The sequence below is a fragment of the Nocardiopsis nanhaiensis genome (genome assembly GCF_054778635.1).
Genome location: NZ_BAAGZJ010000031.1, coordinates 1 through 55,881, shown reverse-complemented (window position 1 = coordinate 55,881; position 55,881 = coordinate 1). Strand labels below are relative to the sequence as shown.

55 protein-coding genes and 1 pseudogene are annotated in these 55,881 nt (G+C 69.5%); 32 read left to right on the top strand and 24 right to left on the bottom strand.

The genetic code is table 11. From position 1 onward, the window contains the following. Positions 1-310 precede the first annotated feature (310 nt). The 10 genes from ACYVD1_RS16655 (at position 311) to ACYVD1_RS16610 (ending at position 11,500) form a co-directional block, all read left to right on the top strand. Complete coding sequence (locus tag ACYVD1_RS16655) at positions 311-1,348, top strand: thiamine pyrophosphate-dependent dehydrogenase E1 component subunit alpha (protein ID WP_460773225.1); 1,038 nt, start codon at positions 311-313, stop codon at positions 1,346-1,348. Next, on the top strand, positions 1,345-2,364 hold the full coding sequence (locus tag ACYVD1_RS16650) for an alpha-ketoacid dehydrogenase subunit beta (RefSeq protein WP_460773223.1): 1,020 nt from the start codon (positions 1,345-1,347) through the stop codon (positions 2,362-2,364). Before ACYVD1_RS16655 ends, ACYVD1_RS16650 begins: the two co-directional genes overlap by 4 nt. A gap of 6 nt (positions 2,365-2,370) precedes the next feature. Next, positions 2,371-2,715, top strand: a complete 345-nt coding sequence (locus ACYVD1_RS16645) for a biotin/lipoyl-containing protein (RefSeq protein ID WP_460773221.1) — start codon at positions 2,371-2,373, stop codon at positions 2,713-2,715. Between the two features lie 186 nt (positions 2,716-2,901). Then, positions 2,902-3,633, top strand: coding sequence for an alpha/beta fold hydrolase (locus ACYVD1_RS16640; protein WP_460773219.1), 732 nt, complete (start codon positions 2,902-2,904; stop codon positions 3,631-3,633). A gap of 339 nt (positions 3,634-3,972) precedes the next feature. Next, a complete protein-coding gene (locus tag ACYVD1_RS16635; protein WP_460773217.1) occupies positions 3,973-5,025 on the top strand; it encodes a BMP family lipoprotein in 1,053 nt (350 codons plus the stop codon). A gap of 200 nt (positions 5,026-5,225) precedes the next feature. Then, positions 5,226-6,833: an ABC transporter ATP-binding protein gene (locus ACYVD1_RS16630; RefSeq protein WP_460773215.1), complete on the top strand. Its 1,608-nt coding sequence runs from the start codon at positions 5,226-5,228 to the stop codon at positions 6,831-6,833. After that, positions 6,830-8,416, top strand: coding sequence for an ABC transporter permease (locus ACYVD1_RS16625; protein ID WP_460773212.1), 1,587 nt, complete (start codon positions 6,830-6,832; stop codon positions 8,414-8,416). The genes ACYVD1_RS16630 and ACYVD1_RS16625 overlap by 4 nt, the downstream gene beginning before the upstream one ends. Continuing rightward, the gene (locus tag ACYVD1_RS16620; RefSeq protein WP_460773210.1) at positions 8,413-9,675 is read left to right on the top strand and encodes an ABC transporter permease; all 1,263 of its coding nucleotides are present in this window, start codon (positions 8,413-8,415) and stop codon (positions 9,673-9,675) included. The genes ACYVD1_RS16625 and ACYVD1_RS16620 overlap by 4 nt, the downstream gene beginning before the upstream one ends. Then, positions 9,654-10,112: a cytidine deaminase gene (locus ACYVD1_RS16615; RefSeq protein ID WP_460773208.1), complete on the top strand. Its 459-nt coding sequence runs from the start codon at positions 9,654-9,656 to the stop codon at positions 10,110-10,112. Before ACYVD1_RS16620 ends, ACYVD1_RS16615 begins: the two co-directional genes overlap by 22 nt. 98 nt (positions 10,113-10,210) lie before the next feature. Beyond that, positions 10,211-11,500, top strand: a complete 1,290-nt coding sequence (locus ACYVD1_RS16610; RefSeq protein WP_460773206.1) for a thymidine phosphorylase — start codon at positions 10,211-10,213, stop codon at positions 11,498-11,500. 134 nt (positions 11,501-11,634) lie between these two features. Here ACYVD1_RS16610 and ACYVD1_RS16605 read toward each other — a convergent pair whose 3' ends face one another. From ACYVD1_RS16605 to ACYVD1_RS16585, 5 genes are all read right to left on the bottom strand, one after another. Beyond that, positions 11,635-12,201 carry a hypothetical protein gene (locus tag ACYVD1_RS16605; RefSeq protein WP_460773203.1) on the bottom strand — a complete coding sequence of 189 codons (567 nt, stop codon included), beginning with the start codon at positions 12,199-12,201 and terminating at the stop codon, positions 11,635-11,637. A 113-nt stretch (positions 12,202-12,314) separates the two neighbouring features. Beyond that, positions 12,315-13,829, bottom strand: coding sequence for a tripartite tricarboxylate transporter permease (locus ACYVD1_RS16600; RefSeq protein ID WP_460773200.1), 1,515 nt, complete (start codon positions 13,827-13,829; stop codon positions 12,315-12,317). Continuing rightward, positions 13,829-14,443 carry a tripartite tricarboxylate transporter TctB family protein gene (locus tag ACYVD1_RS16595; RefSeq protein WP_460773197.1) on the bottom strand — a complete coding sequence of 205 codons (615 nt, stop codon included), beginning with the start codon at positions 14,441-14,443 and terminating at the stop codon, positions 13,829-13,831. Before ACYVD1_RS16595 ends, ACYVD1_RS16600 begins: the two co-directional genes overlap by 1 nt. Further along, the gene (locus tag ACYVD1_RS16590) at positions 14,440-15,423 is read right to left on the bottom strand and encodes a tripartite tricarboxylate transporter substrate binding protein (RefSeq protein WP_460773195.1); all 984 of its coding nucleotides are present in this window, start codon (positions 15,421-15,423) and stop codon (positions 14,440-14,442) included. Before ACYVD1_RS16590 ends, ACYVD1_RS16595 begins: the two co-directional genes overlap by 4 nt. Positions 15,424-15,794: 371 nt before the next feature. After that, entirely contained in the window at positions 15,795-16,265 is a 471-nt protein-coding gene (locus ACYVD1_RS16585) for a hypothetical protein (RefSeq protein WP_460773192.1), read from the bottom strand. Between the two features lie 151 nt (positions 16,266-16,416). On the opposite strand from ACYVD1_RS16585, the gene ACYVD1_RS16580 reads away from it, so the two are divergent. Genes ACYVD1_RS16580 through ACYVD1_RS16560 form a run of 5 tightly spaced genes read left to right on the top strand, consistent with a single transcriptional unit; the run spans position 16,417 to position 23,700 of the window. Beyond that, positions 16,417-18,204, top strand: coding sequence for an acyclic terpene utilization AtuA family protein (locus ACYVD1_RS16580; protein ID WP_460773190.1), 1,788 nt, complete (start codon positions 16,417-16,419; stop codon positions 18,202-18,204). Continuing rightward, positions 18,201-19,799: an acyl-CoA carboxylase subunit beta gene (locus tag ACYVD1_RS16575; protein WP_460773188.1), complete on the top strand. Its 1,599-nt coding sequence runs from the start codon at positions 18,201-18,203 to the stop codon at positions 19,797-19,799. The genes ACYVD1_RS16580 and ACYVD1_RS16575 overlap by 4 nt, the downstream gene beginning before the upstream one ends. Before the next feature lie 9 nt (positions 19,800-19,808). Further along, complete coding sequence (locus ACYVD1_RS16570; protein ID WP_460773186.1) at positions 19,809-21,878, top strand: ATP-binding protein; 2,070 nt, start codon at positions 19,809-19,811, stop codon at positions 21,876-21,878. Positions 21,879-21,886: 8 nt separating this feature from the next. Then, positions 21,887-23,047 (top strand): acyl-CoA dehydrogenase family protein, encoded by a 1,161-nt coding sequence (locus tag ACYVD1_RS16565; protein ID WP_460773184.1) that lies wholly within the window; start codon positions 21,887-21,889, stop codon positions 23,045-23,047. Between the two features lie 35 nt (positions 23,048-23,082). Further along, the gene (locus ACYVD1_RS16560) at positions 23,083-23,700 is read left to right on the top strand and encodes a TetR/AcrR family transcriptional regulator (RefSeq protein ID WP_460773181.1); all 618 of its coding nucleotides are present in this window, start codon (positions 23,083-23,085) and stop codon (positions 23,698-23,700) included. 69 nt (positions 23,701-23,769) lie between these two features. Here the strand turns inward: ACYVD1_RS16560 and ACYVD1_RS16555 are convergent, their stop codons facing one another. Further along, positions 23,770-24,315 carry a hypothetical protein gene (locus tag ACYVD1_RS16555; protein ID WP_460773178.1) on the bottom strand — a complete coding sequence of 182 codons (546 nt, stop codon included), beginning with the start codon at positions 24,313-24,315 and terminating at the stop codon, positions 23,770-23,772. Positions 24,316-24,580: 265 nt separating this feature from the next. Between ACYVD1_RS16555 and ACYVD1_RS16550 the strand changes: the two genes are divergently transcribed. Further along, entirely contained in the window at positions 24,581-25,156 is a 576-nt protein-coding gene (locus tag ACYVD1_RS16550) for a hypothetical protein (RefSeq protein ID WP_460773174.1), read from the top strand. Between the two features lie 13 nt (positions 25,157-25,169). After that, on the top strand, positions 25,170-25,391 hold the full coding sequence (locus ACYVD1_RS16545; RefSeq protein ID WP_460773172.1) for a hypothetical protein: 222 nt from the start codon (positions 25,170-25,172) through the stop codon (positions 25,389-25,391). Positions 25,392-25,395: 4 nt separating this feature from the next. On the opposite strand, the gene ACYVD1_RS16540 is transcribed toward ACYVD1_RS16545, so the two are convergent. Then, the gene (locus ACYVD1_RS16540) at positions 25,396-26,676 is read right to left on the bottom strand and encodes an MFS transporter (RefSeq protein WP_460773169.1); all 1,281 of its coding nucleotides are present in this window, start codon (positions 26,674-26,676) and stop codon (positions 25,396-25,398) included. A 125-nt stretch (positions 26,677-26,801) separates the two neighbouring features. Between ACYVD1_RS16540 and ACYVD1_RS16535 the strand changes: the two genes are divergently transcribed. From ACYVD1_RS16535 to ACYVD1_RS16515, 5 genes are all read left to right on the top strand, one after another. Next, positions 26,802-27,557, top strand: a complete 756-nt coding sequence (locus ACYVD1_RS16535) for a VOC family protein (protein ID WP_460773166.1) — start codon at positions 26,802-26,804, stop codon at positions 27,555-27,557. A gap of 93 nt (positions 27,558-27,650) precedes the next feature. Continuing rightward, positions 27,651-28,196, top strand: a complete 546-nt coding sequence (locus tag ACYVD1_RS16530) for a hypothetical protein (RefSeq protein WP_460773163.1) — start codon at positions 27,651-27,653, stop codon at positions 28,194-28,196. A 287-nt stretch (positions 28,197-28,483) separates the two neighbouring features. Continuing rightward, a complete protein-coding gene (locus ACYVD1_RS16525) occupies positions 28,484-29,680 on the top strand; it encodes a DUF418 domain-containing protein (protein WP_460773157.1) in 1,197 nt (398 codons plus the stop codon). A 51-nt stretch (positions 29,681-29,731) separates the two neighbouring features. Beyond that, the gene (locus ACYVD1_RS16520; RefSeq protein ID WP_460773155.1) at positions 29,732-30,235 is read left to right on the top strand and encodes a PH domain-containing protein; all 504 of its coding nucleotides are present in this window, start codon (positions 29,732-29,734) and stop codon (positions 30,233-30,235) included. Then, a complete protein-coding gene (locus tag ACYVD1_RS16515; protein WP_460773153.1) occupies positions 30,232-31,770 on the top strand; it encodes a PH domain-containing protein in 1,539 nt (512 codons plus the stop codon). Before ACYVD1_RS16520 ends, ACYVD1_RS16515 begins: the two co-directional genes overlap by 4 nt. A 15-nt stretch (positions 31,771-31,785) precedes the next feature. On the opposite strand, the gene ACYVD1_RS16510 is transcribed toward ACYVD1_RS16515, so the two are convergent. Together ACYVD1_RS16510 and ACYVD1_RS16505 are read right to left on the bottom strand one after the other, a co-directional pair. Then, complete coding sequence (locus ACYVD1_RS16510) at positions 31,786-32,364, bottom strand: PadR family transcriptional regulator (RefSeq protein WP_460773149.1); 579 nt, start codon at positions 32,362-32,364, stop codon at positions 31,786-31,788. Beyond that, positions 32,364-34,337: an acyl-CoA dehydrogenase family protein gene (locus ACYVD1_RS16505; protein WP_460773147.1), complete on the bottom strand. Its 1,974-nt coding sequence runs from the start codon at positions 34,335-34,337 to the stop codon at positions 32,364-32,366. Before ACYVD1_RS16505 ends, ACYVD1_RS16510 begins: the two co-directional genes overlap by 1 nt. Positions 34,338-34,647: 310 nt before the next feature. Here ACYVD1_RS16505 and ACYVD1_RS16500 point away from each other — a divergent pair, with 310 nt between their 5' ends. After that, positions 34,648-35,685, top strand: coding sequence for a helix-turn-helix domain-containing protein (locus ACYVD1_RS16500; protein WP_460773145.1), 1,038 nt, complete (start codon positions 34,648-34,650; stop codon positions 35,683-35,685). A gap of 12 nt (positions 35,686-35,697) precedes the next feature. On the opposite strand, the gene ACYVD1_RS16495 is transcribed toward ACYVD1_RS16500, so the two are convergent. Then, complete coding sequence (locus ACYVD1_RS16495; protein WP_460773143.1) at positions 35,698-36,795, bottom strand: class II histone deacetylase; 1,098 nt, start codon at positions 36,793-36,795, stop codon at positions 35,698-35,700. 182 nt (positions 36,796-36,977) lie between these two features. Next, a complete protein-coding gene (locus ACYVD1_RS16490) occupies positions 36,978-37,286 on the bottom strand; it encodes a helix-turn-helix domain-containing protein (RefSeq protein WP_460773141.1) in 309 nt (102 codons plus the stop codon). Between the two features lie 75 nt (positions 37,287-37,361). On the opposite strand from ACYVD1_RS16490, the gene map (ACYVD1_RS16485) reads away from it, so the two are divergent. Next, positions 37,362-38,129, top strand: a complete 768-nt coding sequence (gene map, locus ACYVD1_RS16485; protein ID WP_460773139.1) for a type I methionyl aminopeptidase — start codon at positions 37,362-37,364, stop codon at positions 38,127-38,129. 55 nt (positions 38,130-38,184) lie between these two features. Here the strand turns inward: map (ACYVD1_RS16485) and ACYVD1_RS16480 are convergent, their stop codons facing one another. The 4 genes from ACYVD1_RS16480 to ACYVD1_RS16465 all read right to left on the bottom strand — a co-directional run bounded on the left by ACYVD1_RS16480 (position 38,185) and on the right by ACYVD1_RS16465 (position 43,202). Then, positions 38,185-39,849 (bottom strand): glycoside hydrolase family 13 protein, encoded by a 1,665-nt coding sequence (locus ACYVD1_RS16480; RefSeq protein ID WP_460773136.1) that lies wholly within the window; start codon positions 39,847-39,849, stop codon positions 38,185-38,187. A gap of 66 nt (positions 39,850-39,915) precedes the next feature. Continuing rightward, on the bottom strand, positions 39,916-40,869 hold the full coding sequence (locus ACYVD1_RS16475; protein WP_460773133.1) for a carbohydrate ABC transporter permease: 954 nt from the start codon (positions 40,867-40,869) through the stop codon (positions 39,916-39,918). Then, positions 40,866-41,816: a carbohydrate ABC transporter permease gene (locus ACYVD1_RS16470; protein WP_460773131.1), complete on the bottom strand. Its 951-nt coding sequence runs from the start codon at positions 41,814-41,816 to the stop codon at positions 40,866-40,868. Before ACYVD1_RS16470 ends, ACYVD1_RS16475 begins: the two co-directional genes overlap by 4 nt. 90 nt (positions 41,817-41,906) lie before the next feature. Continuing rightward, the gene (locus ACYVD1_RS16465) at positions 41,907-43,202 is read right to left on the bottom strand and encodes an ABC transporter substrate-binding protein (RefSeq protein ID WP_460773128.1); all 1,296 of its coding nucleotides are present in this window, start codon (positions 43,200-43,202) and stop codon (positions 41,907-41,909) included. A gap of 312 nt (positions 43,203-43,514) precedes the next feature. Here ACYVD1_RS16465 and ACYVD1_RS16460 point away from each other — a divergent pair, with 312 nt between their 5' ends. Next, positions 43,515-44,552 carry a LacI family DNA-binding transcriptional regulator gene (locus ACYVD1_RS16460; protein ID WP_460773126.1) on the top strand — a complete coding sequence of 346 codons (1,038 nt, stop codon included), beginning with the start codon at positions 43,515-43,517 and terminating at the stop codon, positions 44,550-44,552. A 4-nt stretch (positions 44,553-44,556) separates the two neighbouring features. Here ACYVD1_RS16460 and ACYVD1_RS16455 read toward each other — a convergent pair whose 3' ends face one another. From ACYVD1_RS16455 to ACYVD1_RS16425, 7 genes are all read right to left on the bottom strand, one after another. Next, complete coding sequence (locus tag ACYVD1_RS16455) at positions 44,557-44,709, bottom strand: hypothetical protein (RefSeq protein WP_460773124.1); 153 nt, start codon at positions 44,707-44,709, stop codon at positions 44,557-44,559. A 123-nt stretch (positions 44,710-44,832) separates the two neighbouring features. Beyond that, the gene (locus tag ACYVD1_RS16450) at positions 44,833-45,717 is read right to left on the bottom strand and encodes a S66 peptidase family protein (protein WP_460773277.1); all 885 of its coding nucleotides are present in this window, start codon (positions 45,715-45,717) and stop codon (positions 44,833-44,835) included. A 245-nt stretch (positions 45,718-45,962) separates the two neighbouring features. Continuing rightward, positions 45,963-47,354, bottom strand: coding sequence for a M20/M25/M40 family metallo-hydrolase (locus tag ACYVD1_RS16445; RefSeq protein ID WP_460773122.1), 1,392 nt, complete (start codon positions 47,352-47,354; stop codon positions 45,963-45,965). Between the two features lie 213 nt (positions 47,355-47,567). Then, positions 47,568-48,401 (bottom strand): M55 family metallopeptidase, encoded by an 834-nt coding sequence (locus ACYVD1_RS16440; protein WP_460773120.1) that lies wholly within the window; start codon positions 48,399-48,401, stop codon positions 47,568-47,570. A 202-nt stretch (positions 48,402-48,603) separates the two neighbouring features. Continuing rightward, a complete protein-coding gene (locus ACYVD1_RS16435) occupies positions 48,604-48,780 on the bottom strand; it encodes a DUF397 domain-containing protein (RefSeq protein ID WP_460773275.1) in 177 nt (58 codons plus the stop codon). Positions 48,781-48,817: 37 nt separating this feature from the next. After that, the gene (locus ACYVD1_RS16430; RefSeq protein WP_460773118.1) at positions 48,818-49,024 is read right to left on the bottom strand and encodes a DUF397 domain-containing protein; all 207 of its coding nucleotides are present in this window, start codon (positions 49,022-49,024) and stop codon (positions 48,818-48,820) included. Continuing rightward, positions 49,021-49,878: a helix-turn-helix domain-containing protein gene (locus ACYVD1_RS16425; protein ID WP_460773115.1), complete on the bottom strand. Its 858-nt coding sequence runs from the start codon at positions 49,876-49,878 to the stop codon at positions 49,021-49,023. Before ACYVD1_RS16425 ends, ACYVD1_RS16430 begins: the two co-directional genes overlap by 4 nt. 219 nt (positions 49,879-50,097) lie before the next feature. On the opposite strand from ACYVD1_RS16425, the gene ACYVD1_RS16420 reads away from it, so the two are divergent. The 3 genes from ACYVD1_RS16420 to ACYVD1_RS16410 all read left to right on the top strand — a co-directional run bounded on the left by ACYVD1_RS16420 (position 50,098) and on the right by ACYVD1_RS16410 (position 51,190). Next, positions 50,098-50,463 carry a hypothetical protein gene (locus tag ACYVD1_RS16420; RefSeq protein WP_460773112.1) on the top strand — a complete coding sequence of 122 codons (366 nt, stop codon included), beginning with the start codon at positions 50,098-50,100 and terminating at the stop codon, positions 50,461-50,463. A gap of 136 nt (positions 50,464-50,599) precedes the next feature. Further along, positions 50,600-50,932 carry a DUF6247 family protein gene (locus tag ACYVD1_RS16415; protein ID WP_460773110.1) on the top strand — a complete coding sequence of 111 codons (333 nt, stop codon included), beginning with the start codon at positions 50,600-50,602 and terminating at the stop codon, positions 50,930-50,932. Further along, complete coding sequence (locus ACYVD1_RS16410; protein WP_460773108.1) at positions 50,933-51,190, top strand: hypothetical protein; 258 nt, start codon at positions 50,933-50,935, stop codon at positions 51,188-51,190. It begins immediately after the preceding gene. A 162-nt stretch (positions 51,191-51,352) separates the two neighbouring features. Here the strand turns inward: ACYVD1_RS16410 and map (ACYVD1_RS16405) are convergent, their stop codons facing one another. Next, a complete protein-coding gene (gene map / locus ACYVD1_RS16405; RefSeq protein ID WP_460773106.1) occupies positions 51,353-52,204 on the bottom strand; it encodes a type I methionyl aminopeptidase in 852 nt (283 codons plus the stop codon). Between the two features lie 126 nt (positions 52,205-52,330). On the opposite strand from map (ACYVD1_RS16405), the gene ACYVD1_RS16400 reads away from it, so the two are divergent. Continuing rightward, the gene (locus tag ACYVD1_RS16400; RefSeq protein ID WP_460773103.1) at positions 52,331-52,519 is read left to right on the top strand and encodes a hypothetical protein; all 189 of its coding nucleotides are present in this window, start codon (positions 52,331-52,333) and stop codon (positions 52,517-52,519) included. A 136-nt stretch (positions 52,520-52,655) separates the two neighbouring features. After that, the gene (gene npdG / locus ACYVD1_RS16395; RefSeq protein ID WP_460773100.1) at positions 52,656-53,351 is read left to right on the top strand and encodes an NADPH-dependent F420 reductase; all 696 of its coding nucleotides are present in this window, start codon (positions 52,656-52,658) and stop codon (positions 53,349-53,351) included. Positions 53,352-53,437: 86 nt separating this feature from the next. Here the strand turns inward: npdG and ACYVD1_RS16390 are convergent, their stop codons facing one another. Beyond that, a complete protein-coding gene (locus ACYVD1_RS16390) occupies positions 53,438-54,478 on the bottom strand; it encodes an LLM class F420-dependent oxidoreductase (protein WP_460773098.1) in 1,041 nt (346 codons plus the stop codon). A 182-nt stretch (positions 54,479-54,660) separates the two neighbouring features. On the opposite strand from ACYVD1_RS16390, the gene ACYVD1_RS16385 reads away from it, so the two are divergent. Next, positions 54,661-55,335, top strand: a complete 675-nt coding sequence (locus ACYVD1_RS16385) for a helix-turn-helix domain-containing protein (RefSeq protein WP_460773096.1) — start codon at positions 54,661-54,663, stop codon at positions 55,333-55,335. Continuing rightward, positions 55,332-55,778 (top strand): annotated as a pseudogene (locus tag ACYVD1_RS16380) (MFS transporter); the annotation flags it as partial. The gene ACYVD1_RS16385 and the pseudogene ACYVD1_RS16380, both read left to right, overlap by 4 nt. Positions 55,779-55,881 lie beyond the last annotated feature (103 nt).

Below are 55,881 nucleotides of genomic sequence, written 5' to 3'. Positions count from 1 at the left end.
TGGATGCGACTCCGCGTAGCCGGCATGGCACGTAAGGGCGGGGGTCGCGCCTGTCTGTTCGCGGCTCCGGATGCCTGGGGGTGATGGCGATTCGTGATGTTTGGCGCTGTGTGTCGTTTTCCCTCGCGGGGGATGGCTGATCCTAGACTCTTGCGAACGAATAAGCCTATTTTATTCGCAGATGTATCGACTATCTGGGCTTATCTAGCGAAACTGTCCAGTAGTCCGGAGAATCTAGGTAGGACCTTGACCATCTCCGAGCCCGCGCCGCGCCACCATGCGCGCAGGGCCACGTTGGGAGCCGCTCGACATGCCAGCCCAAGAGTCGACGGGCCAGGGCACCATCACCGTGGAGCATCTGCGACCCGAACTCACCCGCGGGCTCTACCGCGACATGCGCACCGCGCGTGGCCTGGACACCGAAGCCATCGCCCTCCAGCGCCAAGGCGTCTTCCCCGCCTACGTCTCCGTCCGGGGCCAAGAGGCCGCGCAGGTCGGCAGCGCCGCCGCGCTCGACCCCACCCGGGACTTCGTCTTCCCCACCTACCGCGAGATGGCCTCCGCCCTCGCCTACGGCGTCGAGATGGTCGGCTACATGGCCACCCACCGTGCACTGTGGCACGGCGGACTCTACGACGTCATGGGTTCCCGCTTCGGAGCCATCAACGCGGTGGTCGGCGGTCCAGTACCCCACGCCGTGGGGTGGGCGGTCGGAGAGAGCCTACGCGGCGACAGCGGCGTTGCCCTGGCCTACTTCGGCGACGGGGCCAGCTCTGAAGGCGACATCCACGAGGCCATGAACTTCGCGGGGGTCTTCACGGCCCCCGTCATCTTCTTCTGCCAGAACAACCAGTGGGCCCTGTCCGTGCCCAACGAGCGCCAGGTCGCCGGCGGTTCCATCGCCGCGCGGGCCGAGGGGTACGGCATGACCGGCGTCCTCGTCGACGGCAACGACGTGGGAGCCGTCCACACCGCCACCGCCAAGGCCGCCGAACGCGCCCGCGAGGGCGGCGGCCCCACGGTCATCGAGGCGCTGACCTACCGCATCGAACCCCACTCCACCTCGGACGACACCGGCCGCTACCGAGACGAGGCCGACGCCGACCGCTGGCGCCGACGCGACCCGCTGGACCTGCTGCGCGCCGCGATGCTCCGAGCCGGGCACGCAGACGAGGAGTACTTCGCCACCGTCGACGCCGAGGCGGCCAAGCGCGCCGAGGAGATCCGGGACGGTGTCGCGGGCGCCCCCGAACCCGACGGATCCGAGCTGTTCACCCACGTCTTCCGGGAGACCACCGAGGAGCTGGCCCGGCAGCGCCGTACCTGGCAGGAAGAGGTCGAGCTGTGACCGAGTTGATCGAACGCACCGACACCTCCACCGAACCCCAGACGGTGGAGATGTCCATGCAACAGGCGCTCAACCGGGCCCTGCGCGTCCTGCTCGCCGAGGACCCCGAGGTCCTGCTCTTCGGTGAGGACGTCGGTGCCCTGGGCGGCGTCTTCCGGGTCACCGACGGTCTGCGGAAGGAGTTCGGCGACCAGCGGGTCTTCGACACCCCGTTGGCCGAGTCCGCCATCATGGGTATGGCGGTCGGCCTCGCCATGAACGGCTGGCGGCCCGTCCCCGAGCTCCAGTTCGACGGCTTCGCTTACCCGGCCGTCGACCAGATCGTCAACCAGGTGGCGCGCATGAACTACCGCACCCGCGGCGCCGCCCCCATGCCGATCACCCTGCGTCTGCCCTCCTTCGGCGGCATCCAGGCCCCCGAACACCACGGGGAGAGTCTCGAAGCGCTCTTCGCCCATACCCCCGGACTGAAGGTCGTCGCGCCCTCCGACCCCGGGGAGGCCTACAGCCTGCTGCTGCAGTCCGTGCGCTCCGACGACCCGGTCGTCTTCATGGAGCCCAAGGCCCGCTACTGGGATCGCAGGCCGGTCCAGCTGAGCGAGCCCACTGACCCCATCGGCACCAGCCGCGTGGTCCGTCCCGGCCGCCATGGCACCCTCGTCGCTTGGGGTGCCATGGTGCACAGGTGCCTCCAGGTGGCCGAACTGGCCGCCGAGGACGGGGTCGAGCTCGAGGTCCTGGACCTGCGCTGGCTCAAGCCCATCGACGCCTCGGGGCTGGCCGCTTCCGTGGGCCGGACCAAGCGTGCCGTGGTCGTCCACGAGGCGCCGCTCACCGCTGGTCTCGGCGCAGAGGTGGCCACACTCATCACCGACCACTGCTTCCGTGAGCTGGCCGCCCCGGTCCAGCGCGTCACGGGATTCGACGTCCCCTACCCGGCGGGACCGCTGGAGCCCCAGTACCTGCCGACGATCGACCGCATCCTGCTCGCGGTCCAGCGAACCCTGGAGTACTGACCGGACATGGCAGAAGAGAACACTACTTTCACCCTCCCCGACCTGGGAGAAGGGCTGGTCGAGGCGACCGTCCTGGAATGGCAGGTCGCCGTGGGCGACGAGATCGACCGCAACGATCCGCTGGTGGAGGTGGAGACCACCAAGTCGGCCGTGGTGATCCCCTCACCCAAGGCCGGTCGTGTGATCGAACTGCACGCCGAGGAGGAGCAGGTCGTTCCGGTGGGCTCGCCCCTGGTGACCTTCGCCGTGGAGGTCGGGGAAAGCGCACCCCAGGCCGGGATCGTCGGAAAGGTGCCCACCGAGGACGCCAAGCCGGCCCGCCGGGTGCGTCTGAAGCCCCCGAGCGACTAGTCAGCCGACCAACCGGCCGACCAGTCAGGCAACCATTCAGCCAATGGTCCCATGTCTGTCGGAGGACCGTTCGGATGTCGGCACAAACGGGAGGCCCCTTCACGGCTTCCCGTATATAGAATCATCTGAATGGACCTCCGTTCTCTCCCATCAAATCCCGGACCCCGCAATAGGACGGAAGGATTCATGACCGCGAATCGCACCGGAGGCGTGACAATGCGCTATGTGGATTTGCCTCCGCAGGAGCCGAAGAGTGCCGTCCCGGTGCTTCTGTTGCACGGTTTCGGGACCAACTTCGGCATGAATTGGCGGGACACCGGCTGGCCCCGCGTGCTCGGCGCCGCGGGCCGCCGATTGATCGGCCCGGACCTGCGCGGCCACGGGGCCAGTGACAAACCCACCGAAAGCCGTCTCTACCTGCCCGGACACTTCGTCGCGGACATCCTGTCCGTGCTCGACGAGCTGGGGGTCGAGAGGGTCGACGCGGTCGGATACTCCATGGGTGCCCGCTTGGCTTGGGAGCTCGCTCTCGTCGTCCCGGAACGGGTGCGCCGCCTGGTCCTGGGCGGGTTCGGTCCGGGTGACGTCCTCGCCGGACTGGACGCGGAGCGGCCGGGGGCCGGAGACAGCTCCTTTGACCAGGTCTACCAAGCGGTGGCCGGGATCCCCGGCAACGACAAGGAGGCCCTCGCCGCCTGTGTCCGGGGCCAGGCCTCCCGGCCCTTCCAAGAGACTCCGCGCCCAGAGGGTATGCCCGTGCTGTTCGTCTGCGGTGCCAGGGACACCGTCGCCGAAGGGGCGGCCGATCTGGCCGAACGCTGCGGCGGTTCGCACGTGGAGATCCCCGGCCGCGACCACCTCAACGCGGTCTCCTCCCGGGTCTTCAAACAGGCCGTCGTGGACTTCCTCGACGGCTAGAGGCCGGACACCACAGTGGGTTAGGCCGGTCTAGACCGGGTGGGCCCGACGTGGGGTTGTCACCACCGGTGAAGGTCACGGTACTACCGGTCGCATCACCGGGTTTTTCGGGAAGAACGGGAGGTCAAAAACAGCGAATAGGGCCCTGGTCGCCACGGCCCGGTGTGCTGTTGGTAACTTCCAGGTAAGGCACCGTGTCACTCTGCTCTCGCCTTCATAACAACTCCGTCCGTTGGTTAGGTGTACTTTCGGCCAGCGGATATCGTCCGGCAGCAGAACTCAGGTCGGTTCCGCGCGGAATGCGGGCCCGCTGAGAGGGCGAAGGGGAGAGTTACTGAAGTGAAGCGCAGCAACACAGCCAAGTTCGCCGCGGTCGCCGCGGCGGGCGTGCTGGTACTCACCGCGTGCGACGACGCGGCAGACAACGGCGACAACGGTGGCGGCGGCGCCGAGGAAGCCTCCGACATCAGCGTGGGTCTGGCCTACGACGTCGGCGGGCGCGGCGACCGCTCGTTCAACGACTCCGCCTACCGGGGCCTGGAGCGGGCGGCCGACGAACTCGGCGTGGAGACCCAGGACTTCGAACCCACCGACGGCGAGCCCGAGTCCGCCAAGGAAGAGCGCCTGGCGACCATGGCCGAGGAGGGCTTCGACCTCATCCTCGGTGTCGGCTACGCCTACGCCGAACCCGTACAGGCCGTCGCGGATGACTACCCGGACGTCCACTTCGCGATCGTGGACTCCGAGATCGAGGACTTCGACAACGTCACCAGCCTGGTCTTCGCGGAGGAAGAGGCCTCCTTCCTGGCGGGTGCGGCCGCGGCGCTGAGCACAGAGGAAGACCACGTCGGCTTCGTCGGCGGTGTCGAGGTTCCGCTGATCCTCAAGTTCCAGGCCGGCTTCGAAGCCGGGGTGGAGCACATCGACTCCGCCATCGACGTCGAGGTCGACTACCTGAGCCAGCCGCCGGACGACAGCGGCTTCGGTGACCCGGCCCGAGGCCGCGAGGTCGCCCAGGCCCAGCACGACCGCGGCGCGGACGTCATCTACCACGCTGCGGGCGCCTCGGGTAACGGCATCCTCGAGGCCGCCGTCGAAAACGACTTCACCTTCATCGGTGTCGACAGCGACCAGTACGAGAACGCCGATGAGGAGCAGCAGCCGCACGTGCTCACCTCCGCCATCAAGCAGGTGGACGTATCGGTGTTCGAGCTCGTCGGCGACGTCGTCGAGGGCACTCAGGAGGGCGGCCTCCAGCGCTTCGACCTCTCCGACGGCGGTGTCGACTACACCACCACCAACGAAGAGGCGATCGCCCCGCTCGAGGAGGAGCTCGAGGAGCTCAAAGCGCAGATCGTAGACGGTGAGATCGAGGTTCCGACTCAGCCGTAGCGGGCACGGAGCACCACAGCACCGGAGCGGGCACCGGGCCCGCTCCGGGTCTATCAAGAAACGGGGCCGGAGGGCACCGGGGAGAGGACACCCCCGGGAGCTTCGGCCCTGACCCGGTAGCCGCACCGCGACGAAGGTGTCCGGCCGTGGCCGTCCCAGGCCCGCCCGCGCCCCGCCGCACCTTCCCAACGAGGAGTCTGATGAGCAGCACGCCATCGGGCGGCGGGTCGAACGAACCCCCCGCCGTTGAGCTGCGCGGGATCACCAAGCGTTTTCCCGGCGTCGTGGCCAACCACGACATCGATATCACCGTGGCTCCCGGCACCGTGCACGCCATCGTCGGCGAGAACGGTGCGGGCAAGTCCACGCTGATGAAGACCCTGTACGGCATGCACCGGCCGGACGAGGGCCACATCTACGTCCGGGGCGTGGAGGTACGCCTCAACTCGCCGTCCGACGCCATCAAGCACGGCATCGGCATGGTGCACCAGCACTTCATGCTGGCCGACAACCTCACGGTCCTGGAGAACGTGGTCCTGGGCGCCGAACGCCGCTTCGGTATCGGCAACCGGGCCCGGGCCCGTATCCGCGAACTGTCCGGCCAGTACGGGCTGGGTGTCGACCCCGACCGCCTCATGGAGGATCTCGGTGTCGGCGACCGCCAGCGCGTGGAGATCCTCAAGGTCCTCTACCGCGGCGCGGACACCATCATCCTGGACGAGCCCACCGCCGTCCTCGTCCCGCAGGAGGTCGACGAACTCTTCGACAACCTGCGCGAACTCAAGCGCGAGGGCCTGACGGTCATCTTCATCTCGCACAAGCTCGACGAAGTCCTGTCGGTCGCCGACGAGATCACCGTCATCCGGCGCGGCACCACCGTCGCCACGGCCGACCCGCGCACCACCACCGCGCGGGATCTGGCCACCTTGATGGTCGGCGGCGAGCTGCCCGTCCCGGAGCTGCGCGAGTCCACCGTCACCGACCACGTGGTCCTGTCCCTGGACGGGGTCACCGTGGCCTCCACCGAGGGGCGCCCCGTGGTGGACGGCGTCAGCGTGGACATCCGCCGGGGCGAGATCGTCGGTATCGCCGGGGTCGAGGGCAACGGCCAGTCCGAGCTGATCGAGTCGGTCATGGGTATGCGCCAGCTCGCCTCGGGACGCATCACCCTGGAGGGTGAGGACATCACCTCCTGGTCGACCCTGCGGATCCGCGAGGCCGGGGTCGGTTACATCCCCGAGGACCGGCACCGCCACGGCGTGCTGCTGGAGTCCCCGCTGTGGGAGAACCGCATCCTCGGCCACCAGAGCAAGGCGCCCAGCGTCCGAGGGCCCTGGATCAACCGTCCGGGGGCCCGCACCGACTCCGAGCGCATCGTCGAAGAGTACGACGTGCGCACCCCCAACATCGACGTCATCGCCGACGCACTGTCCGGTGGTAACCAGCAGAAGTTCATCATCGGCCGTGAGATGAGCGGCAGCCCGCGCTTCCTCGTGGCCGCGCACCCCACACGGGGTGTGGACGTGGGCGCGCAGTCCGCGATCTGGGAGCAGCTGCGCGAGGCCCGGGCCGCCGGTCTGGCGGTCCTGCTGGTCTCCGCTGACCTCGACGAGCTCATCGGCATGTCCGACACGCTGCACGTGATCCTGCGGGGCAGCCTGGTGGCGGAGGCCGATCCGGCCACCGTCACCCCGGAGCAGCTGGGTTCGGCAATGACCGGTGCCGGGCTGGGCGGTGACACGGACAACGCAAGTGAGAGCGGTGCCGAGAAGGTCACCGACCGAGACGAGAACGAGGGCGGCGCATGAGTATCCTCCCCCGCCCCAACACGACCCTGTCGGGCCCCACAGCCTGCCTGATCGCGGTCGTCCTGGGCACCGGCGTCACTGTGGCGCTCGATCTGGCGCTGCTGTGGTGGGTGGCGCTCATCATCGGTGTCGTCGTGGCCTTCGCCTTCGTGGCCTGGTCCGCGTCCCTGGTCCCCGAAGAGAGGCGGGCCGGGGCCGACGGCACCAAGGAGGAGGGCACCGCCCTCCACAACACCCTGGTCGTCCCCACCGCACTGGTGCTGTCCGTGGTCGGCGGCCTGATCACCGCCTGGCTGCTCGACCTCCAGCTGCTCGAGTGGGTGGCGGCCCTGATCGGCGCGGCCGCGGGTTCCGCTCTGGCGTTCCTGCTCTTCCACCGCCTGGCGGCGATGCTGGCACTGTCGTTCGCGGCGGTCGCCACCGCCGGTGTCATCGCCATCGGTGTCACCGCGGCGGTCCTGCACTTCAGCGGTATCCCGCCGCTGGCCACCTTCGACCGCATGGTCGAGTACGGCACCCGGCCCAACAGCCTGGTGCAGATCATCAACGACAGCATCACGTACTACCTGGCCGCAGTGGCGGTGGCGATCGGCTTCAAGATGAAGCTGTTCAACATCGGCGTCGACGGCCAGTACCGGCTCGCGGCACTGATGGCCGCGACGGTCGGCGGCTACGTCATGCTGCCGCCGGTGATCAGCCAGATCCTCGTCATCGCCACCGCCATCGCCGTCGGCGGTCTGTGGGCGGGCATCGCCGGCTACCTCAAGGTGGCCCGCGGCGTCTCCGAGGTGATCTCGACGATCATGCTCAACTCGATCGCCACAGGTATCACCGCCTACCTGCTGACCGAGGGCCGCCTCGCGGTCGAGATCAGCACCAACAACATCGGCACCCCGCCGATCCCCGAGTCCGGCTGGGTCCCCGGCATCCCGGCGACCTTCCTCGGTTCGGAGCAGGAGATCTACGGTCTGGTGCTCCTGGCCGTCGCGGTCGGCATCGGCTACTGGGTCATGCTCAACCGCACCCGCTTCGGCTTCGAGCTGCGGGCCACCGGCCAGTCGCAGACCGCGGCCGAGGCCAGCGGCGTGAACGTCAAGAAGATGGTCTTCCTGTCCATGCTCTTCTCGGGCATGGTCGCCGGTCTGGTGGGCCTGCCCCAGCTGCTCGGCAGTTCGCACTACTACGCGCTCGACTTCCCGGTGGGTCTCGGGTTCATCGGTATCGCCATCGCACTGCTGGGCCGCAACCACCCGGTGGGCATCGTCTTCGCCTCGCTGTTCTGGGCCTTCCTGAACCAGGCGGCCGGCATCCTGCCCTTCGACGGCATCCCTGAGGAGATCGCGGTCATCGCGCAGGCCACCATCGTCCTCACGGTCGTCGTGGTCTACGAGATCGTGCACCGCTGGGGCCGTCGTTACCAGCAGCAGCAGATCGGCAGTCAGCTCGGTACGACAACAGAGTCCACCCCGGAGCCCGAGGCCGTGTCGCACGGCAGCGGCCCGGACCAGGCTTCCGCCGAGGGCGGCGAGGGTGACGACGGCACCCCCGGCACCGACGGCAAGCGCGGCGGGGAGGCACAGTGAGCCAGGAACTCAACGTGATGGAACCGGTGGAGAAGACTCCGCTGCGCCCCAAGGGCTGGGCGCGCTGGCGCGTGCTCACCCTGCTGATGGCGGTGTTCGTGTCCCTGGCGGGCCTGCGGGTCATCACCGGCCAGGACATGCTCACCGACGCGGGCACGGTCCGCACCACGCTGATCTTCGCGGTCCCGATCGGTCTGGCCGCCCTGGGCGGTCTGTGGGCCGAGCGCGCGGGCATCATCAACATCGGCCTCGAAGGCATGATGATCTTCGGGACCTGGTTCGGCGCCTACTTCGCGTGGAGCACCGACAACCCGTGGATCGGCCTGTTGGCCGGAACCCTGGGCGGCATGGTCGGCGGCCTCATGCACGCCGTGGCCACGGTGACCTTCGCCGTGGACCACATCGTGTCCGGTGTGGCGATCAACATCCTTGCCTTGGGCGCGATGCGCTACTTGTCGATCCTCGTGTACGAGGACGTGCAGGGTGCGGGCGCCGCGCAGTCGCCGACGGCCCCGTCGTTCCCGGTCATCCAAGTCCCCTGGCTGCCCGATGCCTTGTCACCCGTAGCGGAAAGCGGGATCTTCCTGGTCAGCGACTTCGCCGCGCTGATCATCGGTCTGACCACGCGCATGTCGGCACTGACGCTCATCGCGATCCTGATGATCCCGCTGACCTATCTGGTGCTGTGGCGGACCACCTTCGGCCTGCGCCTGCGCTCGGTCGGTGAGAACCCCAACGCGGCCGAGTCGCTCGGCGTGCCGGTGTACACGTTCAAGTACATCGCCGTGGTCATCTCCGGCGGACTCGCCGGTATGGGCGGCGTGTTCCTCGCTATCGTCGCGTCGCAGATCTACCAGGAGGGGCAGACCGGCGGCCGCGGCTACATCGGCCTGGCCGCGATGATCTTCGGTAACTGGCGGCCCGGCGGGCTGGCGATGGGTGCCGGCCTGTTCGGCTACACCGACGCCCTCCAGGTGCGCGGCGGTGGCGCGGCCATCCACGCCCTGCTGCTGCTCCTGGCCGTGGTCCTGCTGGTGGTGGCCGTGTGGCAGGTCCGCAAGGACCGCAAGGGCATCGCGATCGCCGGCGCGCTCACCGGGATCCTGCTGCTGGTCTGGTACTTCAGCACCGATTCGCTGCCGCGCGAGCTGGCCACCTACAGCCCGCACATCGCCACGCTGCTCGTCCTGTCATTGGCCTCCCAACGCCTGCGGCCACCGGCGGCCATCGGCAAGCAGTGGCGGGCGAGCCGATCATGAGCGCGCCCGACGTGAACCGGCCCGACCCGGACAGGGTGGACGCTGCCGGAACAGACGTGGACTGGGCGGCCCTTCGGGAGGCCGCCCGGGAGGCCATGGTCCACGCGTACGCGCCCTACTCGAACTACCCGGTGGGTGCGGCCGCACTGGTCGACGACGGCCGGACCGTCAGCGGCTGCAACGTGGAGAACGCCTCGTACGGTGTGGGCCTGTGTGCGGAGTGCGGGCTGGTCAGCGCTCTGCACACCTCCGGGGGCGGGCGCCTGGTCGCGTTCAGCTGCGTGGACGGCCGGGGCCAGACCCTGATGCCGTGCGGCCGCTGCCGCCAGCTGCTGTACGAGCACGGCGGGCCGGACCTGCTGGTGGACACTCCCGAGGGGATCCTCCCTATGGAACGCGTTCTGCCGCAGGCCTTCGGACCGCACAACCTCACCTGACGAGCGAAGCACCATCGGGCGTCTCCCCGGTCGCCGACCCACGGCGGCCGGGGAGACGTTTCTCCATCCACTTTTCCATCCAAGGAAAGGACAATGACATGGACGTCATCGAGATCATCCGGGCCAAGCGCGACGGGGGAGTGCTCACCCCGGAGCAGATCGACTGGGTGATCGGGGCCTACACCCGTGGGGAAGTGGCAGAAGAGCAGATGTCGGCTCTGGCGATGGCGGTCTTCCTGCGCGGTATGGACCGCGGGGAAGTGGGCCGGTGGACCGCGGCGATGCTGTCCTCGGGGGAGCGGCTGGACTTCTCCGACCTGGAGCGGCCCACGACCGACAAGCACTCCACCGGCGGGGTCGGCGACAAGATCACCCTGCCGCTCACACCCACGGTCGCCGCCTGCGGTGCCGCGGTGCCGCAGTTGTCCGGGCGCGGGCTGGGCCACACCGGCGGCACCCTGGACAAGCTGGAGTCGATCCCCGGGTGGCGGGCGTCGCTGTCCACCGACGAGATGCGCCGGGTGATCACCGAGACCGGCGGCGTGATCTGCGCGGCCGGGTCCGGCCTGGCCCCGGCCGACCGCAAGCTCTACGCGCTGCGCGACGTCACCGGCACCGTGGAGTCGATCCCGCTCATCGCCGGGTCGATCATGAGCAAGAAGCTCGCCGAGGGCACCGGATCGCTGGTGCTCGACGTCAAGGTGGGTTCGGGGGCGTTCATGAAGGACCGGGACTCCGCCCGGGAACTGGCCCGCACCATGGTGGACATCGGCAACGACTACGGGGTGCGCACGGTCGCGCTGCTCACGGACATGGCCACGCCCCTGGGCCGACAGGTGGGCAACGCACTGGAGGTCGCCGAAGCGGTCGAGGTGCTCTCCGGCGGCGGCCCGGCGGACGTCGTGGAGCTCACGGTGGCCCTGGCCCGGGAGATGCTGGCAGCGGCCGGGCTGACCCCCGGAGAGAACGGGGTGAAGGACCCGGCCGAGGCCCTCAAGGACGGCAGCGCCCTGGAGTCTTGGAAGGCGCTGATCCGGGCACAGGGCGGTGACCCGGACGCGCCGATGCCGGAGGCGGCCGAACGCCGCGTGGTGCTGGCCCCGTCGAGCGGGGTACTGACCAGGTTGGACGCCTACCAGGTCGGGCTGGCCGCCTGGCGATTGGGCGCGGGTCGGGCCCGCAAGGAGGACGCGGTGTCCTTCGGCGCCGGGGTGACCCTGCACGCCAAGCCGGGTGAGCCGGTCAAGACGGGCGAGCCCCTGTTCACACTGCACACGGACGAGCCGCAGCGCTTCGACCACGCCGCCGAGGCCTTGGAAGGGGCTTTCGACGTCGACGAATCCGGGGCCCCTGGTGGACGTTGGCTGGTCATCGACCGGATCGCCTGACCACCGGCGGCTCTGTACGGTCATCTGAGGCCCTGAGGGGCGTCCGAGTCGGGACGCGCCGCCCCGCCCTGGGAGCGCCTGAGGGCGCACCTCCCAGTGGCGTGGGTGCTCGCGGGCGAAAGAGCGCTAGGACTCTACTCCATCATGGGCGGCATCATCTGCTCGGCGCCCTCGGGAATCAGGAAGTACGCGACGGCGGCGGCGATCACGAACAGGACACCGACGATCGTCGCCGCGGTGCCCGTCCAGCGGGCCCAGGGACGGGTGCCGATGTTGGTCAGGGCGAGGGCCAGGGTCGAGAACAGAACGGTCAGCAGGGCCGCGGCGCCGCCCACCATGACCTGGGTCTCGATCTGGGCGACCTGCTCGGGGCCGATGGGCTGGCCGCCGACCAGGATCATGCTGGTGAGGATCTCCAGCAGCTGGCCGGAGAACACGGTCACGGCGAGCATGACCATGGCGACGATGCTCAGGGTCTCGGCGGAGAAGGCACCGCCTGCCTTGGGCTCTGCCGGAGCGGCCGCGAACTCCTCGAAGTTCAGCTCGGGTTCCCCCTCGACCGGGGCCTCGGAACCTTCGGCGGTCTCCGTGTTCTCGGCGGCCTCGGTAGCGACACCCGGCTCGAACTTCGGCTGGGCACCGCCCTCCTGCGATCTAGTGGTGGTCTCGGGACTGGTGTTGTCTTCTGGTGTGGTACTCACGCGGCCAACGTACCCCCGTGATGGAGTAAGCGGGACCTAAGAATCGCCTGATCAGCCCGGGGATGGCGACGGTTCCGTGGGGCCGGGCGCACCCGGCCCCACGGAACCGCTGTTCAGCTCCGGTCGGTGCTCGACTCGGGGGCGACGGTGCGGCGCTGTGCCCACCGTCGTCCCACGGCCACGAGCATGAGTACGGCGATCACGGCGATGATGCCGCTGGAGACCGGACGGGTGACGAACACGGAGAAGTCACCGCCCGAGATCAGCAGCGACTGGCGCAGCGAGACCTCGAGGATGCCGCCGAGGATGAAGGCCAGGACCAGCGGGCCCACCTCGTATCCGAACTTGCGCATGGCATATCCCACCAGCCCGAAGACCAGTACCACGACCATGTCGAAGACCCGGTTCTGGACCGTGTACACACCGATCAGCATCACGACCACGGCGACCGTGGACAGGATCGTGATGGGGATGCGCAAGACCTGCACGAAGGCGCCGATGAGCGCGGTGTTGAAGAGCAGGAGGAGCACGTTGCCCACGAACATCGAGGCGATGACACCCCAGAAGACGTCGGGCTGGTTGGTCATCAGGGTCGGCCCGGGGGTGATGCCCTGGATCAGCAGGGCGCCGTACAACAGGGCCAGGACGACGTTCGGCGGGATGCCCAGGGTGAGCAGCGGCACGAATGCAGTGGTGGAGCCGGCGTTGCTGGCCGCCTCGGGGCCCGCCACACCCTCGACCGCGCCCTTGCCGAAGCGCGAGGGGTCCTTGGCCCGCCGCTTCTCCAGTACGTACGACGCCATGGACGACACCACGCTGCCCCCGCCTGGAAGCAGCCCCAGGAGACTGCCGAGGACGGTGCCGCGGGCCAGGGCCCCGCGTGCCAGCCCGAAGTCGCTGCGGCTGGGGATGATCCGGCCGATCTTGTGCTTGATCCGGGTGCCGGTGGGGCTCTTGTCGATGTTGTAGAGCACCTCGCCCAGCCCGAACAGGCCCATCGCGATCGGGATGAAGTCCAGCCCGGCGAGCAGGCTCGTGGTGTCGAAGGTGAACCGGGGCTCCCCGGAGATCGGGTCCAGGCCCACGGCGGTGAGGAACAGGCCCAGGCCAGCGGCGACCAAGGCCCGGCCGATGGAGACGTTGCCCATGTAGGCCACGAGCAGGACCCCGGCCAGGGCGATCAGCGTGTACTCCGGCGGGCCGAAGCTCAGCGCCACCCCTGCGAGCAGGGGAGCGAGTATGACGAGGAAGACGGTCGCGGTCATCCCGCCCGCGAAGGAACCCAGTGCCGCGATGCCCAGGGCCGGACCGGCCCTTCCCTGCTGCGCCATCGGGTAACCGTCGAAGGTGGTCACCACCGAGGAGGCCTCGCCCGGGATGCGCAACAGGACCGAGGTGATGGTGCCGCCGTAGACCGACCCGTAGTAGATCCCGGCGAGCAGGATGATGGCGGTGGCCGGCTCCAGTACGTAGGTGAGCGGGAGGAGTAGGGCGATCGTCGCGGTCGGGCCAAGTCCGGGGAGTACCCCGATGAGGGTTCCGACGAGTACGCCGAGGGCGACGAACAGGAGGTTGGTCGGTTGCAGGGCCACCTGGAAGCCCTGCAGGACGCTGTCGAGGTGCTCCATCAGGGCGTTCCTTCCAGGAGGGCGATGAGCGGGTCCGCGGGCAGGGGGACGTCGAGGCCGTACGTCAGGCCGACGGTGAGCGCCGCGGTCACCACCAGCGCCGCCGGGACCGCGGTCACCCAGCGCATCCCGGCAAGGGCACGGAACCAGAGGACGAGGATCGCCAAGACCGGCAGGACCAGCCCGAGGACGGCGAACAGGCCGATGAAGCCCGCGATACTGGCCAGCGCCAGCAACAGGCGCCCCGGGTTGTGGCTGAACTTCTCCGGCGTGGGCTCGTCTCGGACGGGGGAGCGGATGGCGAAGGCGGCGAGCAGGATCAGCGCACCGGCGGCGAGCGGCCAGAAGCCCGGACCGGGCTCCTGCACGGTGCCCGGGTCCAACATGATGGACCCCGCCACCACGAGACCGCCGAACACGGCCCACACGGTGCGCTGCGGCCAGGCCGCCCAAGCGAGCGGGTGAGCGCGTTCGTCGGTCGCCTCCTCCGGACGGTCGGACTCTTGCGGGTCGGACACTTTGGTCTCGGGCGGGGGTCCGTCCTCCCGGACACCCGGTTCCTGGTCGCTGAGTTCCCGGGAGACGGCCCCGTCACCCTTGTGCGTTCCGCTCACGACTCCTCCTCGGCGATCAGCTCGAGGAAGCTCTCGTGCATCTTGTCCATGGTTCGTCGGCTCAGTTCCGAAGAGGTGGGGTGGTCGTTGGAGACGTAGTCCTCGCCCACTGCCTCCGACAGCTGTGGGGACTCCGCGCAGTCGCGGGTGTGCCCCTCTAGGAGTTCCACGAGGTCGTCGGGGGTGTCGGCAGGCAGGAGCGGGAACCAGTAGGAGTCGGAGAGCGGGAGCCCGTCGTACCCCAGCTCGTCGAACGTGGGTGCGTCCGGGATGTGCGGCATGCGCTCGCTGCCGGCGGAGACCGACACCTGTAGACCGCTCCCCTCCAGCTGTTCCATGACCTCGAGGGAGCTCTCGGTGAAGACCGCGTCGACGTCCCCGGCCCGGAGGGCGTTGATCGCGGGCGCTGAGCCCTCATAGGGGACCGCGCGTACCGGGGCGCCCATCACGTCCCGGAACAGGTTCAGCGTCTGGTGCGGCGCGCTCAGTGCGCCGGGGGTGGAGACGACGAGGGCCTCGTCCCGGTCCAGGAAACCGGGCCCGACCTCTTCGTGCAGGCCGGGTGGGGTGATGAGGACCGAAGGTGCCATGGAGACCTCGTTCAGAGGGGTGAAGTCGTCCTTGTCGTAGCCCACGGTCGAGACCCGCAGGGGTACGACCACGGGGCCGCTCGTGGTCACCATCGCCATGGTGTGGCCGTCGGCGTCGGCACTGAGCAGGTCGTTGAGGGCGATCGCCTGGCTTCCGCCCGGTTTGTTCTCCACCACGACCTCGCGGTCGAGGGCTTGGCTGAGGCACTGGGCGAAGACCCGGGCGATGGTGTCGGTGCCCCCGCCCGGGGCGAATCCCACGAGCATGGTGATGGGGCGTTCGGGGTAGTCCGCCGCGTCAACGGTGCTCTCGTCTCCGCCGCAGGCGGCCGCGGTCAGGGACAGAGCGGCCGCGGCCGCCAAGGCGGTCAGGGCCGGTCGTCGTGTCATCGGTGCGCCTTTCCTGATGACTGGTGTGCGGGGTCGCGCCCACCCGCGGGTAGGCGCGTGGCATGGACCTTGGAGCGGGGTCCATCGGCAGACCGGAGACGCCCCCTTCCTGGGCGTCGTTGTCCGGGAAGGGCTCCGGAGGAGCAGTAACCTACCGGTGTTAGGTTTATGTGATTCTAAGCACGTGTTCAGTTACGGGGCAAGAGTGGACATCCGCCTCAGGAGCACCACCGAATTCATTGAGCACCGGGGCTCGGGGCCAGGTATCCCCCATGGCCGCACCTTCGGAGTTCGAGGTGTGGTTCCGGGGCAAAGAAATCGGCCCCGCCTTCGGGCGGGGCCGCTGTGGAGTCGGGTCGGTCTGCGTCCGGTCAGGGCGCGGACAGCACCACGTACGACAGCACGGTGACGATCACGAGGAGAACGCCGACCAGTACCGTCGCCGCGGCCAGGTGGCGGGCCCACGGGCGGGTGCTCTCACCGGTCCGGACCAGGGCGATAGCCCCGCACACCACAGCCAGGGCGGAGAACAGGCCGGCTCCGGTCAACTGCCCCTGGACCTGGGTGTTGAGGGTGCCTTCGGCGCCGATCAGGGTCTGCTGGTTGAAAATCCCGATCAGCTGGGTGGACAGCACCGTCGTAGCCAGAAGCAGGAGCCCGGCGATGCTGAAGGTCTCGGGCCCGAAGAGCCCCGAGGGGTGTGGGGCAGGGCGTCCGGAGAGGAAGGCATCGCTCGCCGCGTTGTCTACCCCGGGGGCCTGAGGACTCTCCGTGCTGCCGGGGGTCTCGGTGGCGGGGGAAGGGTCAGGGGTGGGTGCGGTGTCGTCTGAGGAGGTACTCACCCGCGTCAAAATACCGCCCGCTTTTCCCGAATCCGCAGTCTGTAACGGGTTGATTGCGGCCGGTTCCGGCCACGTCGCCCTGAAGGGTCCATGAGGGAAAAACAATCACCAGCGCTTGTTTTTTCCTGTGTCCGGTGTCACTCTCGTTGCCATGACCGCTACACCAGCCCCTTCACTGTGGGTCGGCAACGCCTCCGGCTTCTACGGAGACCGGTTCTCCGCCGTCCACGAGATGCTCACCGAAGGCTCCTTGGACGTCCTCACCGGCGACTACCTGGCCGAACTCACCATGGCCATCCTCGGCCGGGACCAGCTGGCCGATCCGGACAAGGGCTACGCGAAGACCTTCCTGCGCCAGATGCGCGAGTGCCTGAGCCTCATCGTGGAACGCCGTGTCCGGGTGGTCACCAACGCGGGCGGCCTCAACCCACGGGGACTGGCCGACAGACTCACCGATCTGGCGGAGAGCCTCGGCTTCGAGCCCCGCATCGCCTGTGTCTCCGGCGACGACCTCCTCGACCGCGCCGAGGAGCTCGCCCTCGGCACCCCCCTGACCGCCAACGCCTACCTGGGCGCCTTCGGTATCGCCCGGTGCCTGGACGCCGGGGCCGACATCGTCGTCACCGGTCGCGTCACCGACGCCTCCCTCGTGGTGGGCCCCGCCATCGCCCAGTTCGGCTGGACCCGCGACGACGTCGACGCCCTCGCCGGTGCGACCGTCGCCGGGCACGTCATCGAGTGCGGCACCCAGGCGACCGGCGGCAACTACGCGCTGGTGGACGACCTCGCGGGACGCCGCCTGGACCACCCGGGCTTCCCCGTCGCCGAGATCGACTCCGACGGCTCCTCGGTCATCACCAAGCACAACCGTGCAGACGGGGCGGTCACCGTCGGCACCGTCACCGCCCAGCTCGTCTACGAGATCGCGGGCGCCCGCTACCCGGGCCCCGACGTCACCACCAGGCTGGACACCGTCCAGCTCAGCCAGGAGTCGCGGGACCGGGTGCGGATCAGCGGGGTGACCGGCGAGGACCCGCCACCGGAACTCAAGGTCGGCCTGACCGGGATCACCGGCTTCCGCAACGAGGTCGAGTTCCTCATCACCGGCCTGGACGCCCGAGCCAAGGCACGGATGGCCGAACGCCAGCTGCGTGCCTCCCTCGCCCACAGGAAGCCCGGCGACCTGAGCTTCGAGTTCGTCCCCGCCCTGGACCCCCACGGGGCAACCCAGGACGAGGCCACCGCCCGGCTGCGCGTAATCGCCCGCGACCACGACCCCGCCGTCATCGGGCGCCGTTTCGGCGCCGCCGCTGTCGAACTCGCCCTGGGCAGCTACGCCGGGTTCCACATCACCGCGCCACCGCGCGACGCCCGCCCCGACGGGGTCGCCGTCACCCACGCGCTCGTGCCCGCCACCGAAGTCGACCACGTGGTCACCACGCCTGACGGTGACCGCGAGAGCGTCCCCCACGGTGCGCGCAGCAGGGAGCTGGCACCGGTCGCTGAACCGCCGCTGCCCGAACCTCTGCCGTCCGAACCCACCCGGCTCGCACCCCTCGGCCTGGTCCTGGGTGCCCGCAGCGGTGACAAGGGCGCCGACGCCAACGTGGGCGTCTGGGCGACCTCGGACGAGGGATGGCGGTGGCTGGCCCACGAACTGACGGTCGAGGTACTGCGCGAACTCCTCCCGGAGACCGCCGACCTCGCGGTCACCCGCCACCTGCTGCCCAACCTGCGCGCCGCCAACTTCTGGGTCGAGGGGATGCTCGCGCCCGGAACGCCCCGCCGCGAGGGCCTGGACCCCCAGGCCAAGGGCGTGGGTGAGTGGCTGCGCGCCCGCCGGGCCCGGATCCCCGAGTCCCTGCTGCCCCACAACCCCCCTAACCCGGAGCGCGAGAACCTGCTGCCCGAGACCCCGTTGCCCGAGGAGGGCCCGTGAGCGTCCTGACCTCCAGACTCGACACCCGGGGCCCGGCCTACGCCGAGGCCCGGGACACCATGCTGGCCAAACTGGCCGAACTCGACACCGAACACGCCAAGGCGCTGGCCGGAGGCGGCGACCGCTACGTCGAACGGCACCGGGACCGAGGAGGCCTGCTGGCCCGGGAGCGCATCGAGCTCCTGCTGGACGAGGGCAGCCCCTTCCTCGAACTCTCCCCCCTCGCCGCGTGGGGCAGCGACTTCCACGTGGGCGCGAGCGTCGTCACCGGCGTGGGCGTGGTCTCGGGGGTGGAGTGCGTGATCGTCGCCAACGACCCCACTGTGCGCGGCGGCTCCAGCAACCCGTGGAGTCTGAAGAAGTCCGCCCGCGCCGGAGAGGTCGCCGAGCGGAACCGGATGCCGATGATCAGCCTGGTGGAGTCGGGCGGCGCCGACCTGCCCACCCAGAAGGAGATCTTCATCCCGGGCGGTGGCACCTTCCGCCACCTCACCCAGCTGTCGGCCGCCGGGATCCCCACCATCGCCCTGGTCTTCGGAAACTCCACGGCCGGTGGCGCCTACGTCCCCGGGATGAGCGACCACGTGGTCATGGTCCGGGACCGGTCCAAGGTCTTCCTCGGCGGCCCGCCACTGGTCAAGGCCGCAACCGGGGAGGAGAGCGACGACGAGTCCCTGGGCGGCGCACGCATGCACGCCGAGGTGTCCGGACTCGCCGACCACTTGGCCGAGGACGAGCACGACGCCCTGCGCATCGGCCGCCGCATCGTCGCCCGCCTCAACCACACCAAGGGCGGGCCGTCTCCCCAGGGGACGGTACGCGGCCCCCTCCTGCCGACCGAGGAGCTCCTCGGGATCATGCCACCCGACCTCAAGGTCCCGGTGGACCCGCGCGAGGTCATCGCGCGCGTGGTCGACGGCTCGGAATTCGACGAGTTCAAGCCGTCCTACGGCCCCGGCCTGGTCACCGGATGGGCCACCCTGCACGGCTATCAGGTCGGCATCCTGGCCAACGACAACGGCGTTCTGTTCAGCGCCGAGTCGCAGAAGGCCGCCCAGTTCATCCAGCTCGCCAACCGGTCCGACACCCCGCTGGTCTTCCTGCACAACACCACCGGCTACATGGTCGGCGCCGAATACGAGCAGGGCGGCATCATCAAACACGGCTCGATGATGATCAACGCCGTCTCCAACAGCACCGTGCCCCACTTCTCCGTGCTCATCGGCGCCTCCTACGGGGCCGGGCACTACGGCATGTGCGGCCGCGCCTACGATCCCCGCTTCCTCTTCTCCTGGCCGAGCGCCCGGTCCGCCGTCATGGGCCCCAAACAGCTCGCCGAGGTCATCTCGATCGTCTCGCGCGCCTCTGCGGCCAAGAAGGGCCAGCCCTACGACGACGACCAGGACGCCGCCATGCGCGAACTGGTCGAGAACCAGATCGAGGCCGAGTCCCTCCCGATGTTCCTGTCCGGCAGGGTCTACGACGACGGTGTCATCGACCCCCGCGACACCCGCACCGTCCTCGGGCTGTGCCTGTCCTTCGCCAGCAACGCACCCGTACGCGGCACCGACCGCTTCGGCGTCTTCCGAATGTGAGGGAGGATCGTGACCCACACAGCCCCCACCGAGCCCACCCGCCCCATCACCACGCTGCTGGTCGCCAACCGCGGCGAGATCGCCCGCCGGATCATCCGCACCTGCCGGACCCTGGGCGTGGCCACCGCCGCCGTACACGCGCCCGGCGAAGAGGACGCCGCCCACGTCCGTGAGGCCGACACCGCCGTGTGCTTGGCCGTGCCCGAGGGTCGCGGCCCCGTTGACGCCTACCTCGACCCGGACGCCCTCGTCGCCGCCGCCCGCACGGCCGGTGCCGACGCCGTCCACCCCGGCTACGGCTTCCTGTCGGAGAACGCCGCCTTCGCACGAGCGGTCGCCGACGCCGGACTGACCTGGGTGGGACCCGCCGCCGAGGCGGTCGAACAGATGGGCTCCAAGACCCTCGCCAAGAAGGTGGCACGCGACGCCGGGGTCCCCGTCGCCGACGCCCTCGAACCCGGGGACGTGCGCCCCGAACACCTACCGGTCCTGGTCAAGGCCGTGTCCGGGGGTGGTGGGCGCGGCATGCGCGTGGTCGGAGACCTCGCCGACCTCGCCGCCGAGGCCGAGGCCGCCCGTACCGAGGCAGCCTCCGCCTTCGGCGATCCCGCGGTGTTCTGCGAGCCCTACGTGGAACGCGGCCGCCATGTGGAGGTCCAGGTCCTCGCAGACCACCACGGCACCGTCTGGGCGCTCGGCGAACGCGACTGCTCGGCGCAGCGCCGCCACCAGAAGGTCCTGGAGGAGGCCCCCGTGCCCGGCCTGCCCGAGGAAGTTCGGGAGCGGCTGCACCAAGCCGCCCGGGACCTGGCCTCGGCGATCGGCTACACGGGCGCCGGAACCGCTGAGTTCCTGGTCCCCGTCGGTGACCCCGGCTTCGGCCAGCCCGTCTTCCTGGAGATGAACACCCGGCTCCAGGTGGAACACCCCGTCACCGAGTGCGTCACCGGGCTGGACCTGGTGGAGTGGCAGCTGCGCGTCGCCGAAGGCGAGCCCCTGCCCGAGGGAGGCCCGCCGGAGCCGCGCGGCCACGCGGTCGAGGCCCGCCTGTACGCCGAGGACCCGGCCGAGGGCTGGCGGCCCCGGACCGGTGTCCTGCGGGCCTTCGACGTCCCCGCCGCCGACACCAGCTTCACGCCGCTGACCGGGCCCGGGGTGCGCCTTGACCACGGGGTCGAGGCCGGCGACGCCGTCGGTACCGACTTCGACCCCATGCTGGCCAAAGTCATCGCCTACGGCCGCGACCGACGCGACGCCCTGCGCCGCTTGGCCGCGGCCCTGGCCGGAGCCCGCCTACACGGGGTCGGAACCAACCGAGACCTGCTCGTCCGCGCCCTGCGCCACCCGGACTTCGCCCGAGCACACGGCCAGCCTGAGCGGCTCCACACCGGGTTCCTCACCGGTGACCGCCTCACCGAGCTGGCCCGGCCGCTCGCCGATCCGGCCACCGAAGAACTGGCCGCGCTCGCCGCATCCCTGGCCTCGTTCGAGGCGGCCAGAACCGGCGGCACGGTCCCGGACGGGATCCCCGCGGGCTGGCGCAACCTGCCCTCCGGCCCGCACGAACGGCGCCACACCACCGAGGGCGGGCGCGAGTTCACCTCGGCCTTCCGGTCGGTGCGCGGCGCCCACCTCCCCGATAGGGAGGGGGTTCGAGTCCTGGACGCCGGCCCCGACCACGTCGTCTTGGAAGCGGACGGGCTGCGCCGCGCCTTCGACGTCCACATCGGCGCCGCCGTGTACGTCGACTCGCCGCTCGGATCGGTCACCCTGACCCCCGTGGACCCGCTCCCGGCCCCCGAGGCGAAGGTCGACCCCGGCGCGCTGCCCGCACCCATGCCCGGCACCGTCACCGCAGTGGACGTCGCCGTCGGCGCGCGGGTGCGCGAGGGGCAGACCCTGCTGCGCATGGAAGCGATGAAGATGGAGCACCGAGTCACCGCGCCCGCCGCCGGAGCCGTCCGGGAGCTCCCCGTCGCGGCGGGGCAGCGGGTGCCCTCGGGGGCGTCCCTGGCCGTACTCGACTACGCCGAACCCGACGACGAACCCACTCCCCACAGCGAAGGGTCTGAACAGTGACCGGTGCGATGACCTTCAACGAACCCTCCGAACGCATCGAGCTGCGGGCCGCGGTCTCCGGTTTCGCTGCCTCCTACGGATCCGACTACTACAGGGCCAGAGCCAAGGAGGGGTCCTACCTCACCGACCTGTGGCGCGAAGCGGGCAAACTCGGCTACCTGGGCGTCAACATCCCCGAGGAGTACGGCGGCGGGGGCGGCGGCATCGGCGACCTGGGCGCCGTCTTGGAGGAGCTCAGCGCCGCCGGGTGCCCCACTCTGATGATGGTGGTCTCCCCGGCGATCTGCGGAACCGTGCTGTCCCGGTTCGGCACCCCGGAACAGCGCCTGCGCTGGCTGCCCGGCCTGGCCTCCGGCGAGTCGATCATGGCCTTCGCCATCACCGAGCCCGACGCCGGTTCCAACGCCCACCGCATCACCACTACCGCGCGCCGCGAGGGTGACGGCTGGGTCCTCAACGGCCGCAAGACCTTCATCTCCGGAGTGGACGTGGCGGACGCCGTCCTCGTGGTCGGCCGGATCCAGGACGAGGACACCGGACGCCTCTCCGCCGCTCTGTTCGCGGTGCCCACCGATGCCCCCGGGTTCGAGGCCCGCCAGATCGAGATGGACATCGTCAGCCCGGACCACCAGTTCCAGCTGTTCATGGACGACGTCCGCCTGCCCGCCGGTGCCCTGGTCGGGGACCCCGACGCCGGGCTCCTCCAGCTCTTCGCCGGACTCAACCCCGAACGCATCATGGCCGCGTCCCTGGCCAGCGGCAGCGCCCGGCACGCCCTGGACAAGGCGGTCGCCTACGCTAAGGAGCGCGTGGTGTGGCGGGACAGCCCCATCGGCTCCCACCAAGGTCTGGCCCACCCCTTGGCCCAGGTCAAGATCGAGATGGAGCAGGCCCGCCTGATGACCCAGCACGCGGCGCTCCGCTACGATTCCGGCGACGACGCGGGCGCCGGAGAGGCGGCCAACATGGCCAAGTACGCCGCGGCGGAGGCGTGTGTGCGATCGGTCGACCAGGCCGTGCAGACCCTCGGCGGCAACGGCCTGGCCAGCGAGTACGGTCTGGGGGCGGCGATCGCTGCCTCCCGCCTGGCCCGTATCGCTCCGGTGAGCCGGGAGATGGTCCTCAACTACGTGGCGCAACAGTCCCTCGGCCTGCCCAAGTCGTACTGACCACGGCGGGTGACACAGGGGAGAAGGGGCGCGTAGTGGAGACGGCATCCGACCGAGAGCCGAGACAGGAGCGCAGCCGGGCCACCCGGGCCCGGTTGCTGGACGCTGCGGTGGGCTGCCTGTCCGAACACGGGGTGGCCGGGGCCACGGTCGGTGCGGTGGCCAAGCGTGCCGGGGTGTCCCGGGGCGCCGCACAACACCATTTCCCCACCCGTGAGGATCTGCTGCTGGCGGCGCTGCGGCACATAGTGGACAGCCGCGGCGCTGACCTGCGCCGCCGCGCGGAGGCGGTCCCCGAAGGCCCCGGCCGGACCGAAGCCGTGGTGCAGATGGTGGTGGACGCCTTCAACGGGACCGGGTTCAACGCCGCGCTCCAGCTGTGGGCCGGGGCAGCCAGCGACCCCGCCCTGCGCGATCGGGTCATCCCACTGGAGGAACAGGTGGGGCGGGAGGTGCACCGCGCGGCCGTGGAACTCCTGGGGGCGGACGAGTCTGCCCCCGGAAACCGCGAGGCGGTCCAGGCCACCCTCGACCTCGCCCGGGGCTTGGGCCTGGCCAACCTGCTCACCGATGACGGCCCCCGCCGACGCCGCATCGTCCGCCAGTGGGCCGCGATGCTCGACCACACCCTGGGATCGGCCCCCGACCGATAGCGGTCCAGGTGGTCGGCCGCGGTCGTGGCGGGAGAGCCGATGTCCGTCGTGGCGGGGGAGCCGCGCGGCTCAGCGTGCCGCCGCGGTACGGCGGCCGTAGTCGGTGGCCAGGGCGATGAGCAGCGGCCCCCAGAAGATCATCGGCAGGTACCAGCGCAGGACCGAGAAGTCCGGTGGTGCGAGCTCGTCGGGGGCGGGCGGCCCGAGGACGGGTTCGAAGGTGAACAGGTTCCCGAAAGTGACGTTCCACAGCGCGTATAGCGTCAGCGCGACGATGATCCAACCGCCCGTGTGCGCGGTCGCGGCCGCCAGGCGGTGGTGGACGGGGCGGCCGCCGAGGAGGGGGACCCACCTCGGCAGGGCCAGGCCCCACGAACGGACCAGTCCTAGGGAGAGCAGCCCCAGGACCATCGACAGCGCGCTGAGTAACACGAGATACCAGCCGTCGTTCAGGAACGCGTGCGGACCACCCGGCTCCTCCTCGAAGACCGCCCACAAGCGCCAGATGGCGGAGGGCAGGATGGTCAAAGGAATGGCCCAGGCGCTCCAGACGGCCCAGCGGGGCGGCGGCGGAACGGTCGAGCGGGTGCCGAATCCGGACGTGGTGGGGGTCATCGCGGTCTCCTTCGGGACGGACGGGTCGATGCCTCCAGCCTGTTCCGCGACGGCTCGGGCCGGATCCCTCCCCAGAGGGGTTCGCGTCCCCTACCCGGGGGAGCCGTGCGGTGCGGGCATCAGGCCATGTGGCTACCGGTCCACGGTTATCTACTCACTGGTATCCGCCTACCGAGTCGGTTCTGGGGAGGATTATCATCGAAAAGGCCGGGCACAGCCCCGGTCCCAACAGTTCTTCCACAACAGGTTCTACGGACAAGGCGGTGTGTCGGTGGGTGCGGATTCGGGCAGGGACCTCCCCGGCCTGGCCAAACGGGTGGTGGACGCGTTCGCGGAGAGCGCCACGCGGCGCAGGGACCGCGACGCCCTCATGGACACCGCCTTCGCGAGGCTCTTCGAGTTCTACCAGGCGACGACCCCGGCCGAACGGAACTCCCCGGCGGGGCAGAACCTCAAGGCCACCCTCGCCGAACTCCTGGTGAGCGGCAGCAACCCGGACCGGATCAGCCTGTACGTGGTGCGCAGCCAGACCGCCGCCGACAACGGCCAGCACGAGGGGTACCGCCCCGCCTGCTGGCGGCGCTCCATGTTGCAGATCCTGGGCGACGAGTTCGTGTCTTGGCCGCAGTTCATGCGCCCGGTAGACTTGGAAGCCGTCCCGCGCATCGACGACTCCTTGGAGATCGTCGCGGAGAACGCCAGCCCCGTCAGCGGCGAGGAGGTGCCCGCCTGGGTGCCCGAGTCACACTGGTGGTGGTGGGAACCGGCCCGTCTGCGCGGTGAGGACGCCCCCGCGCACACGCGCGCTGACAGCGGCGACATGGACGCCGTCCCCGAATGATCGGGGCACGACCGTGAACGGGGCCGCTGCCCGCCGCCCGCTCCTGAACGCCGCCGGACCGGCGGCGGTCGCCGCGGTGCTCACCCTGCTCATCCGTGCCCTGTTCATCGGCAACACCTGGGGTGAGGCCGCGGTGTACGCGGGCCTGTTCGGGCTGTTCTTCTTCGTCTGCGCCTACGCGGCCCTGCGCTGGGCCCGGTGGACCGGACGGTCCACCGGTGCGGGCGCCCCGTAGGGCGTCAGGAGACGCCCCGGATCCTCCAGACGACGATCGCGCCGCACAGGGAGACCAGTCCGCACACCGTGTACAGCACCGGGTAGCCGCCCAGGTGGACCACGATCGGTCCGGCCAGGGCCGGGGCGATCACCTGCGGGCCCGAACTGGCGATGTTGACGATCCCCAGGTCCTTGGCGCGCCCCTCGGCGGTCGGCAGTACCTCGGTGACCAGGGCGTTGTCCACGGACAGGAAGACGCCGAACCCCACCCCCAGCACCACCGCGCAGGCCACGGCGGCGGGCCAGGTGGGGTAGAGGGCCACCATGAACGCGGGCAGGCCCATCACCACCCCGGCGAAGGCGACCATGCCGCGCCGCTTCCCGAGCCGGTCAGAGACCATGCCCGCGACGACGGTGGTGGCCACGACCGCTGCCGTGTACACGAGGATCAGCGTGAGCAGCCCGTCCGCGGCCGAGGAACCGGGGAAGAGCTCCTCGTAGCCCACCTCGTCACGCAGGAAGTAGAGCAGGTACAGGATGAACATGGCGTTCCCGGTACCGATGAGGAAGCGGGTGAGGAAGGCCCAGGCGAAGTCGGGGTGGCGTCGGGGCGAGACCCACAGGCCCCGCACGAACTCGCCCCACGGAGGCCGGTCCTCGCGGTGCAGCGGCGGGTCCGGGGAGAGCAGTGCGAAGGGGAGGACGCAGGCGATGGTGAGGACCCCGAGCAGCGTGTAGCCGGGTGCGATCTCGGTGACGACGACGGTGACCAGGACGACCGCCGCCACCACCCCGGCCGACTGGGGGATGCCGATCCAGCCCGAGACGGCCCCGCGCTGGCTGCGGGGCACGTGGTCGGGGACGGCGGCGAGCAGGGTGGCGTTCAGGCAGGCCAGCGCGGTCTGCACGAACGACCAGCCTAGGAGGACGCCCGGAACGCTCGCCTGGGTGCCGAGGACGGCCAGCCCGGTTCCACCGAGTACCGCCCCGACCAGGACCCAGGGCCGACGGCGGCCCAGCGGCCCGGTGGTGCGGTCGGACAGCGCACCGGCCAGCGGGGTGGCGACCATGGCCATGGCGGCGCCGACCCCGGTGACCCAGGCCAGCACGGTCTCTTTGTCGGCGGGTGCGACGTGCTCGACCTGCTCGGGGAGCAGGACCTGGAGCGGCCCGAAGAAGGCCATCCACATGCCGAGGTTGGCCAGGCTGATACCGGCCACCCACAGGGCGCGGACGTTGCGTGTGGGTTCGGCGAGGGCGTGGGGGAGCGGGTTGCGCGGCCGCGGCGCCGGGGGTGTGCGCACAGGGTGACCTACCTAACATGAGACGGGTTCATGTTAAGTCAGCAGAGTGGGCGGGGGAAGGCTCGGAAGGGTTCGGAGGGCGGTTCCACGTACAGCTAGTCAACTTTGATTAGTAAGGTGGGCGAATGAACGAGACAGGGACAGTCCGAGCCAACGAGACCACGGTGCCGCTGTTGCACACCCACGACGCCCAGGCCACGCTCGACTTCTACCGGGCACTCGGTTTCGGGGTCGTCTGGAAACAGCTCAAGCCGTACGTATACCTGGCTTTCGAATGGAGCGGCTTCGAGCTGCACTACGGGTCCGCACCCAGAGGGCTGGACCCCACTGAGGAGTACACCGGCGGAGCCCTGGTCATGGTCGACGCGGTCGCGCCCTACCACGCGGCCTTCTCGGCGGCCATGCGCTCCGCCCACGGCAGGGTCCTGGCCCGCGGGCTGCCGCGGATCACCCGGTACCGGCCCGGTGCCACCCGCTTCACACTGATGGACCCGTCCGGGAACTCCATCATCTTCATCCAGCGCGACGAGCCCGAAGGGCTCGACTACGGAGGCTCCCCGGAGCTGGAAGGCCTGGCCAAGGTCCTGGACCAGGTCCGGATCTACCGGGAGTTCAAGAACGACGACCGGGCCGCGTACCGCCGGGCCAAGTCGGCTCTCAAGCGGCACCCCGACGCACCGGCAGTGGACCGCGCCCTGGTCCACGCCGTCCTGGTGGAACTCTCGGTGGCCCTTGACTTGCCCGAGGAGGCCGAACAGTGGCGCTCGGACCTGGAGGGCATCGCGCTGTCCGAGAAGGAGCGCCAGCGGGTGGAGGGCGAACTGGACCGCGCACTCGAACTGAGTGAGTGGCGCGGTGACGCCTCCGAGCCGGAGACGTAGAGAACGCACCGCCTGATGGCCCGCAGTGGCCACAACTGGGCACCACAGCTCCCCGTCCCATGGGTGAAGGAGCGGCGACTATGGGAGGCGGATGTGGACCGCAGGCGCGTGATCTGGCTTGGTGCGGCGGTGGTGCTGCTGGCCGTGGGCGCCGCCGCATGGGGAGCGGATGCGAGCGACGGCGTCTACTACCGGCTGCGCGCGGTGCCGTTCGTGCTGGTGCCGCTGGCCTGGACCGTCGCGGCGGTGCTGATCCTCTTCCCGGTGGCCCGGACGGCGCGGGGCCACCGGAGGGCGTGGCTCGTCTGCGGCGGCCTCCTCCTGGGACTGGCCCTGCTGCTGTGGCCCTACACGGCTTTCCATTACCTCGATCAGGACCGTCACGTCGAGCGGGAGCGGGCCGAGATCGGCGGTTACGTCCTGGTACTGGAGCAGCGGTTCATCGCCGGGGCGTCGGTCCCGGAATGCGGGCTGTACCTGCGCCAGGACGGCGGCCCCCTCAGCCGCGAGACAGCGGTCACGCCCTCGGTCCAGGGGAGCTGTTCCGAGCCGAGGGCCTCCGAGGACGGGGCGGGGTTCGAGCTGGTCACCCGTGAGGGCGAGACGGTCGGCGAGGTGGGCCCCGCCGACCACTTCTGACCCCCGGGGCGGCCCCGGATCCGACACGGCAACGACAGGTAGCTCCCTACCGTTCACTGGCGAACCGACGACAGGTTCCCTGGGCCCTGAGGCCGTGGGGCCGTGGGGCACAGTCGCGCCCGCGGTATTGACCATTTGTGCTATCTTTTGACCATGCAGTCAAATGAGCCGCTCCGCGATCCCGCTTCCTACCTCCAGCAGGCAGCGACCGAGCCTTCCGTCCGGGCCGACGGGCTGATCGCGCCCCTCGCGGCCCTCCCGGGCGTTCCCGCGGGGAGGGGTCACCCATGACCGTGCACCGCGGCCTGGCCGACGCGCCCTCGGCGCCGCGTCGCATGCTCGCCCCGGACCTGGCGCGGGGCGCGATGCTGCTGCTGATCGTGCTCGCGCACGCTCCGCTCTACCTGGTCAGCGTTGGGACCGGAGCGTTCGGTCTTCCCGCGAGCGGGTCGGTGCTCGACCAGACGGTCCGTATCGTCGGCCTCCTGACCGTCGACAACCGCGCCTACCCGATGTTCGCCGCCCTGTTCGGCTACGGGATGGTCATGGTCATCACCCGGCAACGGGCGACGGACGGGGACGACTCGCGCGCGCGTCACCTGCTACGGCGCCGCGGCTGGTGGCTGCTCGTGTTCGGCTTCGGCCACGCGCTCCTTGTGACCCCGGTCGACATCCTCGGCGCTTACGGCCTGGCGACGCTGCTGGTGGGCTGGTTGTTCTTCCGCCGGGAGCGGGCCCTGCTGATCGGCGCCGCCGTGCTGTCCGTGTGGTTCGTCTTCGCCGTCACCGCCACGAGCTTCTTCGAGCATCTCCCCGCGCAGGGGGCGGACACGGCGGTCGACACGTTCGCGCTCGGGGCGATGGGCTATGCGCCGACCGACATCGTCGAACGCATGGTGGTCTGGGTTGTCGCGGTGGTCAGCAACAACGCCGTCTTCCCGATCGTGATCGCGATGCTGCTCGGGGGATGGGCGGCCAAGCGCCGGGTGCTGGAGGACCCCGCACACCACCGCCGAACGCTGCGCTTGGTCGCGGTCACCGGGCTCCTGGTGGCACTGGTCGGGGCGGTGCCGAAGGTCCTGGTCGACGTGGGGCAGTTGCCCGCCGACGCCGCCTGGCTCGCGCAGAGCCTGCACGTCATGAGCGGGCTGTTCGGCGGGCTCGCCTACACGGCTGTGTTCGGCCTCCTCGGCGCACGGCTGCAGAACCGACAGAACCGGCTGGTCGGACTGTTGGCCGCCACCGGTCGGAGGTCACTTACCTGCTACCTGCTCCAGTCGACCCTGCTGGTCGTCATGCTGTCGCAAACGTTCCTGGGCATCGGCGGGAGTGTCAACAGTGCCGGTGCGGCACTGGTCGCGGTGCTGGCGTGGCTGGGCGGTGTCACCGCGGCCGCCCTGCTGGAGCGCGCGCATCGGCCGGGCCCAGCCGACGCGTTGCTGCGACGGCTGGTCTACCGACAGGCGAAGCCGGCCAGGCCATGACCGAACCGGCCGAGCAGTGTGCACAAGAAGCGACCGAGGGGAGGGCTTTGGATGCGTGAGGCAAGGAGTGGGCCCCGGCTTCGCCCGCCGAACAACCAGTACGACCGCAGCGTGGTGCGCTGGTGGCGCACCCGGCTGGCGCTCGCCACCGCCGGCACCGCCGTCCCGCTGGTGGTTCTCGCTCTGCTCATCACCCCCGCCCGGCCGTGGCTGCTCGCCCCGGCCGCGGTCGTCGGCGCCGTCGGCCTGGCCGCCGCCGTCGCGCTGCCGATCTGGTGGCACCGGGTGCACAGGTGGGAGGTCACCGACAGCGCCGTCTACACCCGGACCGGATACTTCTGGCAGAACTGGCGGATCGCGCCGATGTCCCGCATCCAGACGGTCGACACCACGCGCGGGCCGGTGCAGCGGTTCTTCGGCCTCTCCACCGTCAAGGTCACCACCGCCTCCGCCGCCGGCGCGATCGCCATCGCCGGTCTGGAACGGCAGCTGGCAGAACAGGTCGCCCACGACCTCACCCTCACCACCGACGCCACCCCCGGGGACGCCACATGAGCAAGAACGACGCCACCCCCGAGGCTGCGTGGACCCCGCTGGACCGCGGCACCCGCAAAGTCACCGCGCTACTACTCCTCGGCGCCTCCGTGCTGGCGGGTGTCCCGACCACGATCGGGCTCACCCCCTGGCTGTCGTTCGGCGTCACCATGATGTGGGTGCTGTCCGGCGCCGGCCTGCTGATCGCCGGAGGGGTGGTCGCTGACCACCTGCGCTGGCGCAAGACGCGGTACCGCGTTCTGGCCGACAGCGTCGAGCTGCGCAAGGGCATCCTGTTCGTCAGCCGCCGCCGGCTCGCTCGCGACCGGATCCGGGCCGTCGACCTCAGCGCGCACGTGGTGCTGCGCGTGTTCGGGCTCGTCCGGCTGACCCTTGGCACGGGAGAGCAGGGCGGCGGTGGATCGAGCACGCACAGCATCGTGCTCGATCCGATCCCGCGCCGGGTCGGTGAGCACCTGCGCGCGGTTCTCCTGGGCCACGAGGGCGCAGACGAGGAACACCGCGCTGAGCGCCTGGGCACGTGGCGGCCCGCGTGGACCGGGTACGCGTCGCTGTCGGTCGTGACCCCGCTGTTGGCGGGCGCGATCGTCGGTGGGGCGTTCCAGGTCTCCGACTGGCTCGGGCGGGGCGCCCTGCCCGTGGAGGTCGCGCACGATCGCGTCACCGAGTACGGGTTGTGGACCGTTCTCCTGGTTGCCCTGCCGGTACTCATCCTCGCGGCGGCGCTGCTGGCCATGGGATTCTACGTCGAGTCCTGGTGGAGGTACCGGTTGGAGCGGGAGCCGGGAGGGACGCTGCGGGTCAAGCGCGGACTGCTCACCAGCCGGTCCCTGAGCCTGGAGGAGGGCCGGGTCCGGGGTGTGGACGTGATCGAGCCGCTCGGCGTGCGGATGGCCGGCGCGGCCCGTGTCCAGGTGGTCGCGACCGGCCTGAGCGCTGAGGCGGATCCGGCGTCGGAGGACTCCGTGCTGCTGCCGGCCGCACCGCGGGCCCTCGCCGTTCGCGTCGCGGAGCGGATCACCGGCCAGTCACCCGGCATCGGCCTGACCGCGCACCCGACCGCCGCCCGCACGCGGCGCTTGCGGTGGGCGCTGTCGGTCACTCTGGGGCTTGCCCTCGGCTGGGCCGCCGTCGCGCACCTGGCCGCATGGGCGGCGCCGTGGACCGCCGCCACCGGGACGGCGGTGGCGGTCATCGGCGCGGCACTGGTCGTGCGCGCCGTGGATTCGGCCCGGAACCTGGGACACGCCCTGACCGACCGGCACCTGTTGGCGCGCAGGGGGAGCATCCGCCGCTCCACCGTACTGCTCCGACGGCGCGGGATCATCGGCTGGCGCATCCGACAGTCCGTCTTCCAACGTCGCGCGGGTCTGGCGACGCTGGTGGCGGTCACCGCCGCCGGGCGCGGGCACTATCCGGTGATCGACGCCGACGAGCGGGAGGTCGTCGCTTTCGCCGACGCCGCCGTGCCGGACCTGCTGAGCCGGTTCCGTCCCCACGACCGCCCGGAGGGGGACGCCCTGACGGCCGGGTGAGAGCTGGAGCGGTAGCTAGACGGGGGGACGCTCGTCGGCGAATGTGTAGGCGCCGCCCTCGATCCGGCTGATCAGGCCGCGGGTCCACTCCGCCGCGGAGACGGCCGAGTGCACCCAGAACCCCATGATCTCGCCGATGTTGCCTTCCACCTCGGGGTCGGCGGTCCCGGGGTCGTGGTACTCCAGCACGCTCGCACGCCAGCTCTCGAGCCCGGTCAGGCGCTCACGAAGCAGCTCCAGGACCTCCGGCCGGGGCAGGTCCAGCATCATCCCGAGCCCGGCGGAGAGCGTGTCCACCCGCGCGTCGTGGGAGGAGGACAGCGCGCTCCGCAGGAGCGAGCGGTACTCCGCCTCGCCGCTCTCGGTCAGCTCGTACTCGGTGCGGGGCGGCCCGCCGACGGTGGACGGCGCCACCTCGTGCGCCGTCAGCAGGCCGCGGCCGGCCATCTGCTTCAGAGCGTGGTAGATCGACCCCGGCTTGGCGGTGGACCACTCGTGCGCGCCCCACGACTCCAGATCGCTGCGGACCTGGTAGCCGTGGGCACGGCCGTGCCCGCGGACCGCCCCGAGCACCAGCAGCCGGATGGCCGACATCAGTCTCCTTGGCGCTTGTGCTCGGCACCCAGGGCGATGGGCGCTGCCAGCCACTCGTCGCGCAGCCCGAAGGCGTCCACCAACTGCACCGCGTAGGGGCGCAGCCCCCGGCAGAGCTCGTTCACGGTCTGGGTGACCGCCTTGGCGCGGGACGTGGACAGGCGCTCGTGCTCCAGGAACCAGGCCCGGTCCTCCTCGATCACCGACATCACGTACAGGTCGCACAGGCGGTTGAGCAGCTTGGCCGTGGACTTGTCGCCGCAGCGGTCGATGCCCGCTACGAACGCCTCCAGGACGACCCGGTCCATGTGCGCGCGGCCCGCCGCGAGGACGTGGTCCTGGGCCCGGTTGAACACGTCGAAGGCGTCGCTGCCGTCCTTCCTGGCGCGGCGCAGACGCCCGGCCAGGCCTTCGATGATGTGCTTCTCGCGGTCCTCCAGCAGCTCCAGCTGCCAGCCGCGGTTGTACAGGCTGGCCTCCTCGCCCCGGCCCGGGGCGGCGGCGACCAGCCGGTCGATGAGCGGGATCGCGGCGGTGCGCTCGATGACGGTCTCGAACACCTTGCCCGCCATGAACTTGGCCAGGCCGAGATGGTCGAGGTCGCCGAAGGAGTCCGTGAAGTTGGTGAGCAGACCCTTGGTGAGCTGCTGCAGCAGGACCGTGTTGTCGCCCTCGAACGTGGTGAAGATGTCCGAGTCCGCCTTGAGCTGCGGGATCCGGTTCTCCGCCAGGTACCCGGCGCCGCCGCATGCCTCGCGGCAGGTCTGGATGGTCTCGGTGGCATGCCAGGTGGCGACCGCCTTGAGCCCGGCCGCGCGGGACTCCAGCTCGCGCTGCGCGTGCTCGTCGCGCTCGCTGGACTTGGACAGCTCGTGCAGCCGGGTGACCAGCTCTTCCTGGGCGAAGTGCAGACCGTAGGTGCGGGCCAGCGCGGGCAGCAGCTTGCGCTGGTGGGCCAGGTAGTCGAGGATCCGCACGTCCTGCTCCGGCTGCCCCTCCCCGGCCGGCCGGGTGAACTGCCGACGGGTGTCACCGTAGCGGACCGCGATGGTCAGCGCGGCCTTGGTGGCGCTGCCCGCACCGCCCGCCACGCTGATCCGGCCGCGGATGAGCGTGCCCAGCATGGTGAAGAAGCGCCGGTTGGGGCTGTCGATGGGGCTGGAGTAGGTGCCGTCGGCGGCCACGTCGCCGTACCGGTTGAGCAGGTTGACGCGCGGTACCCGCACGTCGTCGAACCACAGGCGCCCGTTGTCGACCCCGTTGAGCCCCGCCTTGGGGCCGCAGTCCTCGATGGTCACCCCGGGCACCGGCTTGCCCTTGCGGTCCCGGATCGGCACCATCAGCGCGTGCACGCCGTGCTCGTTGAATCCGCCGTCGCCGTCGGGGGTGCGCAGCTGGGCGAAGACCACCGCCATGCGCCCGTCGCGCGCGGCGTTGCCGATGTAGTCCTTCCGGGCGGACTCCTCCGGGGTCCGGACCACGAACTCTTCCGAAGCCGGGTCGTAGGTGGCGGTGGTGCGCAGGCGCTGCACGTCCGACCCGCGCCCGGTCTCAGTCATCGCGAAGCAGCCGGGCAGGGCGACGGACATGACGTCGGGCAGGTACTTCTTGTGGTGCTCCTCGGTGCCCAGGGCGTTGATGGCCCCGCCGAACAGGCCGAACTGCACACCCATCTTCACCATGAGGGACATGTCCGCGACGAGCATCTCGAAGGCCACCATGGAGGCGCCGACGTCGTTGGTGCCGCCCACGGACTCCGGGAAGCCGTAGGCGGGAACACCGGTCTCGGCCAGGGCCATGAGCTGCTTGAGGGTGCGGGCGCGGTGCTCCTCCACGGAGAGGCCGTACACCGGGGCGTAGGTCTCACCGTGGATGACGTCGCGGGCGCGCTCGCGCACGTTGGCCCACCGCCCGTCCAGCAGGCCCCGGAGTTCGGCCTCGTCCAGCTTCAGCAGTGCGGGCTGTTCGCTCATGTACTCCCCCTGTGGTCGTCGTTGACGCGACCCTCATGTGATTACCACCCGCGGTGTCCGGGTCGGCCGTGTACACGCCCGGGCCGCGGGTGTGTGGTTCCCAACCTAGGTGGTGGCGCGTCGCCCTCTTGCGGCGAGAGAGTCTTGCCGCACAGGACGTGTGCCGGGTATTCCTTGATCGTCACAGTGCGCATCCGGCACACCGGGGGTGAGGAGCCTTGGGAAGTCCGTGGTCCTGGGCAGCGGAGCAAAATCGGTACGCGGAGACCGCCACAGCGTCAACAGGGCGCATGATGCGTGGAGTGCCGCGGTGAACGATTCAGGGGCAGAAGGCCTTTCTCGCGCGGTGGTCGACCTGCGTTCCGTCATTCCTTTCGACTCGGCGCAGGTCATCCGCCATGACCCCAGAAGCGACCGGTCCCGGGAAGTCATACGACTGGGTTACGGTGCCGCCTCATCATGGGCGCTCCAGCACCTTTTCATCCGCCGGTACGGGATCGGTTTCACCCACTGGATGAGTCCGTTGGACGGCCTTCCGCCGTCGATCAGCGACGTTCCTCCGAGTCGCCGCCAAGAGTTTATGAGCTCCGAAGTATACCGCGAATACCTTCGCGTCGATGGCTATCGTGACGGTATGAGCGTGGAACTCTTCTCGGGAAACCAATATGTTGGACTGGCGCACTTCTCCTCGCGCGACAATCTGGTGTACACACAGAAGGAGAGGAAGGTTGCCTCTTCTGTGTCGGGGTTGCTGGCGGCGGCAATCCAAAATTCCACCGAAATCATGGATGCACAAGATCGCGTGTCATGGGTGGATGTTTCAGGAAACAGCCCACCCTTCTTTCGAGGGGCGGAAGAGTTTGGTATCTGGCGTTTTGATGTGCGCATCAGTGACTGGTGTGCCGTATCGGGAACCCGTGATGCACCATGGCGTGAGGACCCGCTTTTCCTGCGGCACCTGGAGCTGTTCTCAGGGAACCCGGATCACAGTGCCAGGCACTTGTGGACCACTGGAAAGTCTGTCTATGCAATATCTCTGACAAAGTTGCCGAGTACAGGGCAGATTGAGGTCCGGTCTGGCCGGTGCACTGCCGAGAGGTATTGGGGGCTGAGCCTTCAGGAGCTGAGGGTGGCTTCCCTGATGTGCCTTGGTAAGACCGACGAGGAAATCGCTGTCCTCATGAACCTGAGTCCGCGGACCGTGCACTCCCACACGACGAGCACACGACGTAAAATGGGGGTACGAAGCCGGGTTGAGGCGGCCGTGCGGATCATCACGACCGCCTCTTTCCTCCCCGATCCCAGGTTCGCCTCACTCGCCGAATTTTCCCGAGCTCTGAAGCAGTGATCGAGCCTCGGCTCAGTGAATGTCCCGCACGAGGTCGGCGACACCGTCAACGGCGGCTTGCTCGTGCTCAAGCAGTTCGTCCCCGCCCATGTCCCAGACGAGGCCGTGGTATCCGTCTTCGACACCGGTGTCGACGCCGCTGAGCTCCTCCATGACCGCAAGGCCGCAGAAGGGAACGTAGAACGGGCTGTAGCCGCCCTCTTGGAGTAGTACCAGCCGTCCGTCGGAGACTTCTTCCGCCGCGCTCATGATCTGTTGGGTGATCCTGCGGAACCCGTCGGTTCTGACCATCATGCGTGCGAGAGGGTCGATGATCGAAGCATCAAAACCGCTGGCAACAATGATCAGATCCGGGTTGTAGGCCCTCAAAGCAGGCAGTACGACGGTCTCGAACGCGTACTCGTAAACAGCGTTGCCTCCACCAGGCGGAAGCGGAACATTCAGGGTGTAACCGAATCCCTCGCCAGCGCCCCGTTCATCACTGAAACCCGAGTCAGAGGGAAAACAGTGGTCCTGGTGGACCGAGATGTTGAGGACATCCGAGCTTTCCCAGAAAATGTCCTGGGCGCCGTTCCCGTGGTGGACGTCCCAGTCAACGATCGCGACCCGGCCGACCCCCATGACTTGTTGGGCATAGCGGGCGGCGACGGCGGCATTATTGAAGAGGCAGAATCCCCGCCCCAGGGCGCGCTCGGCGTGGTGCCCGGGAGGGTTGATCAAGGCATAGGCCCGTGAGACATCTCCTCGGGTGACGGCCTCGGTTGCGGCTAGCGCTCCACCGGCAGCCAGGAGGGCAATTCTGTCGCCACCTTGGCCGAAGGGGGATACCCCGTCTCCGGCGTCCCCGCCTTTCGGCTGCTTGCTGCCGGTCACGATGCGGCCGAGGTGCTCCCGGTCGTGAACGCGCAGAATATCCGCTTCGGTGGCGGGCCGGGCCTCGATGTTCTTGAGGTGGCCGATCAGCCCTGAGGTCACAATGAGCTCGTGCAGTCGGCGTTTCGTGTCGGGATGGGCGACGTGCTGATGGACGGGCTGGAGTCCGGATCCGATGTCGGATGGCGCGAATCCGCCTGTTCCGGTGTCCATCCAGCTGTACACCGTGTTCCACACGTAGCCAGTTGTCGAGGCCATTTGTCACAGCTCCTCAGCGGTCTGAATGTGTGCCGATCGATTCGACAAGCACGACGCTAGGCTGTGATGTGGATCACGGCATCCGTATTTTTGCCCAAGTACTGCGCCTACACGGGGCCGATGGGTGGGAATCTGCGGGGCCGTGGCGGCCCTGGGTTCGCTTAGACCGCGAAGTGCGGGCGCAGGGGAGTGGGTTCGAGAGTGGCGGCGACGGTGGCGGGCTCGGCCGGTGGGTCGATCCGGGAGAGGAGGTCGTCCAGGGACAGGTCCAGGGCGGCGGCGACGGCGGCGACGGTGAAGAAGGCCGGGGTGGGGATGCGTCCGCCCTCGATCTTGCGCAGGGTCTCCACGGAGATCCCCGAGGCACGGGCGACGTCCACCATGGTGCGGTCGGCGCGGGCCTGCCGGAGGAGGGCGCCCAGGGCGCGGCCGCGCTCGACCTGCCGTTCGGTCAACGGTTCACGAACCATGCGGTGATTGTATCCCGCTCCTTTCTGATGCGTATAGTAATACCGGTATAGTTATCGTCCCCCTGGAGGGTTTCCATGGTCGAGATCAAGACCGCCGACGAAATCGCCCTGATGCGGGAGGCGGGACGCGTCGTGGCACACGCCCTGGCTGCCGCCCGCGACTTCGCCGAGCCCGGACGTACCACCGCCGACCTGGACCGGGCCGCCGCAAAGGTCATCGCCGACGCGGGCGCCGAACCCCTCTTCCTCAACTACCAACCTGCCTGGGCGCCGACGCCCTTCCCGGGCGTGACCTGCGTGAGCGTCAACGACGAGATCGTCCACGGCATCCCCGGCGACCGGATCCTGGCCGGCGGCGACCTCGTCAGCGTGGACTGCGGCGCCCGGCTGCACGGCTGGTCCGGCGACGCCGCCGTCAGCTTCGTGGTGGGCCGGGCCGACCCCGCGGACCTGGCGCTGATCGCCGACACCGAGGCGGCACTCGCCCGGGGCATCGCCGCGGCCCGCCCGGGAGGCCGCATGGGCGACATCGGATGCGCCACCGCCGCCGACGCCCGCCGGGCCGGGTACGGGCTCACCGCCGACCACGGCGGGCACGGCATCGGCCGCACCATGCACGAAGCCCCCGAAGTACCCAACGACGGACGCCCGGGCCGAGGGCTCACACTGCGCCCAGGACTCACCCTCGCGATCGAACCGATGCTCGTGCGCGGCGGCTCCGACGGCTACGCCCACGGCGACGACGGCTGGACCGTACTCAGCGACGACGGCACCCGGGCCGCCCACTGCGAGCACACCGTGGCGGTCACCAAGGACGGCCCGGTGGTACTCACCCTCCCCTGAGGGCGCCGGTGCGGCCGAACCGCCCCCGAGGGGCCGACCGCACCGGATCCGGCGGCTACGGCAGGCGCAGCCAGACCGCCGTGTCACCGGGCAGCCGCCCGTCGACCAGCTCGCCGCTGGCCAGCAGGATCCGCGCATCCTCGGGCAGGTCCACCGGCCCCGGGCCGAAGTTCACCGCGCAGCGGAACCCGTCGGCGCGGTCGAAAGCGAGAACACTCTCCTCTGAGTCGGTCCACGCCATGTCCTCGCCCGACAGGCCGGGCTCCTCCGCGCGCAGACGGAGCGCTGTTCGGTACAGGGACAGCATCGACCCCGGCTCCTCGGCGGACCGCTCGGCGGTCAGCGCGGCCCAACCAGGCGGTTGGGGCAGCCACGGCTCGCCGCCCTCCCCGAAACCGAAGGGCGGCTCATTCCCGGACCAGGGCAGCGGTACCCGGCAGCCGTCCCGACCGGGGTCGGTGTGCTCCGACCTTTCCCACGTCGGGTCCTGGAGCACCTCCGGTGGGAGGTCCTCGACCTCCCACAGGCCCAGCTCCTCACCCTGGTACAGGTACACGTTGCCCGGCAGGGCCAATGACAGCAGAGTCGCCGCCCTGGCCCGGCGGGTGCCCAGCTCCAGGTCGAACGGCTCGTCCCGGACCGCGGCGAGCGCCTTGTGCTGGGCGTGGTCGGGCCGCCCGAACCTCGACACGTGGCGTACCACGTCGTGGTTGGAAAGCACCCAGGTAACCGGGGCGCCCACAGAACCGAGCGCGGCGAAGGAGTCGTCGACAGACTGGCGCATGCCCTTGGCTGTCCACGGTGCTTGGAGGAAGTGGAAGTTGAACGCGGTGTGCAGCTCGTCGCGGCGCAGGTAGCGGGCGAGCCGTTCCGGGGTGGGCACCCACGCCTCCGCCACGAAGATCCGGGGCGGATCGTAGGAGTCGGCCACCCGCCGCCAGTCCCGGTAGATCTCGTGGACGCCGTCGAGGTCGGCGTACGGGTGCGTGCTGCCCGGTGCGGGCAGGTGCTGGGCCTCCGGGTCCTGGTGGAAGTCGGGCAGCGAGGGCTCCTTCACCAGCCCGTGCGCCACGTCGATGCGGAACCCGTCCACGCCCCGGTCGAACCAGAATCGCAGAATCGAACGGAACTCCTCGTGGACCTCCGGGTGCTCCCAGTTCAGGTCGGGCTGCTCGGGCGCGAAGAGGTGCAGGTACCACTGTCCGGGCGTCCCGTCCGGGTCCGTGGTGCGGGTCCAGGCGGGGCCGCCGAAGTTGGCGCGCCAGTTGTTGGGCGGTTCGTCGCCGTTCGGGCCCCTACCGTCGCGGAACAGGAAGAGCTCGCGCTCGGGTGAACCGGGGCCCGCGGTCAGCGCCCGCTGGAACCACTCGTGCCGGTCGGAGACGTGGTTGGGCACGATGTCGAGGATGACGCGGATGCCGTGCTCGTGGGCTTCCTCGATGAAGGCCTGGCCCTCTTCCAGAGTGCCCAGCACGGGGTCGATGTCGCGAAAGTCGGCGACGTCGTAGCCGCCGTCCGCCATCGGCGAGACGTACCAGGGGTTGAGCCACACGGCGTCCACGCCCAGTTCACGCAGGTACGGAAGGCGGGACCGGAGTCCGGCGACATCGCCGACGCCGTCACCGTTGCCGTCCGCGAAGCTGCGCACGTAGATCTGGTAGATGGAGGCGGTGCGCCACCAGGTCCCGCTGGTATCCCGGTGGGTGGCGCTCTCGGTCATGAGGACTCCTGTGTGTAGCTGCTGTCATGGGTGCCGCGGGTGGCGGGCACCCGGTGTGGGCGGGTGTTACTTGACAGCCCCGGAGGTGAGGCCGTCGACGATGCGGCGTTGGAAGACCAGCACCAGGATCACGAGGGGGATGGTGACGAGTACCCCGGCGGCCATCTGGGTGCCGAAGGGCGTCTCGAACTCGGAGGCGCCGGTGAACCGGGACAGGGCGACCGGCGCGGTCTGCATGTCCATGTCGTTGGTCATGGTCAGTGCGATGAGGAACTCGTTCCACGCGGCGATGAAGGTGAGGATCGCCGTGGTCATGATGCCCGGAGCGGCCAGCGGCAGGATCACCATCCGAAAGGCCTGCCACCGGGTGCAGCCGTCCACCATGGCGGCCTGCTCAAGGGCCACCGGCATCTGACGGAAGAACGCCGTGAGGATCCACACCGCCAGTGGTAGAGCGAACGACAGGTTGGGCACGATCAGCGCCTGGTAGGTGTTGATCCACCTGATCTCCGCGAACAGGTTGAGTAGCGGCACCACGATGGAGACCACGGGGAACATCGACGTGGCCATGATCGTGGTCAGGATCAGCCGCTTGAACCGGAACTTGAGCCGGGAGATCGCGTAGGCGGTGAGCACCGCGATGAACAGCGCGATGACCGTGGTGACCCCGGCGACGAACAGGCTGTTGAACAGTGCGCGGCCGAACCCGAGTTCGGGGTCGACGACGGCGACGTAGTTCTCGAAGGACACCGGGCCGGGGAGAGGGGTGGTGTCGAAGATGTCGGAGCTGCGCCGCAGGCTCGAGACCACCATCCAGTAGAACGGCGCCAGGCAGAACAGGACGATGCCGAGGATGCCGAGCGGGATCAGCTTCTCACCGATCCAGCGCCTCCTGTCCGGACGCGGCCGGGCGGAGGGGCGGCGCGGCGGCCGTGGCGGAGCGGACGCGGGCCCGCCCTCGGACGGGTCGGTCGGGTTCGCGGCTTCGGTGTCGGTTTCGGGGGCGGTCGGCTGGGTCATCGTGCGTCGTCCTCTCCCACGATCTCGGCGCCCAGGAGCTTCACGAAGACGTAGGCGATGAGGAACACGAACAGGAACAGCATCACCGCGTACGCGGACGCGGGGCCGAACCGCATGTTGGAGGCCTCGTCGTGGGCGAGCATGGACAGGGTCTCAACCGAGCTCTTGCGCGGCCCGATGAGCACGTAGGGCATGTCGAACATGCGCATGGTGTCCAGGACGCGGAAGAGCACGGCCACCAGCAGGGCGGGTTTGATGATCGGCAGGGTGATGGAGAAGAACCTGCGCCAAGCGCCTGCGCCGTCCATCTTGGCCGCCTCGTACACCTCGCCCGGCACCAGTTGGAGTCCGGCCAGGACGAGGAGCGCGATGAACGGGGAGGTCTTCCACACCTCGGCGACGATCACGGCGACCTGGGCCTGGACGCCCTCGGCGGTCCACAGGATCTGACCCGGGAGGATCGCGTTGGCCACGCCGTCCGCGTTGAAGATCCACCGCCACAGAAGGGCGGCTACGGCCGTGGGGATCGCCCACGGGATGAGGATGCTGGCGCGGATGAGCGCCCGCCCGCGCAGGGCGCGCGCCATGACCAGCGCCATGAGCACTCCGAGCACGACCTCGATCGAGACGGCGGTGACGGTGAAGAACAGGGTGTTGCCGAAGGCGTTCCAGAAGCGGTCGCCGTGCTCGGTGAGCAGGGCCAGGTAGTTGTCGGCGCCCACGAACGGGGAGGTGTCCTCCACGAACCCGGTGTCGGGGTCGATGCCGGGCATACCGAAGAAGGACTGACGGACCGCCGACAGGGCGGGATAGAGGATGACGAGCGCGAGGACGATGAAGGTCGGCGCGGTCAGGAGCGGGCCAACTGGCAGAGGGCGGCGGCGCCTCGGCGGTTGGCCGGGGCCGCGCGGTTCCGGGGCGCGCGCCCGGGTACGGGTCAGTGTCATTGAATGTCCTTCTGGGCCCGCCCCGGGCCACGCGTGCGCAGCGTCCGCAGGCGGTGCCACGGTCCGGGAGACGGGCCGGGGAATGGATCGTCAGAGAGTGGTGGACTCGAGTCGGGTCTGGAGGTCGGTGAGGGTGCGCTCGGGCGACTTCTCACCGGAGATCGCGGCGTAGGCCTCGTCTTGGATCGCGGCCGTGGTGTCGCCGTAGTAGACGACCCGGGGCCGGGGGATCCCGTTGAGCACTGACTCTTTGAGGTCGGGCAGGTAGGGGCTTTCCTCGACCAGTTCGGGGTCGTCGTACATGTGCTCGTAGGCGGGCGGGAGCGAGTGCTCGCGCATGTTGCGCTCCTGGATCTCCTGGCCGGTGAAGAAGGCCATGAAGTCGAGCGCGGTCGCCTTGTTCTCCGCGAATGAGGACAGCGCGACGTTGTGCCCGCCCAGGCTGGAGGTACCGGGTCCGTCGAGTCCGGGCAGCGGCGCCGTGTCGAAGAGTCCGGCGACCTCACTGGAGCCGTCTTCAGCGTTGGCCAGGGCGTACTGGTAGGGCCACTGGCGGTGGAAGACCAGGTCGCCGGCTTGGAATGCCTGGCGGCCCTGCTCTTCCTGGTAGGTCAGGGACTCGTGCGGGATGAGGCCGCTCTCGAAACCGTCGACGAGGAACTCCAGCCCGGCGAGGGCTTCAGGGCTGTCGACCGTTACCGTCTCGTCCTCGCCGACGATGCTTCCCCCGGCGCCGTGGACGGCCTCGCTGAAGTTGACGGTGAGGCCTTCGTACTTCTCGAACTGGCCCGCGTAGCAGGACATGCCCTCGGCCTCGGGGAGTTCGAGGACTTCCTCGCAGAGCGCGGTCATCTCGTCCCAGGTGGTGGGCGGCTCCTCCGCGCCGACGGCCTCCATCAGGTCTGTGCGGTAGTACAGGAGCGAGCCGTCGGTCTTGTGCGGGACGGAGAACTGGCGGTCGCGGTACTCACCGGTCTCAGCGACGGGATCGAGCATGGGATCGAGGTCGAAGTGCTCGCGGGGGAGTTCGTCGATCCAGCGGTGGGCGGCGAACTCGGCCGTCCAGACCACGTCCAGGGACAGGACCGTGTAGGTGTCGGCCTGGGTCTGGGCGTTCTGGATCATCTGCTGTCGCTGGGCATCGGGCTCGTCGGGCAGTTCGACGAAAGTGACCGGTTCATCGGGGTTGGCCTCGTTCCACTCCGCGATGATCGACGGGACCATGCCGGAGGTGTCGGAGCCCGCCACGTAGGTGATGGGGCCGCGCCCCTCGAACTCACCCGGGCCGTCGGGCGGTCCGCTCGTGTTGTCGCCGGTGACGCAGGCGGTGGTCACCAGCGCCGCGGCCGAAACGGCCGCCGCCAGGGCGCGCCTCGGTCTGCTCATCCTGCTCCTCCTCGGGAGGTCTCCGGTGTGGCCGGGTCGGGAGCCCGATCGTCGGTGACCGGGGGAGGCATTGCTTGGACAACGTTGTCCCGGGGTGGCGAACCATCCGCGCGAGTGGTGTGGTCCGGGCCTCCGAGCCCGGCCCAGCTGCTCCACGGCTGCGGAGGCGCAGCTATGCTAAATCGAATTAGCTAGAGTATGTGTGACACATCACCCGCATGTCAACCACGTGATCATCAGGTAACGGGGGTTTGACTTCGTCGCATAGCGACGGGACTCTGACAGCTGCCCGCGGACTCCGGAGGATTCCCCATGACGAAGAAGCGCGTCACCCTGGCCCACGTCGCCGAGGAGGCGGGCGTGTCAAGGACGACGGCCTCCTTCGTGATGTCCGGGCGCACGGATATGCGAATCTCCGAGGACTCCCAGCACCGGGTCCGCGCGGCCGCCGAGCGGCTCGGGTACCGCCCCAATCAGACTGCCCGCAGCCTGCGCACCAACGTCACCCGCACCCTCGGGCTGGTCTCCGACACCATTGCCAGCACGCAGTACGCGGGTGAGATCATCCGTGGCGCCAGTGACGAAGCACAGGAGCGGGGCCTCATGGCGATCGTCGCCGAGACCCAGGCCGACCCGCGGCTGGAACGGGACCTGATCCAGGAGCTGCTGGACCGGCAGGTCGACGGTTTCGTCTACGCGATCATGGGACCGCGTCATAGCGAGCCGCCCGAGGCCCTCAGGCACAGCCAAGTGGTGCTGTTGCAGTGCCTCGGCGGCGACTTCGACGTGCCCCGCATCATCCCCGACGACTTTCAGGCTGGCCGGGAGGCCGCCCGGGCCCTGGTCGAGGCCGGGCACCTGGAGGGGGTGCACGCGATCGGAGCCCACCACCGCACCGAGGCACAGCCCGACGGCATCGACGCGGGCAACGAACGCATGCGCGGGGCGGAGGAGGTTCTGGCCGAGCACGGCACGGCCTTCGCCGGTGTGTGGCAGTGCGTGTGGGAGCCCCAGGACGGTTACCGCGCGACCCGGGCCCTGCTCGACTCCGGCTCCCGGCCGCGTGCCCTGGTCTGCGCCAACGACCGGGTCGCAATGGGCGCCTACCAGGCACTGCAGGAGGACGGGGTAGGCATTCCTGAGGACGTCTCGGTCGTCTCTTTCGACAACTCAGAGCTCGCCGCGTGGCTGCGCCCCGGCCTCAGCTCGGTGAACCTGCCCTACTACGAGATGGGCCGCCTGTCGGTCCGCCTCCTGCTGGACCCCGCCGCCGAGCGCACCCTCCACCACGTGCCGATGCTCATGCGGGAACGAGAGTCCGTGGCCCGGGTGGGCGGCTCCGCGGTGTGAGCGGTCAGGGCAGGGGGTCTTCGGGGTGGCCCCTGCCCCGCTCGCGTTCGTGTTCGCGCAGGGCAGTGCGCACCGCGATGCGCACGACGTAGTAGGTCACGTAGGCCCACACCAGAAGTGCCACCGCGGCCAGTGCCAAGCCGGAGAGCGGATCCATGCCGCCACCCTAGCGGCGGCGGGTCAGCGTGCCGCGGTCCGGGTGAAGCCCGCTGCCTTGCCGTTGCCCGGCATGCCCGTCACCAGTACGCGCGTACCCATCCGGGGCCTCCTGCTCCAGTACCTACGCCAGTCCGGGGACGTCCAGCTCCAGGCTGCCGCCCTCGGTGTCCAGCACGGCCGGGATACCCAACGGGACGGTGAGTTGCGCCGCGCAGTGGCCGAACTCCAGGCCCCACAGCACGGGCACCCCCAGGGGGTCGAGCCGGTCGCGCATCAGCTCGGCGATGACCCCCAGGTCCGGCGGGCAGTCGGTCCAGGTACCGAGAACGACACCGGCCATGCCGTCCAACCAGCCGGTGCGGAGCAGGTGGGTGAGCATCCGGTCGATGCGCGCCGCGTCCTCGTTGATGTCCTCCAGGACGAGGATGCCGCCGGCCGCCGACAGGCGGCTGTGCGGTGTGGCGAGCCCGTCGTTGAGCAGGCTCAGGTTCCCGCCCAGGACCACGCCCTCGGCCCGGCCCGGAACAAGCGCGTGCGCGCCCGGCGAGGTGAGCACGGTGCGCTGCTCGGGGGTGAACAGCGTGGTGTGCAGCTCCCGCTGGGCCACCGGGTCGCCGACGAAGTACCGCGTCCCGACCACCGGCCCGTGCACGGTCGCCAAACCCAGCTCCACCGCGAACGCCTCGTGGAGCGCGGTGATGTCGCTGAACCCGATGAGCGCCTTGGGCTCGGCCCGGCGCATCGCGTCGAAGTCGAGCAGGTCCAGCATCCGGTGCGCCCCGTCGCCGCCGCGCGCGCAGAAGACCGCGCGCACGTCCGGGTCGCACCAGGCCTCCTGCAGGTCGGCGGCCCTGGAGCGGTCGTCACCGGCGAGGTAGGGGAGGAGGGGGTGGCGGTCGCGCACGTGCGGGGCCAGATCGACCTCCAGCCCCCAGCTCTTCAGAACCTCCACCGCGGCATCCAGCTGCGCTTCCGGAACCGGGCTGCACGGGGCCACCAGGCGCACCCTGTCGCCCCGCCGCAGCCTCGGGGGACGGGTCAGCGCCCGCGCGGCACGGGGGTTCGGGTGCCCTTTACGGCCCTTCCCGGTGCTCGCGGCGTGTCCGGGAACGCTGTCCCGTCCGTTACGCACTTCGGTCACCGATTCACCCACGCTGGTCCCCCATACCTCTCATCGTCCCCTCCACGGAGCGGTCCCGCCCCGGTGTCCGGGCGCCGACCTTCACGCGCCCGGTTCTCGTGCGCCTGCTGTCAGGCCCGCAGGAAACTGTCCAAGACCCGTACCCCGAACCGCAGCCCTTCCAGCGGTACCCGCTCGTCCACCCCGTGCAGCAGGCTCGGGTACTCGATACCCGCGGGCAACCGCATGGGGGAGAAGCCGTAGCAGTCGATCCCCAGCCGCGCGAACACCTTGGCGTCCGTCCCGCCCGCCAGGCACACCGGGACCACCCTGGCCTCGGGGTCGTGGGCGAGGATCGCGGAGCGGAGCGCGTCGAAGGCCGCCGAGTCCACTGGTGCCGAGACCGGCGGCGAGGAGTGCGCGTACTCCCACTCCACCCGGCCGCCGGTCAGCTCGTCCATGGTGGCCGTGAACTGGTCCTGGCCGCCGGGCAGGACACGGCCGTCCACACCGGCCGTGGCGTCGCCCGGCACGACGTTCACCTTGTATCCGCTCGAGAGCATCGTGGGGGTGGAGCTGTTGCGCACCGTAGGCGCGACCAGCGGCGCGGCGGCGCCGAGCTTGGCGACCAGGGCGTCCACGGATTCGTTGGTATCGGTGTCTCCGGGGGTGCGCTCCACCCCCAGGGCCTCGGAGATGGAGTCGATGGCCGCGCGCGTGACCGGGGTCAGGTGCAGCGGCCAGCGGTACTGGTCGATCCGGGCGACGGCTGCGGCGAGCGCGCCGACCGCGTTGTCCCGGGGCGGCCTGGAGCCGTGCCCGGCGGTGCCGTACGAGCGCAGTGTGAGCCAGGCGCTCCCGCGCTCCGCGGAACCTATCGGGTACAGGCGCGCGGTGGAGCCGGAGGAGGTCGGGGCGTGGACGGTGTGGCCGCCGCCCTCACCGATGGCCACCGCGCAGCCCTCGAACAGGTCCGGGTGGCCGCGCACGAGGTAGTCGGCACCGTAGGCGGCGCTGTCCTCCTCGTCGGCGACGAACGCCAGCACGATGTCGCGGCGGGGGCGCAGACCCAGCTTGGACCAGTACCGGACGACGGCGGTGACCATGCCGATGGTGTTCTTCATGTCCACCGCGCCGCGACCCCACAGGGAGGGGACGCCGGTAACCGGGCAGTCGGCGATCTCGCCGCCGAAGGGCGGGAACGTCCAGTCGTGGGGGTCGGCGGGGACCACGTCGAGGTGGCCGTGGACCAGGAGCGCGTCGGCGTCCGGGTCGGTGCCGGGGATACGGACGACCACGTTGGCCCGGCGGTCGGCGGACTCCAGGACCACGGGGGACAGGCCCGTCGCCCCGAGGGCCTCGGCCACGAACTCGGCGGCGGCGCGCTCGTCGCCGTCGCCCTTGCCGTGGTTGGTGGAGTCGCGGCGGATCAGCTCGCGGGTCAGGTGGATCGCGTCCTCTCCCGCGGTGTCCAAGGCGTCCTCACGGGCGCTGACGGGCAGGGAGGTATTGGTGTGGCCCACGGACTCGGCCTCGCTCTCAGCAGGGGTTGTGCAGCACAGGGGCTCTCGCTCACTTCCGACACACGTTTGGCCCGTGTGGTTCAGTGCTGTCCCCCGCCACAGTTGTATCGGTTTCCACGGGGAGCCGTCCCCGCGTTCGCCCAGGAGGGACGAAAGTATCTTGCGCACAAGGGACTTCGCCTCAGGGCCGGTATCGGCCGTGCATGCCGCGGGTCAGCCGTAGTTCTTCTCCATGGCGTTGGAGATCAGAGTGCAGACCGCCTTGAACGCACGGATCATCTCGTAGGCGTCCGGCGACGTGTACCGGACGCGCCGAGCACCGGTGCGGGTGACACCGGGAACGATGGCGGCGGCCTGGGCGAGCTGGGCGGAGTCGACCTCGATCTCCACGGCCTTGGTACCGGGACCGGCCGCTTCCACCCGCCCGGCGAGCAGCATAGCCTTCTCCGCGGCCTCCTTGATGTCGGCGGCGGTGCGCGCGGGCGGACGGCAGCGGGCCGCGTACCGGCTGACGTGGTCCTTCACCGCGACCGTGCGGGCGAATGGCGCGTAGGACTCAGCGTCTTCACAGGCCCGGTCGTCCCCGGTCACCAGGATGACCGGGGTGCCGTACTCGGCGACCACGGCGGCGTTGAGGTAGCCCTCGCTGGCGGGCTGGCCGTCCAGCCAGACCCCGGTGACGGCGTTGGGCAGGTAGGTGTGCGCGAGCACGCCGTCGTCCCCGGCCCCGCAGTGGTACCCGAGGAAAACGATGCCGTCCACGTCACCGGTCTGGACGCCCTCCACCATCGAGAGCTCCTTGTGCCGACCGGTGATCATGGTGGCCCGCTCGTCCAGCTCCTCCAGGAGGAGGTTGCGCATGGTGGAGTGGGCTTCGTTGACCAGCACCTCGGTGGCTCCGCCTTCGAGAAGCCCGCTGATCGAGGCGTTGACGTCACTGGTGAACATGGAGCGGCAGCGCTGCCACTGCTCGGTCCCGGGCTCGCAGTCCGCGGGCCAGGTGACACCGGTGGCGCCCTCCATGTCCGCGGAGATGAGGATCTTCATCCGGCCGACCCTAGTCCCGGGAGGGCCCGTTATCCACAGGACGAAGGGCGCGGGGTGGTGCGGGGGAGTGGTTTCGCGATCCCATGGATCATGGGGACGCCTGTTCCCCGCCGGCACGGTGCTGCCCAGACACGGAATGCCGGGCCGTGGAGGGGCCGCCCCGAACGAGCGGCTCCAGCCATCCGGCACGGCTTACGTCGGGTTACGTCGAGGAGTGTCGGCGGGCGGGCGCGAGGAAGGCGGACCACTCGTCCCGGGCAAACGCCAGGTGCCCGCGTCCACGGTTGTTCGAGTCCCGCATCGCGAAGCAGTCGGTCCCGTCCGTGAACGGCCCCGCTTCGACACATTTCCCACTGCCGTCTGAGCTGTAGGTGCTGATGTGCCAGGCGACCGGGGAGGTGGCCCATCTTTGCTCCCTAATCCAAAGATGCGAGGAGCGCGGTCCACTCGGGGCTGGCGAAGGTGAGGTACCCGAGATCCCGGTTGTTGGAATCCCGGACGGCGAACGCGGTGGCCTTGTGCCTGAAGGGCCCGGCCTCCACGCACTGGCCACTGCCGTTGGCACTGTAGGTGCTGGTGTGCCAGGCGATCGGAGGGGCGGTGATCGCCTTGTCCTTGCTCATCGGAGTTCCTTATCTAGATCCGCAAGAAGCGCGGCGGTCTTCTCATCGCTGAGGCTGTGCTGTTGGAGCCAAGCGTAGCTGTCGACAAACTGATCCACAGTGTCGGTTTCCAGGTAGAGGGACCCGGCAGGGCTCTCGATATGGGCGACTTCCGGAAACGGGTCAGCCATCTTGATGAGTGTGAAAGGGCCATCCGGGCTCGCATGAGCACCAACGCTGAACGGAATGACCCGGAGGTCGATGTTGGGTCGCTCCAACAAACGGGACAGGTGCTGGAGCTGAGCGGACATGATCTCAGGTCCGCCGACCTGGCGTCGCAAGGCAGCCTCGTCAAGAATGAGGGAAAGCGCGATTGGTTCCTCGCTGTCCAGTACTTGCTGGCGATCCATGCGGAGGCTGACCCACCGGCCGATCTCCCGTTGTGTGGAGTGCCGGTTGGCGACGAGTATCAACGATCTCGCGTAATCCTCAGTTTGCAGTAGGCCAGGGACAGTGCTGGTGGCGAACATGCGCAACGAGTGAGCCCGGCTTTCCAACCAGGCGAGGTCGATGGTGGAGCTCCACACGTTGTCGTTTGAGTACCGTTCCCACCAACCGGTGCGAGTGAGCTCTCCGGTCAGGGCAATCAGCATGTCGCGCTGGTTCTTGTCCTCGACTCCGAACAGGTCCATCAGTGCCAGCACGTCCCCGCGCCGGATCGGGTGAACTCCGGATTCAAACCTGCTCAAGGCCGAAAGGTCCCGCTGAAGATACTCAGCGGATTCCTTGAGCGTGAAGCCACCCCCTTCTCGCAGTTCCCGAAGCATCTTGCCAAGCCACTGCGCCCGTAGCGTCACCCTGCGTGCAGTTGGCATAGGCCATTACCTCCCCTGGTATCAAATTTGAAGTTGTCGTTGTAGATGCATGAGATGTGTGTCACCCTAACAGAAGGTGAGGTGAAGCTCACTGGAAAGCAAAGAGCCGGAGCGCGATCGTTGCGGCTCCGGGGATGAGACCACCGCCTGGGACGCTCACAACGAGATTGCAGCCTCTGTAGCGACCCAGGCGGTGCCTTCAGGAGAGGGGATACTCCGATGACCGAAGTTCGCACACTCCCTGCCCCGATTGTCCCGCACGGCTGGCGTGACGTCGACACGTCTGTGGACAACGAGATCCCGGAGCTGCTCAGCGACGAGCAGCTCGACCGCTACGTGGAAACGGTGGCTGAGCTCCTGCGCGCCGCCGGGCTGGACGTGGAAACCGACCCGGAGGACCCGGACCGGCTGGAGGCCCGCGCGCCGGGCGGCAGCGTCCAGCTCGAAGTGGACATCCGGGAGGACCCGAGCGCGGAGTGGTCGCTGACCGGAGGCGACGAGAGCGGACCCGGCACCCGGGCCCTCTCCCTGGCCGCGACGCTCGCCGGCGTCCTGGAGCCGAATCGCGAAGCCTCCGAGGGCTGAGTTCCGTACCGAACCAGCCGTGACGGGGTGCCCCGAGTGACAGCTGTCGGCGGCACCCGCTCCAACTTCCCCTGTGGACAACCTCCGCGACTGCCTTCACGCCCGTAACCTGTAATTCGGAGTGAGGAGGACACCCATGTCAGAAGGTTCCCAGGAGCCCCGGGACCGTTCACCCGAGCAGCGTTCGGATGAGCGGATCAACTGGAACCCAAAGGCGATTCGGGCCGCGCTCCTTCCGGAGGAGGCGGGTGACTTCGACAGAGAGTTTCGCCGGGTCATGAATGAGGCGCGAGAGAGCCTGGATATCGCCCCGGTGAACGAGTGCTTGGACCGCTGGTGGCACGTGGCCATGTCCTCGCGTGACCCCGAAGCTCACAGGCACATGCTCGACGTCGCCGCAAGAGCTGAGAGAGGTGAGCCCGTCTCGACCGTGCCCTGGCCCGAACTCAAGTCCCGGTTGGGTTTGTAGTTGTATCGCATCGACACCGAAGAGATCGCCCAAATCCAGATCCAGGCTCTGCCTGAGCACCTGCTCCCTGAACTCGCATCCCTCTTCGCGCTGCTGGAGCTACAGCCGTGGACCGGCAATCCCTACAACAAGGAGCGGCCCAACGCGAACATGCGTGTCCATACGATCGGTGAGGGCGGCGAGTGCGATGTCATCTACCTCGTGCTGGACGAACAGCGACTCGTACTGGTTCTCCGGCTTTCCTGGATCGGGTCCTGAACCCACTGCACATCCAGGTTATGGGCGACCTGCTACCCCGAGAGATTCGACGCTTCCCCCTGACCCGTCGGCACATCCGTTTCCGGTCTCGGCTACCGGACGCGCGTGGGCACCGGCCACCCGCTGACGAGTGCGGCGGCCGGGGCCCACGACGCCGGGTGACTACGGCAGGGTGAGGATCTCCGCGCCGGAGTCGGTGATGACCAGGGTGTGCTCGAACTGGGCCGTCCACTTGCGGTCGGCGGTCACGGCGGTCCAGCCGTCGTCCCACATGTCGTACTCCACCCCGCCCAGCGTGATCATGGGCTCGATGGTGAAGGTCATGCCCGGCTCCATCACGGCGGTGGCGCGCGGGTCGTCGTAGTGCGGGATGACCAGGCCGGAGTGGAACTCGGGGCCCACACCGTGACCGGTGAAGTCGCGGACCACGCCGTAACCGAAGCGCTTGGCGTACGACTCGATGACCCGGCCGATCACGTTGATCTGGCGGCCCGGACGGCAGGCCTTGATGGCCCGCATCGTGGCCTCGCGGGTGCGCTCCACGAGGAGGCGGTTCTCCTCGGCGACGTTCCCGGAGAGGAAGGTGGCGTTGGTGTCGCCGTGCACGCCGTCCTTGTAGGCGGTGATGTCGATGTTGACGATGTCGCCGTCCCCGACCACCGTGTCGTCGGGGATGCCGTGGCAGATGACCTCGTTGAGCGAGGAGCACAGCGACTTCGGGTAGCCCTTGTAGCCCAGGGTGCTGGGGTAGGCGCCGTGGTCCAGCAGGAACTCGTGGCCGATCCGGTCCAGCTCGTCCGTGGTCACACCCGGCTGGATGTTCTTACCGACCTCTTCGAGGGCCTGCGCGGCGATCCGGCCCGCGACGCGCATCCTCTCGAGGGTCTCCGGTGTCTGGAAATCGCCGAGGACACCTTCCACCGGGTGCTTCTTCCCCACGTACTCCGGCCGGACGATGTGCGAGGGGACCGAACGTTGCGGCGAGATGCGCCCAGGAACCAGCGGAGTAGTCATGTACACAGATTGTAGTTCGTAGGCGCACCCGCCTGGCCGGGGCCCAGCAGCCCGTAGCCGGGTGTGAGGTGTCCGCGGGTACGGGTAGGTGTGCCCCACACTTGCAACGACGAGAGGCGGTCGGTAGTGAGCGACGTACAGGACGACTGGTGGTTCTGTCTCAAACACAGCAAGGTCGAGCACGGCGCGGGCTGCCCCAACAGCCAGCGGCTCGGCCCCTACCCGGACGAGGGCACCGCGGCGCGAGCCCTGAACATCGCGGCCGAACGCAACGAGGCGTGGGACGAGGAAGAGGAGAACGAGGGCAACAGCTGACCGGCTGAACCATCCACCGGATCGGGCCAGCTGAAAGCAGGACGTTCGGGCGCGCGCGGAAGGCCGGTCGCCACAGGTCGCGGGGAGACCGGCCCTGCGCGTTCCGGCCCGAACCCCCCTCTGACAGGATCGGTCCATGAGTGAACAGAACACGTCGCAGGGCGCGGACATCGCCGGGCAGACCGTCTCCGTCCTGGGTGGCACGGGTGACCAGGGGCGCGGCCTGGCCCGCCGGTTCGCCCTGGCGGGCCATACCGTCTATATCGGTTCCCGCAGCGCCGAGCGGGCCGCCAAGGCCGCCGGCGAGCTCGTTGAGGCCGAGTCCACCACCATCCAGGTGCACGGGCTGGCCAACGCCGAAGCCGCGGGCCAGGGCGACATCGTCATCGTCGCCGTGCCGTGGGACGGCCACCGGGAGCTGCTGGTGTCGCTGGCCGACAAGCTGGCGGGCAAGATCGTGGTGGACTGCGTCAACCCGCTCGGCTTCGACAAGAAGGGGCCCTTCGCCCTGGACGTCGCCGAGGGCAGCGCGGCCCAGCAGGCCGCCGAAGTCCTGCCGGGTAGCCGGGTCACCGCCGCGTTCCACCACGTGTCGGCCGTGACCCTCCTGGACCCCGAGGTCGAGGAGGTGGACTTGGACGTGCTGGTGCTGGGTGAGGACCGTGCGGCCACCGACGTCGTGCGCGCTCTGGCCGACCGGATCCCCGGGGTGCGCGGCGTGTTCGGCGGCCGGTTGCGCAACGCCCACCAGGTGGAGGCGCTCACCGCCAACCTGATCGCGGTCAACCGCCGCTACAAGACCCACGCGGGCATCCGGATCACCGGCATTTAGCGCCGGGTCCCTCCGTATCCCGCACACGCGAACGGCGCCGCCCCGAAGGCATCGGAGCGGCGCCGTTCGCGTGTACTCAAGGGCTCCTAGGAGGCCCACTCCTTGACCTTCTCGATGAGCTTGGCGGGGTTCTCGCCCACCGGTGTGACGTTGAGCTGGGTGACCCCGGCGGCGCGGAAGGCCTCCACCCGCTCGCGGACGTAGGACTCGGGGCCGACCAGGTTGGTCAGCTCCACGAACTCGTCCGGCACCGCGGCCGCGGCCTCCTCCTTCTTCCCTGCCAGGTAGAGGTCCTGGATCTTCTCGGCGGCCTCCTCGTAGCCGTACCTCTGGGCGACCGTGTTGTAGAAGTTCTTGCCCTTGGCGCCCATCCCGCCCACGTACAGGGCGATCATCGGGCGGGTGAACTCCAGGAGCTTCTTGGTCTCCTCGCCTTCCCCGATGGCGAGCAGGCCGCCCGCGGAGATCTCCAGTTCGCCGAGCTTCGGGTCGCGTTTGGCCTTGCCCTTGGCGAGGAAGCCGCCCCACACGCCCTCGGCCTTCTCCGGGATGAACAGGTGCGGCAGCCAGCCGTTGGCGATCTCGGCGGTCATCTCGACGTTCTTCTCACCGAGGGAGGCCACGAAGATCGGGATCTCCGGGCGCACCGGGTGGTTGATGATCTTGAGCGGCTTGCCGAGGCCGGTGCCCTGCTCCGGCGGCAGCGGCAGCTGGAACACCTTGCCGTCGTGGGTCAGGCGCTCCTCGCGGGCCCAGACCTTGCGGCAGATCTCGATGGTCTCGCGGGTGCGGCCGAGCGGCTTGGTGTACGGGATCCCGTGGAACCCCTCGATGACCTGCGGGCCGCTGGCGCCCAGACCGAGGACGGCGCGCCCGTCGGACAGGTAGTCGAGCCCCGCCGCGGTCATCGCGATGAGGGTGGGGGTGCGGCTGTACATCGGCAGGATGGCCGAGCCGATCGTCACACGCTCGGTGCGGGCGGCCAGGTAACCCATCAGGGTGGGGCTGTCGTACCCGTAGGCCTCGGCGACCCACACGGTGTCCAGCCCGGCCTTCTCCAGCTCGGCGACCTGGTCGACGGCGGCCTTGGGTTCACCCGCGTACTGGAGCGGCATCGAGATGCGCATCTGCTGTCCTCCCGGTGGGCCGGACCCCGGCCCGCGTCGGTGCTCGGTATGGCGTCACCCTACTAACGAATCACATTCGGTTCCGGAAGCGGCCTCCTTGACTCCACTCCCAAGAGTTGTTGCCCAAGACTTATTGCCCAATAACCCTTGGCCAAGAAGTCTTGGGCGTCTATGGTCGAAGGATGAGCGACACGCCCTCCCACGAGAACCGGGAAGCCCCGGACCCCTTCGAGAACGCCGCCGTGCTCGACGCCCGCTCGCTGCGCGGGCTGGCGCACCCGCTGCGCATGCGCGTCCACCAGCTCCTCCAGCGCGGACCCGCCACCGGCAAGGCCGTCTCGGAGAAGCTCGGCATCTCCTCCGCCTCGGCCAGCTACCACCTGCGCCAGCTGAGCACCTACGGCTTCATCGAAGAGGCTCCTGAGCTGGGCACCTCCAAGGAGCGCTGGTGGCGCTCCGTCCACAAGGGATTCCGGCTGCCGGAGAGCCTCGACACCGAGGCGCCCGAGCTCAGCACGACCGTCCGCCACGCCATGGCCGCGCGCTGGGCCGAACAGCTGAGCGCTGCCGTCAACCTGTGGTCCTCCCAACCCGAGGGGTGGCGCGAGGCCCAGATGATGGCCGACCGCACGATGAGCCTCACCCTGGAACAGCTGGAGACGATGCGGGAGGAGCTGCGCGAGGTCCTCAACCGGTACTCGGACACTTCAGACGACACGGGCACCTCGGGTCGGCAGGATGCGGACACTTCCGGGGCGCGGACCGTCAACGTGCACCTCGCCGCCTTCCCCAGCCCCGATCCCGAGGACCCGACAGGTGAAGGCCCACCGGACGGGGACCCCGAGGACGCCCCATGAGACCGATCGTCGGCCTGATCACCTCCGAGGCCTTGGCCTACACGGGCACCCGGCTGGCCATGATCGCCATCCCCTGGTTCGTCCTGGAGACGACCGGAAGCCCCGCGCAGATGGGGCTGGTCACCCTCTTCGAAATGGGCGCCTACACCCTGGCCCGCCTGTTCGTCGGGCCGGTCCTGGACCGGGTGGGCCAGCGCGCGGTGAGCATCCGGGTGGACCTGATCGCCGCCGCGGCCCTGCTGGCGGTACCGGTCCTGTTCACCGCCGGACTGCTGCCCTTCCCGGTGCTGCTCGTCCTGGTCACGGTGATCGGCCTGGCCACCGGCCCCGCGGAGGCGGCCAAGGTCTCGCTGTCCCCGTTCGTGGCCGCCGCGGCCGGGGTGCGTTTGGAACGCGTCACCGGGCTGACCGGGACGGTCCGGAGTGTGTCAAGTCGAATCGGACAGGGGTAGGTGATCGTCAGGCCGCTTCACACAGGTCAGCGCTGTGCTGCGCGGTAGGTGCGGTGTCCGGTTCGTTGATCCACGCGGCCTCGGGAAGAGCAGG

What these genes read in the sequence shown, in the direction of transcription:
- ACYVD1_RS16535 (WP_460773166.1), top strand. Translation starts at nt 26,802, where the DNA reads ATGAACGAGACAGGGACAGTCCGAGCCAACGAGACCACGGTGCCGCTG.
- ACYVD1_RS16490 (WP_460773141.1), bottom strand. Translation starts at nt 37,286, where the DNA reads ATGGTTCGTGAACCGTTGACCGAACGGCAGGTCGAGCGCGGCCGCGCC.
- ACYVD1_RS16470 (WP_460773131.1), bottom strand. Translation starts at nt 41,816, where the DNA reads ATGACACTGACCCGTACCCGGGCGCGCGCCCCGGAACCGCGCGGCCCC.
- ACYVD1_RS16425 (WP_460773115.1), bottom strand. Translation starts at nt 49,878, where the DNA reads ATGCCAACTGCACGCAGGGTGACGCTACGGGCGCAGTGGCTTGGCAAG.
- map (WP_460773106.1), bottom strand. Translation starts at nt 52,204, where the DNA reads ATGACTACTCCGCTGGTTCCTGGGCGCATCTCGCCGCAACGTTCGGTC.
- ACYVD1_RS16385 (WP_460773096.1), top strand. Translation starts at nt 54,661, where the DNA reads ATGAGCGACACGCCCTCCCACGAGAACCGGGAAGCCCCGGACCCCTTC.
- ACYVD1_RS16565 (WP_460773184.1), top strand. Translation starts at nt 21,887, where the DNA reads ATGACCTTCAACGAACCCTCCGAACGCATCGAGCTGCGGGCCGCGGTC.
- ACYVD1_RS16555 (WP_460773178.1), bottom strand. Translation starts at nt 24,315, where the DNA reads ATGACCCCCACCACGTCCGGATTCGGCACCCGCTCGACCGTTCCGCCG.
- ACYVD1_RS16610 (WP_460773206.1), top strand. Translation starts at nt 10,211, where the DNA reads ATGGACGTCATCGAGATCATCCGGGCCAAGCGCGACGGGGGAGTGCTC.
- ACYVD1_RS16515 (WP_460773153.1), top strand. Translation starts at nt 30,232, where the DNA reads ATGAGCAAGAACGACGCCACCCCCGAGGCTGCGTGGACCCCGCTGGAC.
- ACYVD1_RS16465 (WP_460773128.1), bottom strand. Translation starts at nt 43,202, where the DNA reads ATGAGCAGACCGAGGCGCGCCCTGGCGGCGGCCGTTTCGGCCGCGGCG.
- ACYVD1_RS16630 (WP_460773215.1), top strand. Translation starts at nt 5,226, where the DNA reads ATGAGCAGCACGCCATCGGGCGGCGGGTCGAACGAACCCCCCGCCGTT.
- ACYVD1_RS16480 (WP_460773136.1), bottom strand. Translation starts at nt 39,849, where the DNA reads ATGACCGAGAGCGCCACCCACCGGGATACCAGCGGGACCTGGTGGCGC.
- ACYVD1_RS16505 (WP_460773147.1), bottom strand. Translation starts at nt 34,337, where the DNA reads ATGAGCGAACAGCCCGCACTGCTGAAGCTGGACGAGGCCGAACTCCGG.
- ACYVD1_RS16625 (WP_460773212.1), top strand. Translation starts at nt 6,830, where the DNA reads ATGAGTATCCTCCCCCGCCCCAACACGACCCTGTCGGGCCCCACAGCC.
- ACYVD1_RS16640 (WP_460773219.1), top strand. Translation starts at nt 2,902, where the DNA reads ATGACCGCGAATCGCACCGGAGGCGTGACAATGCGCTATGTGGATTTG.
- ACYVD1_RS16590 (WP_460773195.1), bottom strand. Translation starts at nt 15,423, where the DNA reads ATGACACGACGACCGGCCCTGACCGCCTTGGCGGCCGCGGCCGCTCTG.
- map (WP_460773139.1), top strand. Translation starts at nt 37,362, where the DNA reads ATGGTCGAGATCAAGACCGCCGACGAAATCGCCCTGATGCGGGAGGCG.
- ACYVD1_RS16440 (WP_460773120.1), bottom strand. Translation starts at nt 48,401, where the DNA reads ATGAAGATCCTCATCTCCGCGGACATGGAGGGCGCCACCGGTGTCACC.
- ACYVD1_RS16655 (WP_460773225.1), top strand. Translation starts at nt 311, where the DNA reads ATGCCAGCCCAAGAGTCGACGGGCCAGGGCACCATCACCGTGGAGCAT.
- ACYVD1_RS16460 (WP_460773126.1), top strand. Translation starts at nt 43,515, where the DNA reads ATGACGAAGAAGCGCGTCACCCTGGCCCACGTCGCCGAGGAGGCGGGC.
- ACYVD1_RS16420 (WP_460773112.1), top strand. Translation starts at nt 50,098, where the DNA reads ATGACCGAAGTTCGCACACTCCCTGCCCCGATTGTCCCGCACGGCTGG.
- ACYVD1_RS16520 (WP_460773155.1), top strand. Translation starts at nt 29,732, where the DNA reads ATGCGTGAGGCAAGGAGTGGGCCCCGGCTTCGCCCGCCGAACAACCAG.
- ACYVD1_RS16455 (WP_460773124.1), bottom strand. Translation starts at nt 44,709, where the DNA reads ATGGATCCGCTCTCCGGCTTGGCACTGGCCGCGGTGGCACTTCTGGTG.
- ACYVD1_RS16510 (WP_460773149.1), bottom strand. Translation starts at nt 32,364, where the DNA reads ATGTCGGCCATCCGGCTGCTGGTGCTCGGGGCGGTCCGCGGGCACGGC.
- ACYVD1_RS16390 (WP_460773098.1), bottom strand. Translation starts at nt 54,478, where the DNA reads ATGCGCATCTCGATGCCGCTCCAGTACGCGGGTGAACCCAAGGCCGCC.
- ACYVD1_RS16580 (WP_460773190.1), top strand. Translation starts at nt 16,417, where the DNA reads ATGACCGCTACACCAGCCCCTTCACTGTGGGTCGGCAACGCCTCCGGC.
- ACYVD1_RS16415 (WP_460773110.1), top strand. Translation starts at nt 50,600, where the DNA reads ATGTCAGAAGGTTCCCAGGAGCCCCGGGACCGTTCACCCGAGCAGCGT.
- ACYVD1_RS16430 (WP_460773118.1), bottom strand. Translation starts at nt 49,024, where the DNA reads ATGAGCAAGGACAAGGCGATCACCGCCCCTCCGATCGCCTGGCACACC.
- ACYVD1_RS16525 (WP_460773157.1), top strand. Translation starts at nt 28,484, where the DNA reads ATGACCGTGCACCGCGGCCTGGCCGACGCGCCCTCGGCGCCGCGTCGC.
- ACYVD1_RS16645 (WP_460773221.1), top strand. Translation starts at nt 2,371, where the DNA reads ATGGCAGAAGAGAACACTACTTTCACCCTCCCCGACCTGGGAGAAGGG.
- npdG (WP_460773100.1), top strand. Translation starts at nt 52,656, where the DNA reads ATGAGTGAACAGAACACGTCGCAGGGCGCGGACATCGCCGGGCAGACC.
- ACYVD1_RS16600 (WP_460773200.1), bottom strand. Translation starts at nt 13,829, where the DNA reads ATGGAGCACCTCGACAGCGTCCTGCAGGGCTTCCAGGTGGCCCTGCAA.
- ACYVD1_RS16475 (WP_460773133.1), bottom strand. Translation starts at nt 40,869, where the DNA reads ATGACCCAGCCGACCGCCCCCGAAACCGACACCGAAGCCGCGAACCCG.